52 protein-coding genes and 1 pseudogene (2 of these 53 only partly in view) are annotated in these 57671 nt (G+C 66.6%); 39 read left to right on the forward strand and 14 right to left on the reverse strand.

Going from position 1 to position 57671, the window contains the following annotated elements:
- From J7I85_RS20655 to nusB, 7 genes are all read left to right on the forward strand, one after another.
- Positions 1–408 carry the 3' end of a shikimate dehydrogenase gene (locus tag J7I85_RS20655; RefSeq protein ID WP_214856740.1) on the forward strand. Its footprint begins 453 nt before the window's first position, so 408 of the gene's 861 nt are visible here — the last part of the coding sequence; its start codon lies beyond the left edge, outside the window; the stop codon is at positions 406–408.
- 26 nt (positions 409–434) lie between these two features.
- Positions 435–1634, forward strand: coding sequence for a chorismate synthase (gene aroC, locus J7I85_RS20660; RefSeq protein WP_214856747.1), 1200 nt, complete (start codon positions 435–437; stop codon positions 1632–1634).
- Positions 1634–2275 carry a shikimate kinase gene (locus J7I85_RS20665; protein WP_374102508.1) on the forward strand — a complete coding sequence of 214 codons (642 nt, stop codon included), beginning with the start codon at positions 1634–1636 and terminating at the stop codon, positions 2273–2275. Before aroC ends, J7I85_RS20665 begins: the two co-directional genes overlap by 1 nt.
- Complete coding sequence (gene aroB, locus J7I85_RS20670; RefSeq protein WP_214856749.1) at positions 2272–3360, forward strand: 3-dehydroquinate synthase; 1089 nt, start codon at positions 2272–2274, stop codon at positions 3358–3360. Before J7I85_RS20665 ends, aroB begins: the two co-directional genes overlap by 4 nt.
- Positions 3360–3878, forward strand: coding sequence for a tetratricopeptide repeat protein (locus J7I85_RS20675; RefSeq protein ID WP_214856751.1), 519 nt, complete (start codon positions 3360–3362; stop codon positions 3876–3878). The genes aroB and J7I85_RS20675 overlap by 1 nt, the downstream gene beginning before the upstream one ends.
- Positions 3879–4056: 178 nt before the next feature.
- A complete protein-coding gene (gene efp, locus J7I85_RS20680; RefSeq protein ID WP_214856753.1) occupies positions 4057–4620 on the forward strand; it encodes an elongation factor P in 564 nt (187 codons plus the stop codon).
- Positions 4620–5030: a transcription antitermination factor NusB gene (gene nusB, locus J7I85_RS20685; protein WP_214856755.1), complete on the forward strand. Its 411-nt coding sequence runs from the start codon at positions 4620–4622 to the stop codon at positions 5028–5030. Before efp ends, nusB begins: the two co-directional genes overlap by 1 nt.
- 77 nt (positions 5031–5107) lie before the next feature.
- Here nusB and J7I85_RS20690 read toward each other — a convergent pair whose 3' ends face one another.
- Positions 5108–6394, reverse strand: coding sequence for a PrsW family intramembrane metalloprotease (locus J7I85_RS20690; RefSeq protein WP_214856757.1), 1287 nt, complete (start codon positions 6392–6394; stop codon positions 5108–5110).
- Positions 6395–6597: 203 nt separating this feature from the next.
- Here J7I85_RS20690 and pyrR point away from each other — a divergent pair, with 203 nt between their 5' ends.
- From pyrR to J7I85_RS20755, 13 genes are all read left to right on the forward strand, one after another.
- Positions 6598–7182 carry a bifunctional pyr operon transcriptional regulator/uracil phosphoribosyltransferase PyrR gene (pyrR, locus tag J7I85_RS20695; protein ID WP_190602716.1) on the forward strand — a complete coding sequence of 195 codons (585 nt, stop codon included), beginning with the start codon at positions 6598–6600 and terminating at the stop codon, positions 7180–7182.
- Entirely contained in the window at positions 7179–8174 is a 996-nt protein-coding gene (locus tag J7I85_RS20700) for an aspartate carbamoyltransferase catalytic subunit (RefSeq protein ID WP_214856759.1), read from the forward strand. Before pyrR ends, J7I85_RS20700 begins: the two co-directional genes overlap by 4 nt.
- Positions 8174–9547 (forward strand): dihydroorotase, encoded by a 1374-nt coding sequence (locus J7I85_RS20705; RefSeq protein WP_214856760.1) that lies wholly within the window; start codon positions 8174–8176, stop codon positions 9545–9547. Before J7I85_RS20700 ends, J7I85_RS20705 begins: the two co-directional genes overlap by 1 nt.
- Positions 9547–10065 carry a hypothetical protein gene (locus J7I85_RS20710; RefSeq protein WP_214856761.1) on the forward strand — a complete coding sequence of 173 codons (519 nt, stop codon included), beginning with the start codon at positions 9547–9549 and terminating at the stop codon, positions 10063–10065. The genes J7I85_RS20705 and J7I85_RS20710 overlap by 1 nt, the downstream gene beginning before the upstream one ends.
- A gap of 4 nt (positions 10066–10069) precedes the next feature.
- Positions 10070–11377, forward strand: coding sequence for a glutamine-hydrolyzing carbamoyl-phosphate synthase small subunit (gene carA / locus J7I85_RS20715; RefSeq protein WP_308159575.1), 1308 nt, complete (start codon positions 10070–10072; stop codon positions 11375–11377).
- On the forward strand, positions 11377–14718 hold the full coding sequence (gene carB, locus J7I85_RS20720; RefSeq protein ID WP_214856767.1) for a carbamoyl-phosphate synthase large subunit: 3342 nt from the start codon (positions 11377–11379) through the stop codon (positions 14716–14718). Before carA ends, carB begins: the two co-directional genes overlap by 1 nt.
- Positions 14711–15580 carry an orotidine-5'-phosphate decarboxylase gene (pyrF, locus tag J7I85_RS20725; protein WP_214856769.1) on the forward strand — a complete coding sequence of 290 codons (870 nt, stop codon included), beginning with the start codon at positions 14711–14713 and terminating at the stop codon, positions 15578–15580. Before carB ends, pyrF begins: the two co-directional genes overlap by 8 nt.
- Positions 15581–15678: 98 nt before the next feature.
- Positions 15679–16002, forward strand: coding sequence for an integration host factor, actinobacterial type (gene mihF, locus J7I85_RS20730; RefSeq protein ID WP_251024620.1), 324 nt, complete (start codon positions 15679–15681; stop codon positions 16000–16002).
- Between the two features lie 43 nt (positions 16003–16045).
- On the forward strand, positions 16046–16642 hold the full coding sequence (gmk, locus tag J7I85_RS20735) for a guanylate kinase (RefSeq protein ID WP_214856773.1): 597 nt from the start codon (positions 16046–16048) through the stop codon (positions 16640–16642).
- A gap of 15 nt (positions 16643–16657) precedes the next feature.
- The gene (gene rpoZ, locus J7I85_RS20740; protein ID WP_003800778.1) at positions 16658–16918 is read left to right on the forward strand and encodes a DNA-directed RNA polymerase subunit omega; all 261 of its coding nucleotides are present in this window, start codon (positions 16658–16660) and stop codon (positions 16916–16918) included.
- A 40-nt stretch (positions 16919–16958) separates the two neighbouring features.
- Entirely contained in the window at positions 16959–18245 is a 1287-nt protein-coding gene (locus tag J7I85_RS20745; protein ID WP_214856775.1) for a phosphopantothenate--cysteine ligase family flavoprotein, read from the forward strand.
- A 76-nt stretch (positions 18246–18321) separates the two neighbouring features.
- Positions 18322–19557, forward strand: a complete 1236-nt coding sequence (metK, locus tag J7I85_RS20750; protein WP_214856783.1) for a methionine adenosyltransferase — start codon at positions 18322–18324, stop codon at positions 19555–19557.
- A gap of 81 nt (positions 19558–19638) precedes the next feature.
- Positions 19639–21756: a primosomal protein N' gene (locus J7I85_RS20755; protein WP_251024621.1), complete on the forward strand. Its 2118-nt coding sequence runs from the start codon at positions 19639–19641 to the stop codon at positions 21754–21756.
- A 51-nt stretch (positions 21757–21807) separates the two neighbouring features.
- Here J7I85_RS20755 and J7I85_RS20760 read toward each other — a convergent pair whose 3' ends face one another.
- From J7I85_RS20760 to J7I85_RS20780, 5 genes and pseudogenes are all read right to left on the reverse strand, one after another.
- Positions 21808–22884, reverse strand: coding sequence for a glycosyltransferase family 1 protein (locus J7I85_RS20760; protein WP_214856785.1), 1077 nt, complete (start codon positions 22882–22884; stop codon positions 21808–21810).
- Positions 22881–23810: an alpha/beta fold hydrolase gene (locus J7I85_RS20765; protein ID WP_214856787.1), complete on the reverse strand. Its 930-nt coding sequence runs from the start codon at positions 23808–23810 to the stop codon at positions 22881–22883. Before J7I85_RS20765 ends, J7I85_RS20760 begins: the two co-directional genes overlap by 4 nt.
- A 14-nt stretch (positions 23811–23824) precedes the next feature.
- Entirely contained in the window at positions 23825–24694 is an 870-nt protein-coding gene (locus J7I85_RS20770; protein ID WP_214856792.1) for an aldo/keto reductase, read from the reverse strand.
- Positions 24695–24784: 90 nt separating this feature from the next.
- Positions 24785–25147: a VOC family protein gene (locus J7I85_RS20775; RefSeq protein WP_214856794.1), complete on the reverse strand. Its 363-nt coding sequence runs from the start codon at positions 25145–25147 to the stop codon at positions 24785–24787.
- A 134-nt stretch (positions 25148–25281) separates the two neighbouring features.
- A pseudogene (locus J7I85_RS20780) lies at positions 25282–25623 on the reverse strand (recombinase family protein); the annotation flags it as partial.
- Positions 25624–28135: 2512 nt separating this feature from the next.
- On the opposite strand from J7I85_RS20780, the gene J7I85_RS20785 reads away from it, so the two are divergent.
- Positions 28136–28312 (forward strand): CsbD family protein, encoded by a 177-nt coding sequence (locus J7I85_RS20785; RefSeq protein WP_214856796.1) that lies wholly within the window; start codon positions 28136–28138, stop codon positions 28310–28312.
- Positions 28313–28461: 149 nt separating this feature from the next.
- Here the strand turns inward: J7I85_RS20785 and J7I85_RS20790 are convergent, their stop codons facing one another.
- Positions 28462–28758, reverse strand: coding sequence for a hypothetical protein (locus tag J7I85_RS20790; protein WP_214856797.1), 297 nt, complete (start codon positions 28756–28758; stop codon positions 28462–28464).
- A gap of 231 nt (positions 28759–28989) precedes the next feature.
- Positions 28990–29952 (reverse strand): sugar-binding transcriptional regulator, encoded by a 963-nt coding sequence (locus J7I85_RS20795; RefSeq protein WP_214856799.1) that lies wholly within the window; start codon positions 29950–29952, stop codon positions 28990–28992.
- A 139-nt stretch (positions 29953–30091) separates the two neighbouring features.
- On the opposite strand from J7I85_RS20795, the gene J7I85_RS20800 reads away from it, so the two are divergent.
- The 3 genes from J7I85_RS20800 (at position 30092) to glpK (ending at position 34283) form a co-directional block, all read left to right on the forward strand.
- Complete coding sequence (locus J7I85_RS20800) at positions 30092–31864, forward strand: glycerol-3-phosphate dehydrogenase/oxidase (protein WP_214856801.1); 1773 nt, start codon at positions 30092–30094, stop codon at positions 31862–31864.
- 58 nt (positions 31865–31922) lie between these two features.
- Positions 31923–32669, forward strand: a complete 747-nt coding sequence (locus tag J7I85_RS20805; RefSeq protein WP_214856802.1) for an MIP/aquaporin family protein — start codon at positions 31923–31925, stop codon at positions 32667–32669.
- A gap of 99 nt (positions 32670–32768) precedes the next feature.
- Positions 32769–34283, forward strand: a complete 1515-nt coding sequence (glpK, locus tag J7I85_RS20810; protein ID WP_214856808.1) for a glycerol kinase GlpK — start codon at positions 32769–32771, stop codon at positions 34281–34283.
- Positions 34284–34424: 141 nt separating this feature from the next.
- Here the strand turns inward: glpK and J7I85_RS20815 are convergent, their stop codons facing one another.
- Positions 34425–35231, reverse strand: a complete 807-nt coding sequence (locus J7I85_RS20815; RefSeq protein WP_251024622.1) for a hypothetical protein — start codon at positions 35229–35231, stop codon at positions 34425–34427.
- A 667-nt stretch (positions 35232–35898) separates the two neighbouring features.
- Here J7I85_RS20815 and leuS point away from each other — a divergent pair.
- The 9 genes from leuS to J7I85_RS20855 all read left to right on the forward strand — a co-directional run bounded on the left by leuS (position 35899) and on the right by J7I85_RS20855 (position 46860).
- The gene (leuS, locus tag J7I85_RS20820; RefSeq protein ID WP_214856915.1) at positions 35899–38424 is read left to right on the forward strand and encodes a leucine--tRNA ligase; all 2526 of its coding nucleotides are present in this window, start codon (positions 35899–35901) and stop codon (positions 38422–38424) included.
- A gap of 91 nt (positions 38425–38515) precedes the next feature.
- Entirely contained in the window at positions 38516–39559 is a 1044-nt protein-coding gene (locus J7I85_RS20825; RefSeq protein ID WP_214856810.1) for a DegV family protein, read from the forward strand.
- Positions 39560–39653: 94 nt separating this feature from the next.
- Positions 39654–40214, forward strand: a complete 561-nt coding sequence (locus J7I85_RS25790) for a DUF222 domain-containing protein (RefSeq protein WP_308159582.1) — start codon at positions 39654–39656, stop codon at positions 40212–40214.
- Between the two features lie 199 nt (positions 40215–40413).
- Positions 40414–41280 carry a hypothetical protein gene (locus J7I85_RS25795; protein ID WP_308159584.1) on the forward strand — a complete coding sequence of 289 codons (867 nt, stop codon included), beginning with the start codon at positions 40414–40416 and terminating at the stop codon, positions 41278–41280.
- Positions 41281–41545: 265 nt separating this feature from the next.
- The gene (locus J7I85_RS20835) at positions 41546–41731 is read left to right on the forward strand and encodes a hypothetical protein (protein ID WP_214856812.1); all 186 of its coding nucleotides are present in this window, start codon (positions 41546–41548) and stop codon (positions 41729–41731) included.
- A 162-nt stretch (positions 41732–41893) separates the two neighbouring features.
- Positions 41894–42859 (forward strand): ComEA family DNA-binding protein, encoded by a 966-nt coding sequence (locus J7I85_RS20840; RefSeq protein ID WP_308159585.1) that lies wholly within the window; start codon positions 41894–41896, stop codon positions 42857–42859.
- Between the two features lie 226 nt (positions 42860–43085).
- Positions 43086–44804, forward strand: coding sequence for a ComEC/Rec2 family competence protein (locus tag J7I85_RS20845; RefSeq protein WP_251024624.1), 1719 nt, complete (start codon positions 43086–43088; stop codon positions 44802–44804).
- A complete protein-coding gene (gene holA, locus J7I85_RS20850) occupies positions 44741–45754 on the forward strand; it encodes a DNA polymerase III subunit delta (protein ID WP_214856824.1) in 1014 nt (337 codons plus the stop codon). The genes J7I85_RS20845 and holA overlap by 64 nt, the downstream gene beginning before the upstream one ends.
- Positions 45755–45813: 59 nt before the next feature.
- On the forward strand, positions 45814–46860 hold the full coding sequence (locus tag J7I85_RS20855) for a hypothetical protein (RefSeq protein WP_214856826.1): 1047 nt from the start codon (positions 45814–45816) through the stop codon (positions 46858–46860).
- 169 nt (positions 46861–47029) lie between these two features.
- On the opposite strand, the gene rpsT is transcribed toward J7I85_RS20855, so the two are convergent.
- Positions 47030–47290: a 30S ribosomal protein S20 gene (gene rpsT, locus J7I85_RS20860; protein WP_214856828.1), complete on the reverse strand. Its 261-nt coding sequence runs from the start codon at positions 47288–47290 to the stop codon at positions 47030–47032.
- Between the two features lie 185 nt (positions 47291–47475).
- Positions 47476–48021 (reverse strand): type II toxin-antitoxin system PemK/MazF family toxin, encoded by a 546-nt coding sequence (locus tag J7I85_RS20865; protein ID WP_214856829.1) that lies wholly within the window; start codon positions 48019–48021, stop codon positions 47476–47478.
- A gap of 181 nt (positions 48022–48202) precedes the next feature.
- Here J7I85_RS20865 and lepA point away from each other — a divergent pair, with 181 nt between their 5' ends.
- Both lepA and hemW read left to right on the forward strand, forming a co-directional pair.
- On the forward strand, positions 48203–50056 hold the full coding sequence (gene lepA, locus J7I85_RS20870) for a translation elongation factor 4 (protein WP_214856836.1): 1854 nt from the start codon (positions 48203–48205) through the stop codon (positions 50054–50056).
- 36 nt (positions 50057–50092) lie between these two features.
- Positions 50093–51322 carry a radical SAM family heme chaperone HemW gene (hemW, locus tag J7I85_RS20875; protein WP_214856843.1) on the forward strand — a complete coding sequence of 410 codons (1230 nt, stop codon included), beginning with the start codon at positions 50093–50095 and terminating at the stop codon, positions 51320–51322.
- Between the two features lie 38 nt (positions 51323–51360).
- On the opposite strand, the gene J7I85_RS20880 is transcribed toward hemW, so the two are convergent.
- Together J7I85_RS20880 and J7I85_RS20885 are read right to left on the reverse strand one after the other, a co-directional pair.
- Positions 51361–51780: a DUF4870 domain-containing protein gene (locus tag J7I85_RS20880; protein ID WP_214856845.1), complete on the reverse strand. Its 420-nt coding sequence runs from the start codon at positions 51778–51780 to the stop codon at positions 51361–51363.
- Between the two features lie 129 nt (positions 51781–51909).
- Entirely contained in the window at positions 51910–52764 is an 855-nt protein-coding gene (locus J7I85_RS20885) for a DUF3097 domain-containing protein (protein ID WP_214856847.1), read from the reverse strand.
- 212 nt (positions 52765–52976) lie between these two features.
- Between J7I85_RS20885 and hrcA the strand changes: the two genes are divergently transcribed.
- Genes hrcA through J7I85_RS20900 form a run of 3 tightly spaced genes read left to right on the forward strand, consistent with a single transcriptional unit; the run spans position 52977 to position 55949 of the window.
- Positions 52977–53990 (forward strand): heat-inducible transcriptional repressor HrcA, encoded by a 1014-nt coding sequence (gene hrcA / locus J7I85_RS20890; RefSeq protein ID WP_214856856.1) that lies wholly within the window; start codon positions 52977–52979, stop codon positions 53988–53990.
- Between the two features lie 58 nt (positions 53991–54048).
- Positions 54049–55176, forward strand: a complete 1128-nt coding sequence (dnaJ, locus tag J7I85_RS20895) for a molecular chaperone DnaJ (protein ID WP_214856858.1) — start codon at positions 54049–54051, stop codon at positions 55174–55176.
- 2 nt (positions 55177–55178) lie between these two features.
- Complete coding sequence (locus J7I85_RS20900; protein WP_214856860.1) at positions 55179–55949, forward strand: 16S rRNA (uracil(1498)-N(3))-methyltransferase; 771 nt, start codon at positions 55179–55181, stop codon at positions 55947–55949.
- Positions 55950–56033: 84 nt separating this feature from the next.
- On the opposite strand, the gene J7I85_RS20905 is transcribed toward J7I85_RS20900, so the two are convergent.
- Positions 56034–56951 carry a GerMN domain-containing protein gene (locus tag J7I85_RS20905; RefSeq protein WP_214856916.1) on the reverse strand — a complete coding sequence of 306 codons (918 nt, stop codon included), beginning with the start codon at positions 56949–56951 and terminating at the stop codon, positions 56034–56036.
- A gap of 343 nt (positions 56952–57294) precedes the next feature.
- Between J7I85_RS20905 and J7I85_RS20910 the strand changes: the two genes are divergently transcribed.
- On the forward strand, positions 57295–57671 hold the beginning of the coding sequence (locus J7I85_RS20910; RefSeq protein WP_214856862.1) for a PhoH family protein. 724 nt of this gene lie beyond the right edge of the window; 377 of the gene's 1101 nt are visible here — the first part of the coding sequence; it begins with the start codon at positions 57295–57297; its stop codon lies beyond the right edge, outside the window.

The following is a 57671-nucleotide window of genomic DNA, read 5'->3' on the forward strand; positions in this document are numbered from 1 at the left end:
CTGTACGTCCGGAACACCGCCCGGGCTGAAGAAGCCAAGGCCGCAGCCGCCGGGCTCGGCAAGGACATCACCGTCCATGCCCTCGAAGGTGCGGTCGAAGCGATGGCCGGTGCCGGCGTCGTAATCTCCACGCTGCCGCCGCGGGCGGCCGACGGGATGGCGGCAGAGCTCGAAGCGCTGGGACAGCGCACTGACGGCGTCCTGCTGGATGTCGCCTACGATCCCTGGCCCAGCCGGATTGCCGCCGCCTGGCACGCCGGCGGCGGAACAGTGGTTCCCGGCCTTGAGATGCTGCTCTACCAGGCGGTGGAGCAGGTCCGGCATTTCACCGGCCTGGCAGAGGCCGGCAGTGCCGACGTCATAGATGTGATGTGCGACGCAGTCGGGGCACCCCGGCGGGTGTCCTGACCGCCAGACATGGCAGGATGGTTTATATGTTGCGTTGGTTGACCGCCGGTGAATCCCATGGCCCGGCACTGGTCGGAATTATTGAAGGCGTCCCCGCAGGTGTTGAACTCACCAGCGGGCAGATCGCCGATGCCCTTGCCCGCCGGCGGCTCGGCTACGGCCGCGGGGCACGGATGAAGTTTGAGCAGGACGTCGTCACGATCCTCGGCGGTGTCCGCCACGGCATCACCCAAGGCGGCCCCGTCGCCATCCAGGTGGGCAACACCGAATGGCCCAAGTGGGAACAGATCATGTCAGCCGACCCCGTGGATCCTGAGGAACTCGCGGGACAGGCCCGCAACGCCCCGCTGACCCGGCCGCGCCCGGGACACGCCGACTTTACCGGCATGCAGAAGTACGGCTTCGACGAGGCCCGTCCCGTGCTTGAGCGCGCCAGCGCCCGGGAAACCGCTACGCGTGTTGCCATGGGCACCGTTGCCGCCCAGTTCCTGAAGCACCTGGGCATTGAGCTTGTCAGCCACACTGTCTCCATCGCCAGCGTGACCGTTCCCGAGGGCCGGCCGCTGCCGGTGCCGGACAACGTGATCGCGCTCGATGCCGATCCGCTGCGCTGCTTCGACCGGGAAACGTCCGACGCCATGGTTGCGGAGGTGGACGCCGCCCACAAGGAAGGCGAAACCCTCGGGGGCGTGGTGGAGGTTCTTGCCTACGGCCTGCCCCCGGGACTCGGCAGCTACGTCCACTGGGACCGCCGCCTCGATTCCCGCCTGGCCGCCGCCCTCATGGGCATTCAGGCCATCAAGGGCGTTGAGGTGGGCGACGGTTTCCTCACCGCCGCACGCCGCGGGTCCGCCGCCCACGACGAGATCGTCAAGGAAGCTGACGGCAGGATCATCCGCACCAGCAACCGCGCCGGCGGCATCGAAGGCGGCATGAGCATCGGCGACGTCCTGCGCGTCCGGGCCGCCATGAAGCCCATCGCCACCGTGCCGCGCGCCCTGAAGACCATCGACATCAGCACCGGTGAGGCGGCCAAGGCTCACCACCAGCGCTCGGACGTCTGTGCGGTTCCGGCGGCCGGTGTGGTGGCGGAGGCCATGGTTGCGCTGGTCCTGGCTGAGGCCGTGACCGAAAAGTTCGGCGGCGACTCCGTGGCCGAGACAGCCCGCAACATCAGGGGCTACCTCGAGAGCATTCCGGCGTCGCTGGATACGATCGGACTCTAGTGCCCCGGAGCAAGACACCCTGCGAGGCGGGGGACCGGCCTATTGTGCTCATCGGGCCCATGGCGGTGGGCAAATCGGCGATCGGGCAGCAGTTGGCGCAACAGCTGGACGCCCCGTTCGTGGACACCGACGCGGTCATTGTGGAGGGCCACGGTTCCATTGCGGATATCTTCGCCAGCCGCGGTGAGCGTGCCTTCCGGGAGATCGAGGCCCGGACGGTGGCACGCATCATCGAAGCCGCTGCAGGTACCGCCACGGTGGTTTCCCTGGGCGGCGGCTCGGTCCTGGACTCCGGCACGCAGCAGCTGCTGGATCGGTGCACGGTGGTCTACCTGGAGTGCGATGCCGATACCGTCGCCGCTCGGATCGCCAAGAATTCCGGGCGGCCGCTGCTGGCCGGTGACGGCATCCGGCGCTGGAAGGCGCTGTTCGCCACGCGAAAGCCGGTCTATGAACGCCTCGCGGACATCGTGCTGGATGTCCGGCAGGGAACCGTGCCTCAGCTGGGCCTGAAGCTGGAAGCTGCTTTGTGCGACTTCACAGCCGCCAAGTCAGCCGGGGCCACCACCCGCGGGATCAACCAGACCGCGACGACGGCAGCCAAGAAATGCGCTGCCGCGAAACAGGAAGTTGAAAAGTGAGCGAATCAACCGTCATCAAGGTCACCGGGCAGTCGGCCGGGGACAATTACGACGTCGTAATTGGCCGCGGCTTGCTCGGCACCCTCCCGGGGCTGCTGGGCGAGCGCGTACGGCGCGTCCTGGTCATCCATCCGCGGGCCCTCCGGCTCACCGGCGACACCGTCCGGGATGAGCTCGCAGCTGCCGGCTTCACCGCCGTCACCGCCGAAATCCCGGACGCCGAAGAGGGCAAGCACATCCAGGTGGCCGCGTTCTGCTGGCAGGTGCTGGGACAGAACGACTTCACCCGCTCCGATGCTGTGGTCTCCGTCGGCGGCGGCGCTGTCACCGACCTCGCCGGTTTCGTGGCCGCCACCTGGCTGCGCGGCGTCAAGGTCATCCACATGCCCACCAGCCTCCTCGGCATGGTCGATGCCGCCGTGGGCGGCAAGACCGGGATCAACACAGCCGAAGGCAAGAACCTCGTGGGTTCCTTCCACCCGCCCGCAGCCGTCCTCACGGACCTGGACACGCTAAAGACTCTGCCGCGGAACGAGATCATCTCCGGCATGGCCGAGGTCATCAAGTGCGGCTTCATTGCCGATCCCGCGATTCTGGACCTTGTGGAGAAGGATCCGGACGCCGTGACTGATCCCGGCTCCGACGCCCTGCGTGAACTCATTGAACGCGCCATCGCCGTCAAGGCCCGCGTCGTCTCGGAAGACCTCAAGGAGTCCGGACTCCGGGAAATCCTGAACTACGGCCACACCCTGGGCCACGCCATCGAACTCGTGGAACGCTACTCGTGGCGGCACGGCGCTGCCGTCTCGGTCGGCATGATGTTCGCGGCCGAGCTGTCCCGGAGCGTGGGCCGGCTGAGCGATGCTGACGCTGACCGGCACCGCAGCATCCTCGAATCCCTTGGGCTGCCCGTCACGTACCGGCGCGACCGCTGGCAGGGGCTTCTCGACGGCATGCGCCGCGACAAGAAGTCCCGCGGCGACCTGCTCCGCTTCGTGGTCCTGGACGGAATTGCCAAGCCGGGGATCCTGGACGTGCCCGATACGTCCCTGCTCTTCGCCGCGTACCAGGAGATTGCCTCCTGATGCGCGACGACCAGGCCGGAACGATCGAGTGGCCCGACGGCGGGTTCCCGGGGATCCGGGTCAATCCGGAATCGCTGCTTCCTGAAATCATCAGCGAAGAGGCGTGCGCCGCCGCGCTTGCGGCAACCACAGACCCCGCCGACCAGGTCCTGGTGCTGCTCGTGGAGGGGCACGCCGCGGACGCCGCCGAAGTGCTGGCAGAGGCCCGTTACAAGGACCCCGAGTCGTTCCGGCTCCGGGCCTACGAGGCGGATGTCCTGCGCGTGGCCCACCGCTACGACCGCGCCATTGAACTCTTCCGGCAGCTGCTCGGCGAGGCGCACGGAACGGCCAACGAGGCCCTGGCTCACCAGTGCCTTGGCCGGACCCACTTCGCCGCAGGGAACATCGGCGCCGCGGTGGAATCCTTCGCCCGGGCGCTGGACCTGCGCGTTGCCCAGTCCGCCGATGCGGCCCTCATCTATTCCTCAACGGTGGCGCTGCAGCGGGCGCGGGACGTCTTCGAACTGGCCTCCTGACCGCCGCCGGACCGGTCCTCCGGCCACGCCGTCAGGCGGCCCCGGAAACCGTGCCCGCCTTTTCCGCTAGAATAGTTTCTGGATTTTTGATAACTACACGCTGGCGCGCCGTTCGGCATGCCTGCTTGATATAAACAGCTGGCAGCCAGGACCAGTCAGACACAACCAGAGGAAACCAGTGGCAACCACAAACGACATCAAGAACGGAACCGTCCTGAAGCTTGAGGGCCAACTCTGGAACGTCATCGAGTTCCAGCACGTCAAGCCGGGCAAGGGCGGCGCGTTCGTGCGCACCAAGATGCGCAACGTCATGTCCGGCAAGGTCGTCGACAAGACCTTCAACGCCGGCCTCAAGATCGAGACCGCCACCGTGGACCGCCGCGACTACCAGTACCTGTACCAGGACGGCGCCGACTTCGTCTTCATGGACACGCAGGACTACGACCAGATCACCGTTTCCGGCGCCACGGTGGGTGATGCCACCAACTTCATGCTGGAAAACCAGATGGTCAACATCGCCATCCACGAAGGCAACCCGCTGTACATCGAGCTGCCGCCGAGCGTTGTCCTTGAAATCACCTACACCGAGCCGGGCCTGCAGGGCGACCGCTCCTCCGCCGGCACCAAGCCCGCAACCCTGGAGACGGGCTACGAGATCCAGGTGCCCCTGTTCGTCGAGAACAACACCAAGGTCAAGGTCGACACCCGCGACGGCAGCTACCTGGGCCGGGTTAACGACTAGTGAGCGCCCGCGGTAAAGCCCGCAACAGGGCTCTTGAGGTCCTCTTCGAAGCCGAGCAGCGCTCTGTCTCGGCCTTCGACGTGCTGCGTGCGCGCCGCGAGAGGACCGACCAGATCGTCAATCCGTACACCCTTGAGATCGTTGAAGGTGTGGTGTCGATGCAGGCCACCATCGACGAATTCCTGGAGACCTACTCGCAGGGCTGGACCCTTGAGCGGATGCCGTCCGTAGACCGCGCCATCCTGCGGATCGGCACCTGGGAGCTGCTCTACAACGACGACGTTCCCGACGGCGTCGCCGTCAGCGAAGCTGTCGCTCTGGCGAAGACGCTCTCCACCGACGAGTCGCCGTCGTTCATCAACGGCCTCCTGGGACGCCTTCAGCAGCTGAAGCCGTCCCTGCTCGCCTGAACTGAGTAATACGCAGGAAGCCCCTGCCGGGTACCCGGCAGGGGCTTCCTGCATCTCCGATGCTGTTGGACCGGACCTTACTGCTGGACGGCAGCCCTAAGTTCGGTCAGGTGGCGCAGCTGCTGCACCTCGTCCTGCTGGTGGGCCGGCACATCCCTGCCGCTGAGGATACGCTGCCGGGTGAATGCCAGGCGCGTCGCCGCCTTGACGAACTCCTTCATCTGATCGCCCCGGTTGTAGGAGCCCGCCCAGCGCACAGCCTGCCGGCGGCCTCCCGGAGTGGACAGCAGCTCCACCTCGGCCGGCGCGAACCACCCCGCGGCGGCGTACTCCTGGAGGCGCTGCCGGGTGAGGCGCGTCTCCGCGACCCGCAGCACCACGATGCAGGCCACGGCCAGCAGGAAGATGGGGACCTGCACCAGCACGTACTGGGCGAGGAAATCCTGTCCCATGCTGTTCCACCTGTTGTGCAGGATCATGGCGGGAACCAGGCCCGCGAAGAATGCGAGCACGGAGACGCCGGGATGCCAGCGTCGCGCGGCAAGGCCCATGATCAGGCCCGTGGTCCCGGTGAAGATGGCGTGCGCGAACGGCGACATCACCCCGCGCAGGAAGAAGATCTGGACAAGGTCGCTGCCGGGTGTGCTGGACTCGGCGATCGCCCGGCCGAAGTACAGGATGTTCTCGGTGAAGGCGAAGCCTCCCGCGATGGTGAAGGCAAACACCACACCGTCCACGGGGCCGTCAAAGTTGCGGCGGGCAAACAGGAGAAGCAGCAGCAGGCCCAGTGACTTCGCGAATTCCTCCACCACGGGCGCCTGCACGGTGGTCATGAAATCGCGGAAGGACGCCTCGTCGGTGGCCGGGGCCGCGAGGGCGAAGACCGGCTGGATGAGCAGCGTTACGGCAATGGAGACGGCCGCGCCCCAGGTGAAGGCAAACAGCAGCAGGCGCGTTGGCTCGGGTTCCCAGCGGTCAATGACGGCGACGGCGAACAGCACAGCCGCCAGCGGGATGAGGGACGCAACAAAACCGATGACGAAGCCGGTGACGCCGGTGCTGGACAGGAGGAACGGCACCACGAGGAAAAGGCTGACGAAGGCAAGGATCCCGCCGCCCACCACGAGTCCCAGCGTCCCTGCCCCCGGACGGGCGGCCACGGTGGACGCGGCCTCCGGGATGACCTGGTACACGGCGCCGCCGCTGTGCCCCGGCGCCGGCCTGTAGTTCTGCGGCTGGACGTGGCCCATCCAGCTGGGATTCGCGGGGTGTTCCTGGAACTGGTGCCCGGGGCCGCCGGGCCGGTTCCAGGCTGAGCGGTTCCGGCCAGGGCCGGAAGGCGGCTGCTGCGGGTTCATCGACATAGACACGAGCCTATGTGCCGCGCGGTAGGCAACAAAGCGCCGGGGTGGGCAATGCCGCGGTGGGCAACACAGCACAGCGCCCTGCGGTGTGACGGACGACGCCCTCTGCCGGGGCCGGGGCCAGACGCCCGTGTGGTAATTTTGGAAGGCAAATGTTCCTTTTTTAATTCCGTCCCGTGAGGCGGGGAAAGGGGAGACGAGCGATGACTTCTGTCACGCAGGCACCGGTTCCGGCCAGGGTTGTTCTCAACCAGGCGGACATTGACCGTGCCCTCACTCGTATCGCCCATGAAATCCTCGAGGCCAACAAGGGCTCCCAGGATCTGGTGCTGCTGGGCATTCCCCGCCGCGGCTACCCGCTCGCCGTCCGGCTCGCCCAGAAAATCGCCGCCGCCGATCCCGCCGTGGACGCCGCCGCCATCGTCGGCCAGCTGGACGTCACCATGTTCCGGGATGACCTTTCCCACCAGCCCACCAGGCCGCCGCACCGCACCCAGCTGCCGCTCACGGGCATCGACAACAAGGTTGTCGTGCTGATCGACGACGTCCTGTATTCCGGCCGGACCATCCGCGCCGCCCTGGACGCACTCGTGGACCTCGGCCGGCCGCGCATTGTCCGCCTGGCCGTCCTGATTGACCGGGGCCACCGCGAACTTCCCATCCGCGCCGACCACGTGGGCAAGAACCTGCCCACGTCTTCCGCCGAAAAGGTCCGGGTCCGGCTCGAGGAGACCGACGCCGTCGACGGCCAGACGGTCAACGAAGTGGTAATCGAGGGCGGCGCATGAAGCACCTGCTCTCCACCGAAGACCTCAGCCTGGCCAACGCCGTCCGCATCCTCGACACCGCCGAAGAAATGTCGAGCGTGGGGGAGCGCGAGGTCAAGAAGCTCCCCGCCCTGCGCGGACGGACCGTGGTGAACCTCTTCTTCGAGGATTCCACCAGGACCCGCATTTCCTTCGAAGCCGCAGCCAAGCGGCTCTCCGCGGACGTCATCAACTTCGCCGCCAAGGGATCGTCGGTCTCCAAGGGCGAGTCCCTCAAGGACACCGCCCAGACGCTGTCCGCCATGGGTGCTGACGCCGTCGTGATCCGTCACTGGGCCTCCGGTGCACCGCACCGGCTGGCAGCCACCGACTGGATCGACGCCGCAGTCATCAACGCCGGCGACGGCACCCACGAACACCCCACGCAGGCGCTGCTGGACGCGTTCACCATGCGGCGGCACTGGACCAAGCTCTCCGGCCTGCCGTCCACGGGGGCGGACCTGCGCGGCATGCGCGTCGCCATCGCCGGCGACGTCCTGCACTCCCGCGTGGCGCGGTCCAACGTCTGGCTCCTGCGCACGCTCGGCGCCGACGTGACCCTGGTGGCGCCGCCCACACTGCTGCCGATCGGCGTCGAACGCTGGCCCTGCACCATCAGCTATGACATGGACGAGACCCTGGAAAAGGGCGTCGACGCGGTCATGATGCTCCGCGTCCAGGGCGAGCGCATGAACGCCTCGTTCTTCCCGTCCACCCGGGAGTACTCACGCCGTTGGGGCTTTGACGACAACAGGCTCCGCGCGCTGGACCGCCTGGGCCTGAAGGACACCATCATCATGCACCCCGGTCCCATGAACCGGGGCCTGGAAATTTCCGCGGCCGCCGCCGATTCGCCCCGTTCCACCGTGCTCGCGCAGGTGAAGAATGGCGTGTCGATCCGCATGGCCGCCCTGTACCTGCTGCTCTCCGGGGATACCCGTGAACCAGCCGCCACCCTGAAGGAGAGCAACTGATGGCTGAAGAAACCACATACCTTATCCGCGGCGCCGCGATCCTTGGCGGCGACGCCGAGGACCTGCTCATCCGCGGCGGCGTGATCACCGCCCGCGGCACCAACCTGTCAGCGACAGACACAGCTGCAGACGCAGCCGACGGCGCCACCGTGATCGACGCCGACGGCCTCGTCGCCCTGCCGGGCATGGTGGACGTCCACACGCACCTCCGCGAACCGGGCCGCGAAGACGCCGAAACGGTGGAAACCGGCACCCGCGCCGCGGCCCTCGGCGGCTTCACCGCCGTACACGCCATGGCCAACAGCACCCCGGTGGCGGACACGGCCGGCGTCGTGGAGCAGGTCTACAGCCTGGGCCGGGCCGCCGGCTGGGTTGACGTGCGCCCGGTGGGCGCCGTCACTGTGGGGCTCGCCGGCGAGCAGCTCGCCGAACTCGGCGCGATGGCCGACTCCCGCGCCCAGGTCCGCATGTTCTCCGACGACGGCATCTGCGTCCACGATCCCGTCCTGATGCGCCGCGCGCTGGAGTACGTCAAGGCGTTCGACGGCGTCGTGGCCCAGCACGCGCAGGAACCCCGCCTCACCGCCGGTGCCCAGATGAATGAAGGCGAAGTGTCCGCGGTCCTCGGCCTGACCGGCTGGCCGGCAGTGGCTGAGGAAAGCATCATCGCCCGCGACGTCCTGCTGGCCCAGCACGTGGGCTCCCGGCTCCACGTCTGCCACGTGTCCACCGCAGGCTCGGTCGAGATCATCCGCTGGGCCAAGAGCCGCGGCATCAACGTCACTGCCGAAGTGACCCCGCACCACCTGCTGCTCACCGATGACCTGGTCCGCAGCTACGACCCCGTCTACAAGGTCAACCCGCCGCTGCGCACCAACGACGACGTCCAAGCCCTGCGTGCCGCCCTCGCTGACGGCACCATCGACGTCGTCGGCACCGACCACGCCCCGCACCCGAGCGAGCACAAGGAATGCGAGTGGGCGCAGGCGGCCATGGGCATGACCGGGCTGGAAACGGCCCTGTCCGTGGTCCAGCACGCCATGATCGAGACCGGCCTCATGACCTGGGCCGACTTCGCCAGGGTCACCTCCGCGGCGCCGGCCGGCATCGGGCGGCTCACGGACCAGGGCCGGCCGCTCGAAGAGGGCGAACCCGCCAACATCGTCCTCGTGGACCCGGCCGCGCGCTGGACCGTGGATCCTTCCGCCATGGCAACGATGGGACGCAACTCGCCGTTCCGCGGCATGGAACTCCCGGGCAAGGTGGTGGCCACGTTCTTCAAGGGCCACCCCACGGTCCTGGACGGCAGGCTCAACACGCCCTACCGCTATCCCTCCGAAGCGCCGGTTGCCGGCGCAGCAGGTGCCAACTGATGGAAAAAGTCCTTCCCGGACTTGCGATGCTGGCGGTGGTCGCCGTCGTCTTTGTCCTGATCTGGATAGGCTGGCGCAACCGGCTCCGGCGGCAGTCCGACATCGAACAGCTGCCGGCAGTTCCTGCCGGGCTGGGCGAGCCGCTGCTTTCGGCGGACGGACAGTACGTGGCCTCCACCACCGCGGGGGACTGGCTGGACAGGATTGCCGTGCACGGCCTCGGCATCCGCACCAACGCAGAGCTCTCCATCCATCCGGAAGGAGTGCTCCTGGACCGCTCCGGCGCGCGTCCGCTGTTCATCCCGGCGGCCTCGCTGGCCGGCGTCCGGCAGGACAGCGGCATGGCCGGTAAATTCGTGGAAAAGGACGGGCTGCTGATTCTCAGCTGGACGCTCGGAACCCACGCCCTGGACACCGGCTTCCGCACCCGCCGCGCCGCGGACAAGCCGGCCGTCCTCCAACAACTTCAGGAAATGATCTCCCCAGGCCCCCAGGCAGGTGCCCATAGTGGAAAGTAATAAAGTGACGGAAACCGAAGTGACAGTAAACGCAGGAACTGCGCCGCAGGCCGCAGCATCCGCCCCCGCCGTCCTGGTGCTCGAAGACGGCCGCATCTTCCGCGGCCGCAGCTACGGCGCACAGGGCACCGCGCTGGGGGAAGCGGTCTTCGCCACCGGCATGACCGGCTACCAGGAGACCATTACCGACCCGTCCTACGCACGCCAGCTGGTGGTGCAGACGGCCCCGCACATCGGCAACACCGGTGTAAACAGCGAGGACGCGGAATCCCGCCGCATCTGGGTGGCCGGCTACATCGTCCGTGACGCCGCCCGCCGCCCGTCCAACTGGCGCTCCGAGCGCAGCCTGGACGACGAGCTCGTCGAGCAGGGCATCGTCGGCATCCAGGGCGTGGACACCCGGGCCATCACCCGCCACCTGCGCGAGCACAAGACCATGCGCGCCGGCATCTTCTCCGGCGAGGCAGCCAACGCCACGGACAAGGAACTCGTCGACGCCGTGCTCGCCAGCGAGCCGATGGAAGGCGCCCGGCTTGCCGAGGAAGTCAGTATCGACGAAGCCTACGTGGTGGAGCCGAAGGACCACGGCTGGGACGGGGACGCGCGCCTCAGCATCGCGGCGATCGACCTCGGCATCAAGGCCATGACGCCGGTGCGCTTCGCCGAGCGCGGCGTCCGCGTGCACGTGCTGCCCGCCACGGCCACCATCGACGACGTCAAGGCCGTCAGCCCCGACGGTTTCTTCATGTCCAACGGCCCCGGCGACCCCGCCACCGCCGACAACCAGGTCAAACTGCTCCGCACCGTCCTGGACGAGAAGCTGCCGTACTTCGGCATCTGCTTCGGCAACCAGATCCTGGGCCGCGCCCTCGGCTTCGGCACCTACAAGCTGCGTTACGGCCACCGCGGCATCAACCAGCCCGTCATGGACCGCCGTACGGGCAAGGTGGAGATCACCTCGCAGAACCACGGCTTTGCCGTTGACGCCCCGCTGGACGGCCCCACCAATGCGCCGGAAGAGCGCTACGGACGGGTCGAGGTCAGCCACGTCAGCCTGAACGACGACGTCGTGGAAGGCCTGGCCTGCCTGGACATCCCGGCCTTCTCCGTCCAGTACCACCCCGAAGCCGCCGCCGGCCCGCACGACGCCGCCTACCTCTTCGACCGTTTTATCGAGCTGATGGAAGGCACCCGGGATGGCCGCACCGCGAACCTGTCCAAGGATCGCGTAGACGCCCAGCACCCCGCAGAGGCCCAGCAGAACCCGGCCGGGCCGAACACGACTGACAACAAGACTGAGGACAAGAAGTAATGCCCAAGAGAACTGACCTTAAGAGCGTCCTGGTCATCGGTTCCGGCCCGATCGTCATCGGCCAGGCCGCTGAATTCGACTACTCCGGCACGCAGGCCCTTCGCGTCCTCAAGGAGGAAGGCCTGCGGGTCATCCTCGTCAACTCCAACCCGGCCACCATCATGACCGACCCGGAGTTCGCCGACGCCACCTACATCGAGCCCATCACCCCCGAGGTGGTGGAGAAGATCATCGCCAAGGAGCGCCCGGACGCGGTGCTGCCCACCCTGGGCGGCCAGACGGCGCTGAACACCGCCATCGCGCTGGACAAGAACGGTGTGCTGGAGAAGTACAACGTGGAACTGATCGGCGCGAACATCGCCGCGATCGAGCTCGGCGAGGACCGCGAGAAGTTCAAGGGCGTCGTGGAGCGCTGTGGCGCGGAATCCGCCCGCAGCCACATCATCCACAGCATGGACGAGGCACTGAAGGCAGCCGACGACCTCGGCTACCCCATGGTGGTCCGTCCCTCCTTCACTATGGGCGGCCTCGGTTCCGGCCTGGCGTACAACGAGGATGACCTTCGCCGGATCGTCGGCCAGGGCCTGCAGTACAGCCCCACCAGCGAGGTGCTGCTCGAAGAGAGCATCCTGGGCTGGAAGGAATACGAGCTCGAAATGATGCGGGACAAGAACGACAACGTGGTTGTCGTCTGTTCCATCGAGAACTTCGATCCCGTGGGCGTGCACACCGGCGACTCCATCACCGTGGCCCCGGCACTCACCCTTACGGACCGCGAATACCAGCGGCTCCGCGACATCTCCATCGCTGTCATCCGTGAAGTCGGCGTGGACACCGGCGGCTGCAACATCCAGTTCGCCATCGACCCCGCGACCGGCCGCGTGGTGGTCATCGAAATGAACCCGCGCGTGTCCCGCTCCTCGGCGCTGGCGTCCAAGGCCACGGGCTTCGCCATCGCCAAGATCGCCACCAAGCTCTCGCTCGGCTACACCCTGGACGAGATCCCGAACGACATCACGCAGAAGACCCCCGCCTCCTTCGAGCCCACGCTCGACTACGTGGTGGTCAAGGTCCCGCGGTTTGCATTCGAGAAGTTCCCGGCTGCCGACAACACCCTCACCACCACCATGAAGTCGGTGGGCGAGGCCATGGCCATGGGCCGCAACTTCACCGAAGCCCTCCAGAAGGCCCTGCGCTCCCTCGAGCAGAAGGGCTCGCAGCTGGACTTCAGCTCCGTCCCCGAATGGGAGGTCCCGGAGCTCATCGAGAAGGCCAAGCGCCCCACGACGGAACGCCTGCACCAGGTGCAGCGCGCCCTACTCGGCGGCGCCAGCGTGGAGGAACTCTTCGAGGCCACCAAGATCGACCCCTGGTTCCTTGACCAGCTGCAGCTGCTCAACGAGACCTCCCAGGAGATCCGCCGCTCCGGTGCCCTCACGCAGGACATGCTCCGCAACGCCAAGCGCCACGGCTTCTCCGACGAGCAGATCGGTGCGCTCACGCACAACTCCGAGGCAGTGGTCCGCGGCGTCCGCCAGGCTCTCGGCATCCGCCCCGTTTACAAGACCGTGGACACCTGCGCCGCCGAGTTCGCCGCTTACACGCCGTACCACTACTCGGCCTACGACGAGGAGGACGAGGTTGCGCTGCACTCCAAACCGTCCATCCTCATCCTCGGCTCCGGGCCCAACCGCATCGGCCAGGGCATCGAGTTCGACTACTCCTGCGTCCACGCCTCCATGGCGCTGCGCAAGGCCGGCTACGAGACCGTCATGGTCAACTGCAACCCGGAAACCGTGTCCACCGACTACGACATCTCCACCCGGCTGTACTTCGAGCCGCTGACCCTCGAGGACGTCCTGGAGGTCATCGCAGCCGAGGAACGCACCGGCGGCGTGATGGGTGTCTTCGTGCAGCTCGGCGGGCAGACCCCGCTGAAGCTGGCCCAGCAGCTGGCCGACGCCGGTGTCCCGATCCTCGGGACGTCCCCGGAAGCCATCGACCTCGCCGAGCACCGCGGCGCTTTCTCCCGGGTCCTGGACAAGGCCGGACTGGTATCGCCGAAGAACGGCACCGCCGTCTCCTTCGAGGATGCCAAGAAGATCGCAGACGAGATCGGCTACCCGGTGCTGGTCCGCCCGTCCTACGTCCTGGGCGGCCGCGGCATGGAAATCGTCTACGACGAGCCCAACCTGTCCCGCTACATCGCCAACGCCACCGAAATCACCCCGGACCACCCGGTGCTGATCGACCGCTTCCTGGAGGACGCCGTCGAAATCGACGTCGACGCCCTCTTCGACGGCACCGACATGTACCTGGGCGGCATCATGGAGCACATCGAGGAGGCCGGCATCCACTCCGGCGACTCCGCCTGCGTCCTGCCTCCCATCACGCTGGGTAGCAACGTCCTGGACCGGGTGCGCACCGCCACCCGTGCCATTGCCGAAGGTGTGGGCGTCCGCGGCCTCATCAACATCCAGTTCGCGCTGGCGTCCGATGTCCTGTACGTCCTCGAAGCCAACCCCCGCGCTTCCCGGACCGTGCCGTTCGTGTCCAAGGCCACCGGCGTCCAGATGGCCAAGGCCGCAGCCCTGATCGGCACGGGCGTCACCATCAACCAGCTGCGCAGCGCCTACAAGATGCTGCCGGAAACCGGTGACGGATCCACGCTGCCGCTTGACGCTCCTGTCTCGGTCAAGGAAGCCGTCCTGCCGTTCAGCCGCTTCCGCACGCTCGAAGGCAAGGTAGTGGACTCCTTGCTCGGCCCGGAGATGCGTTCCACCGGCGAGGTCATGGGCATCGACAAGCACTTCGACACCGCCTTCGCCAAGAGCCAGGCAGCCGCCAACAACGCCCTGCCCACCGAAGGCAAGATCTTCGTCTCCGTGGCCAACCGCGACAAGCGTTCGGTGATCATGGGCGTCAAGCGCCTCTCCGACCTCGGCTTCGAAATCGTCTCCACTGGCGGCACCGCCGACGTCCTTCGCCGCAACGGCATCCAGGCCACCCCGGTGCGCAAGGTCGCCGAGGGCAGCAGCGCCGAGGGTGAAGGCACCATCGCCGACCTCGTGATCGCCGGCGAAATCGACATGGTGTTCAACACCCCGTCCGGCGGCGAGGCCCGCAGCGACGGGTACGAACTCCGTGCCGCCGCCACGTCCATCGGCATCCCCTGCATCACCACGGTGGCCGAGTTCAATGCCGCCGTCCAGGCCATCGAGGCACTGCGCACCTACGCCTGGTCCGTGACCAGCCTGCAGGAGCACGCCGCAGCCCTTATCGCCTCGCAGCAGGCCGCCCTGCAGAAGGCAGCGCAGAGTCCGGCAGCGCAGAATGCCTGAGGCAGGGAACACTGCCGCAGGCGCCGGCCGGGAGCCGTTCGGCTCCCGGCTGGGCCGGGCCATGGCGGACCGCGGTCCGCTGTGCGTCGGGATTGACCCCCACCCTGCGCTCCTGGCCAGCTGGGGCTTGAACGACGACGTCGCCGGCCTGAGGCGCTTTTCGCTCACCGCCCTGGAGTCCGTGGCTTCGCTCGCTGCCGCGGTCAAGCCGCAGGTGGCGCTGTACGAACGGCACGGTTCGGCCGGCATGGCAGTCCTCGAAGAGGTTCTCGCCACCGCCCGGGACGAGGGCGTGCTGACCATCGCCGACGCCAAGCGCGGCGATATCGGCTCCACCATGGCCGCGTACGCCGACGCCTGGCTCCGTGACGGCTCTGCCCTCGCCGCGGATTCCGTGACGCTGAGCCCGTACCTGGGTTTCGAGTCGCTCCGGCCGGCCCTGGACCTCGCCGCCGAACACGGCCGGGGCGTGTTTGTCCTGGCGCTGACCTCCAACCCGGAGGGAGCTTCGGTGCAGCACGTGGGCGGAAGCGATTCCGTGGCACGCCGGATTGTCCAGGCCGCCGCGGGGGAGAACGAACGGTACTCCGGAGCGCTCGGCTCGGTGGGCCTCGTGGTGGGAGCCACCGTGGGCACGGCACTGGCGGACCTGCAGCTTGACCTGGAGGCCGTCCGCGGGCCGATCCTCGCACCGGGTCTCGGCGCGCAGGGGGCGACGCCGGCAGACCTGCGGATGACCTTCGGCGCCGCCTACCCCCAGGTCCTGGGAACCTCCAGCCGCGACATCCTCAAGGCCGGCCCGGGCGTCCGGGAGCTGACCGAGGCGGCGGCGCGTACCCTCGCCGGACTCCGCTCCGAATAGAACATTGATTTCTCCGGCCGGCAGGGAGTAGGTTCAGGACAAATCCGTGGCTGCTCCAACGCCGCCGGCCGCGGATCCGTTGGCTGACCCCAGGGGAAATGACCGTGAGCTTGCGACCCTTGTCTCCGCAGGAACGTTCCGACGCACTCAGGAAGGCCGCGGCGGCAAGGGCTGCCAGGGCCTCGGCCAAGGAACGGCTCAAATCCGGACAGCTGACCGTGGCCCAGATCCTGGACTCCGGCGGCACCGAGGAGGCCATAGCGCGCATGCGCGTTTCGGAACTCCTCGAGGCCCTGCCGGGGATCGGAAAAGTCCGGGCCGCAGCCATCATGGACAGCCTCGGCATCGCCGCGTCCCGCAGGGTCCGGGGACTGGGCATCCACCAGCGCCGGGCGCTGGTAGATTTTATGAACGAGAAATAGCTTCATCCGAACAGAGACATCTGTAGACCGTCCAAAGGAATACGTGAGCAACAAACCCGGACTGACAGTCCTCGCTGGTCCTACGGCTGTTGGCAAAGGCACCGTGTCCACCTATATCCGCGACACTTACCCCGAGGTCTGGCTGTCCGTCTCGGCCACCACCCGGGCCCCGCGGCCCGGTGAGATCGACGGCGTGCACTACTACTTCAAGTCCAAGGAAGAGTTCGAGTCCCTCGTGGCCGCCGGCGAATTCCTTGAATGGGCAGTGGTGCACGGGCAGAACACCTACGGGACCCTGAAGAGCACCGTCAACCAGGCCATCGCCGAAGGCCGCTCCGTGCTGCTGGAGATCGACCTGCAGGGCGCACGCCAGGTCAAGCAGGCCGTTCCGGATGCCCAGTTCGTGTTCCTGGCACCGCCCAGCTGGGAAGAACTGGTGCGCCGGCTGGTGGGCCGGGGCACCGAATCGGCCGAGGAACAGCAGCGCCGGCTGGAAACCGGTAAAGTAGAACTTGCTGCTGAACCGGAGTTCGACCACACCGTCATCAATGACGACGTCCGCCGGGCAGCGGACGAGCTTGTTTCACTCATGGGGCTGACCCCGCACCCGCGCCAGACGCAGACGCCGTCAGCCCGTTAGAAATTTGGAGAATTCGTGTCCACGAACCTTGAAGGCATCATCAACCCGCCGATCGATTCGCTGCTCGAGGCGGCTGATTCCAAGTACGGCCTGGTGATCTTCGGTGCCAAGCGTGCACGCCAGATCAACGCGTACTACGCCCAGCTTCACGAGGGCCTGTTCGAATATGTCGGCCCGCTGGTCGACACCAAGCTGAACGAGAAGTCGCTGTCCATCGCCCTGCGCGAAATCAACGAGGGCAAGCTGGTTTCCACGCCGATCGAAGCTGCAGAGTAATTTCCGCAGAGTAAACAGACTGCCTGCTGACGGAGTTCACGTGCGCATAGTCCTCGGAGTCGGGGGAGGGATCGCCGCCTACAAGGTGGCATCGCTCCTCCGGCTTTTTACTGAAGCCGGCCATGACGTCACAGTCATCCCCACGGAAGCAGCCTCCCGGTTTGTCGGCGTGGCCACCTGGGAGGCGTTGTCCGGGAACCCGGTGACCAACAGCGTCTTCGACGACGTCGACCAGGTGAAGCACGTGCGGCTGGGCCACGAGGCAGACCTGATCGTGGTGGCCCCCGCCACGGCCGACCTCCTGGCCCGTGCCGCCACCGGTCAGGCCAACGACCTCCTCACCAACACCCTGCTGATGGCCAGCGGCCCCGTGCTGTTCGCCCCGGCCATGCACACCGAAATGTGGCAGCATGCAGCCACCCAGGCGAACGTCGAAACGCTGCGCAGCCGTGGCGTGACGGTCCTGGAACCCGCCAGCGGGCGGCTGACCGGCAGCGATTCCGGCCCCGGACGCCTGCCCGAGCCGGAGGCCATTTTCGAAGCGGCCATGGCATTGGCACACGGCCTCCAGGCTGTGGCCCCGCTGTCCCCGTCGGTGAATGTAACCGCAGGTGGAACCTCCACCGGGCCGCTCTTCCCGCTGGCTGGCCGCACTGTGACCATCAGCGCCGGCGGCACCCGGGAGCCCCTGGACCCCGTCCGGTTCCTGGGCAACCGCTCCTCCGGCAAGCAGGGCGTGGCGCTGGCCGCCGCCGCCCGCGACGCCGGAGCCACCGTGCGGCTCGTGGCCGCCCACATGGAGGTGCCCGCGCCCGCGGGCGTCGAACTCATCGCCGTCGAAACGGCCCTGCAGCTCCGCGAAGTCATGCTGGCAGCGGCAGCCGAGTCCGACGTCGTGATCATGGCGGCGGCCGTGGCCGACTTCCGGCCGGCGGAGGTGTCCGGAAGCAAGATCAAGAAGCGGGACGACACCGCCGACCCCGTGATCACGCTGATCCGCAACCCCGACATCCTGCACGAGCTTGTCGCAGTCCGCGACGCCGCAGGCAGCAGCCAGCTCGTAGTGGGCTTTGCCGCCGAGACAGGCGACGAGCAGGGTGATGTGCTGTCCTACGCAGAGGCGAAGCTGAAGCGCAAGGGCTGCGACCTTCTGGTGGTGAACCACGTGGGCGCTGACAAGGTCTTCGGCCAGGACAACAACTCCGTGGTCATCCTCTCGCGGGCAGGTTCCGAGCCCCAGTCGGCCGCCGGCTCCAAGCAGGACGTCGCCGCCATTGTCATTGACCGCATCGGCTCCGAACTAAGCCGGGTCTTTCCGCGAACCTGACGGGCGTAAGCAACGTCTCCTTAGCATGGGGACACACGCTGCCGCCCCTCCGTTTGCCAACCAGTAAGGTAGTTGAGTGACTTTACCGCTGCACATTCCAGAATCCCACGGGTCCGCACCCGCCGCACTTCGGCTCTTCACCTCGGAGTCGGTAACTGAAGGGCACCCGGACAAGATCTGTGACCAGATCAGTGATGCGATCCTGGACGCCCTGCTGGACAAGGACCCCGAGTCCCGCGTCGCGGTCGAGACGATGGCCACCACCGGCCTGGTCCACGTGGCCGGCGAAGTGACCACCGACGCGTATGTCGAAATCCCGCAGATTGTCCGCGAGACCATCCTGGGCATCGGCTATGACTCATCGGCCAACGGCTTCGACGGCGCACGCTGCGGAGTTTCCGTGTCCATCGGGCAGCAGTCCAACGACATCGCCGGCGGCGTCTTCAACTCCCTGGAGGCGCGCGAAGGCCGCCAGGAGGACGACTACGACCTGCAGGGCGCCGGCGACCAGGGCCTGATGTTCGGCTACGCCAGTGACGAGACCCCGTCCTACATGCCCACGCCGATCTGGATCGCGCACCGGCTCTCGGAGCGGCTCACCGAGGTCCGCAAGAACGGCGAACTCTCCTACCTCCGCCCGGACGGCAAGACCCAGGCCACCATCGGGTACGACGGCGACCGGCCGGTTTCCGTGGAAACTATCGTGATCTCGAGCCAGCACGCCGACGGCTTCAGCCTCGACCAGCTGCGTGCCGATCTCGCGACGCACGTCATCGACCCCGTGCTTGCCCTCGCGGACCTGGACATTTCGCGGACCAACAACATCCTGAACCCCGCCGGCGCGTTCGTAATCGGCGGCCCGGTGGGCGACGCCGGACTCACCGGCCGCAAGATCATCGTTGACACCTATGGAGGCATGGCCCGGCACGGCGGCGGCGCCTTCTCCGGCAAGGACCCGTCCAAGGTAGACCGCTCCGCGGCGTACGCCATGCGCTGGGTTGCCAAGAACGTGGTGGCCGCGGGACTCGCCAAGCGTGCCGAAATCCAGATCGCCTACGCGATCGGCCAGGCCCGTCCCGTCGGAACCTACGTCGAAACGTTCGGGACCGAGACCGTGGACCCGGCAAAGATCAGCGCCGCGATTGCGGAGATTTTCGATCTGCGACCCCGCGCCATCATCGACGCCCTGGACCTCAAGCGTCCCATCTACGCCAAGACGGCCGCCCACGGCCACTTCGGCCGCGATGATCCGGACTTCACCTGGGAGCGCCTGGACCGCGTCGACGACCTGAAGGCCTACTTCAACGCCTGACCCGTCCCCGCCGCGCCCGTGCGGGAGGAATGTCAGGCCCGTGTGGTTGGCTGATGTTTAACCCAGGACGGAGGTGAGGCCATGTCTTCGAACAGCATGTCTTCGAACGGCACGTCTTCGCACCCGACGCCAGAGCCGCTGCAGCTGTCACTGCTGCAGGGGTTCCCGGCCACGGCCAGGGCTGCCGGCGGTCCGCCACTGGCTTCCGTCCGTCCGGTGGCGCGCGTGCTCATCGAGTCCCCGCTGCCGCACCTGGACCGGCCGTTCGACTACAGCGTGCCCGCCGAACTGGATGGCGACGCCCAGCCCGGCGTCCGCGTCCGGGTGAAGTTCAGCGGCCAGGAACTCGGCGGCTACATCTTGGACCGGGTTGAGGAGTCCGACGCCGGCCAGCCCCTCGTCCCGCTGCACAAGGTCGTCTCGCCCGTCGCCGTCCTGACCCCCGCCATGCAGGAGCTCGCCGGGCGCGTGGCTGCACGCTATGCAGGCACCGTCAGCGACGTCCTCCGCGTGGCCATCCCGCCGCGGGTGGTCAAGGTGGAGAAGGAGCTTGCCGGCGCCGAACCGGCCGATCCTCCCGCGGCGGACCTTGACCTGTCAGGCTCCGCGTGGACCAGGTACCGAAACGGCGCCGCCTTCCTCCGCCATCTCGCATCGGGAGGCTCGCCCCGGGCTGCCCTCAGTGCGCTGCAGGGGTTCGGCCCGGACGGCTGGCCGCGGCTCATTGCGGACGCGGTGGCGGCGGTCCGGCAATCCGGCCGCGGCGCCGTCGTCGTGGTTCCCGATTACCGCGACCTGGACCGTGTACAGGCTGCGCTCGAGGACATCCTGCCCGCCGATGATGTTGCCCGGCTGACGGCCGACGACGGCCAGACACCCAGGTACCGCAACTACCTCAGAATTCTCAAGGGTTCCGCGGGCGTCGCCGTGGGCACCCGCTCGGCGGCCTACGCCCCCGTACAGAACCTGGGACTCGTGGTGTGCTGGGATGACGGCGACGACCTCCACGTGGAGCAGCGTTCCCCGTACGCCCACACCCGCGAGGTGCTGCTGCTCCGTGCAGAGCAGGAGGGGGCTGCCTGCCTGCTTGCCGGACACGCGCGCAGCACGGAGGTGCAGCGGCTGGTGGACGCCGGCTGGGCGATGCCCGTGGACGCCGAACGCACGGTGCTCCGCCGCACGGTTCCCCGGGTGCTGAACACGGCGGACAGCTTTGAGCAGGAGCGCGACCCGCTGGCCCGGCTGGCAAGGCTGCCGGGCGCGGCGTGGCGCACCGCCAAGGAAGCACTCGAACGCGGCCCGGTGCTGGTGCAGGTTGCCCGTGCGGGGTACGCGCCGTCGCTGGCGTGCGAAACCTGCCGGGAACCTGCGCGCTGCCCGTCCTGCCAGGGGCCGCTCGCCATCGCGGGCAGCGCTGCTGTACCGCAATGCCGCTGGTGTTCGACGCCGGCACCTACCTGGCGCTGCGCTCACTGCCAGGGCACCAGGCTGCGCCGCGGCGCAGCCGGCGTTCTCCGCACGGCAGAGGAACTCGGTAGGGCGTTTCCCGGCAAAGCCGTGGTCACCTCCTCCGGCCAGAACGTCAAGGCCACCGTGCCGGATGCCTGCGCGCTGGTGGTAGCCACGGTGGGTGCCGAGCCGGTGGCGCCGGGCGGGTACGCCGCGGCGCTGCTGCTCGACGGCGATTCACTGCTGCGCCGGGAGAACCTGCGCGCGGGCGAGGACGCGGTGCGGCGCTGGTTCAACGCTGCCGCCCTGGTCCGGCCGGCCACCGAGGGCGGGCTGGTCGTCATCACCGCAGACGACACTGCCGCTGTCGGAGCATTGCTGCGGTGGGACCCTGCCGGCTATGCCCAGCGGGAGCTGAGCCTGCGCGCCGAGCTGCAGCTGCCCCCGGCGGTGAGGGTCGCCGCCGTCACCGGCGGCAGCACCGCCGTCGGCCATTTCACGGCCTCAGCCACAAAACTTCTGGCCGCCGAGGGCGTGGAGCTGCGAGTCGCCGGCCCGGCGCCGCTGCTCCAATCCGCGGCCGTTACGTCAGCGGAGACGGAAAGTCAGGACGTGCGCACGCTGCTGTTCATCCCGTACACGCAGGCCGCCACGGTAACCAGGGTCCTGCGGGCGGCGAAGGCCGCAGGTGCGGCGAAGCGAACCGAGGACCCGGTGCAGCTGCGGCTGGACGGCGTTGACGTGCTCTAGGACCCTGACGTGCTCTGACGATTGGAGGTCGGCTGGTTCGGAGCGGACAAACTACCTGCGGCGGAGTGCCATTACCTCTGCCGCGACGTCCACTAGCTGGCGGGCGGATTCGTCCCAGCTGAACTGCTCTGCGCGCGCCACGGACCGCCGGGAGACGTCCTGCCAGTGCTGTCCGTCGCCGAGGTCCCGGACAGCGGCGGCGAACTCCGGCGCCGACTCCGGATCAACGTACGTGGCGGTGTCCGCCCCCACCTCGCGGAAGATCGGAATGTCGCTGGCGATCACCGGTGTGCCCAGCGCCATGGCCTCCACCAGGGGCAGGCCGTAGCCCTCGGCCTTGGACAGGGTGACCAGTGCGGTGGTGCGGTTCAGCAGTGCCGTGTATTCGTCGTCGGTGACGCCGTTGTGGAACACAACGTTCGCCCCTGAAGGGATCAGCGCTTCCAGTTCGGCGCGGCGGTGCGGGGTGACGCGGCTGAGCAGGTGCAGCGTGTAGTCAGGCAGTTCGGCCATCCCGGCGAGCATTGTTTCGACGTTCTTGTAGGGCATGAACGAGCCCATGTAGAGCAGTGTCTTCTCCGGCGCCGCCGCAGGGTCGCGGGGTTGCTGGGCTGGCTGCGGGGCGTTGCTGACGATCCGGACCGGACGGCTGGTCAGGCGGTACTTGGCCATTAGCGCTTCGGTGGTCCTGCTGATGGTCGCGACGACGTCGGCTCGGTTCAGCAGCAGGCGCTGGGGCCAGAACGCCTTGTGGTAGAGGCGCCACAGGATCCGGACCGGGGCCGGCAGGAAGCCCGGAGGTGCCGGGTGTTCGTAGTAGATGAGGTCGTGCAGGGTGAGCACCAGGCCGTACTTGCGTCCCCACGTGCCCATCGTCTGCATGGGGCAGACCACCACGTCCGCGCCGAGCTGATTGACCTGCCGGGCCACGAAAAGCTCGGCGGGGGAGAGCGGGCTGCTGATCAGCGTGTACGGAACGTCGGGAAGCAGGGCCAGTTGCCGGAGATCGCTGATGAGCATGGACACATCGGCGATTTTTGAGACGGCGGCAATGAGGCTGGAGCCGTAGCGGCTGATCCCGTCGTGGTGGTCCGTCCGGGTGAATCGGGCATCGATTACTATCTTCACGCAGGGTGGTCCTTAAGGAAGCGGCGGATGAATTCTGCGGCTGGTTCGGGCGTTTCGTAGTGGATCAGGTGGCCGACGCCGGGGATGACATCGAGCGTTACGTCCGGGAGGAGCCCGGCCAGGCTGTGCTGGTCCCGCAGCAGGGCGATCTCATCCTTTTCACCGGCGACGAGCAGCACGGGCATGGTGAGTCCGGGCGCGACTTCGGCCACGTTGCTGCTGACGGACGCGGTGAACGATTCCAGCAGGCTGTCCCGGTTGGCGAACGCACTGAAGTACGCGTGGTGCTGCCCGTGGATGAACCGCAGCAGGTCCTTGTCCTTCGTTTTCGCCATGGCCATGCTCATAACCCGCACGATGAGCGGGCTGCGCAGCAAGGCCAGGCCAAGAGGGCGGGGGAGGCGTGCGGAGAGGCGGTAGTACAGCACGGCCAGCCGGGTCATGAGGCCCTTGGGGCCTTCCAGCGCGGGCGCGGCGATGGGGTTGACCAGGATCAGCGGGCGGACCGCGTCGGGATGGGCCGCTACGAAATGGGCCGCCACGATGGAGCCGAACGAGTGCCCCAGCAGGACGGTGTCCGGCCCCAGTCCGAGGGCCGCCATGAAGTCGCTGATGAACCTGCCGTAGCGCTCCACGCTGTGGGCGGCGTCGGTGAATGCCCCGGAGCTGCCAAACCCGGGGAGGTCCGGCATGATCAGGCGCATGTCGGGCAGCTGGTCGGCCACCCGCAGCAGCCCGTGGTGGTCGCCGCGGAAGCCGTGGATGACCAGGATGGTCCGCGTTTCAGGCGTAGGTTTTTCCGGTTCGTAGACCCAGTAGGCAACGTTGCTGCCGTTCAGCTGCACGGTGGATGCATGGGTGCGGGCGGCGAGTCCGCTGCTGACGAAGGACGGTGCTGTAGCGGGCTCGGAGTCGGCTGTTCTCATGTGCTGGGGGAGTCCTAGTTGACGTTGTCGGGGTGGGAGCCTGTGCGGTGGCCGCGTTCCAGGGCGGCGATGTCCGCCATGTCCAGGGCCGAAAGTTCGAAGCCGAAGACGTTGAGGTTCTCCCGGATCCGGGCCGCGGAGCTTGCTTTGGGGATGGTGACGTTGCCCACCTGCAGCTGCCAGCGCAGGACCACCTGGGCGGCACTCACCTTGTGCTCGGCGGCGAGGGCCCCGATGACAGGGTCCTCCAGCACTTGCCCGCGGCCCAAAGGGCTCCACGCCTCGGTGAGGATGCCCAAGCCGCGGTGCTTCTCCCGGAGCTCAGCCTGCTGCAGCCACGGATGCAGTTCGATCTGGTTGACGGCAGGCACCACCTCGGCTGTTTCCAAAAGCTGGTCCAGGTGCTGCGGCTGGAAGTTGGACACGCCTATTGCCCGCACCTTGCCCTCGCGGTACAGCGTCTCCATGGCCCTGTACGTTTCCTGGAACAGTCCCCGCTGGGCGCACGGCCAGTGGATCAGGTACATGTCCACGTATTCCAGGCCGAGGTTGATCATGGACCTGTCGAAGGCCCGCAGCGTCGCGTCGTAGCCGTGGTCGTCGTTCCACACCTTGGTGGTGATGAAGAGGTCCTCGCGCGAGGTGCCGGGTGCGGCCTCGCCTGAGCCGCCGGTGGTGGCTTCCGCGCCGAACACCTCGACCAGGCCGCGCGCCACCCCGGATTCGTTCCCGTACATGGCCGCAGTATCGAAATGGCGGTACCCGGCTTCAAGGGCGGTGGCCACCAGGTTGGCGGTGTCTTTCGGCGGAACCTTGTACAGCCCGAAACCCAACTGGTCTATCAGCACGCCGTTGTTCAGGCTGAGCCGGGGTGAGGTAGTCATGGATACGACTCTACCGATACCGCGGCGCGCCGCGTGTGACCGGCAGGCGCAGGTTCAGTCCCGGCGCGGGCCCCGGGCCAAAGAGGACGGTCAGCCCCAGCAGAGGCAGAAGGGGTGGCCGGCAGGGTCCGCGTAGACCTGGAAGCCCTCGGCGGAGGTGATGTCCTCGGCGGGCTTCAGTAGGCGTGCACCGAGGGACAGGGCCTCCTCGTGGGCAGATGCGACGTTCTCAACATACAGGTCCAGATGGATCTGCTGTGGGTTCCCGTCCGGCCATTCCGGCGGCATGTGGTTGGGCGCGAGCTGAAAGCCCAGACGCGGTTTCCCGTCGACACTGACGGTGTGCCAGTCGTCCTCCGCGTCCACGGTGCCGCCCAGCAGGCCGGCCCAGAAGGCGCTCTCGGCAGGAAGGTCGGCGGCGTCGAACACAACGATCTCTCTGGTGATTTTCATGCGGTCATCCTTGCATGGCCGTAATGATTTGCCGAGAGCTTCACCGGCGCAAACTAAGGACCTCACGGCCGGGGGCCGTCGACACGCCATCTGGCAACGCATGGCCCGACGCCGAAGCGTTGGAGCGTAGATGCGTTGAAGAGCAGCCGACCGACCGGGTCGGTTGGGTCGTGGATGGATCCGCCGATACTGAGTTTCACTTCACGCCCGGGTGAGATCCTCGACGATGTCTCTTGCGTCGGGGAGCGATCTTGCCAGGCGGTCGAGCTTGGTGACGACGAAGGTGTCTCTGGCCCGGACCGCGGCCAGCGCTTCCCGAAGGCGGGGCCGGTCGCGGCTGGTGCCGGTCAGCCCATGGTCAACGGAGATCCGATCCGCAGACACCCGAGTGCCAGAAGACCGTTCCGGTGGACGGTGAGGTCCTGCTCATTCGTGGACACCCGGGCGTACCCAACGCGGTGCGCGTTCGTGCCCACCTGTGTAGTGCTTGAGGCACCACCAGCGGGCAGTTTCTCGGGCAGGGCGTACGCCCATCGAGAGGGCAGTAATCGCGCGAAAAGCATCGCTGGGGGGGTGGCACAACGTGTCGCGCCGGAGGACCGTTATATGCGTCGTTTCCAGCGGCCTCCCTTGAGAGTTTGGCTGGGATGCCGCTGCAGGGTGACTGACCAGATCTGCAACACATTTCGTCCGAGACGAGTTCCACGTTTAGTCAAGCGTTGAGTGTCAGGTTTGTGTGTAGCTCACTCGGACAGTGCTCCTTATACTCGCTGTCCTACTGCCGTGTCTTGAGCTGCAAGCACTAAGACTTCGTCGTGGGCGTTCTGGTCCCGTAGGGGCATTACGGAGCCCACCGCGTATCCCTCGCTTCGAGGTCGGGCATCATTCTGTCGCGGAATTCTGTTCTCGCTTCGCGGACGTTTAGGCGCGACATGTGTCCTAATGCCTTATGGGCCGTAAGGAGCTAAATGAGTGCCAGACGCATCGACGCCGTGTCCGAGTCAAGTGCTTCTCAAGAACTGCGGCATTCGGCAGCATGGGCCTTCGAACCGCACCAGCTATCCTTAGCCCCGAAAAGAGCTTGCGCTAAACACGGCAACTGTTGAGACTCGATACCAGGCAGCTTTGGGTGGGACGGACAATCTAAGTCGAGGTAACCATGGATATGAAACCGGAAGTCGGCGAACCCGATGCGGGATCCTGGCAAGTCGAGTCACTGGAACGCTTGCTGCGGCGGCTACTGCCGGCAGCAGGACAACGTCCGAACCGCCCCTGGATTGTAGCGGTAGATGGAAGGAGCGGGGCAGGCAAGACCACCCTGGTCGATCGTCTACTAGCTCGAGTGCCGGACTCAGATATTGTTCACACGGACGATGTAGCGTGGCATCTCTCGTTTTTCGACTGGGCCGATGAACTCCGTGGCGGTGTCCTCGAACCCCTGCTCCAAGGCGAGGCAGTCCATTACCGTCCGCCGGGTTGGGTGGCCCGAGAACGTCCAGGTGCCATAGCTCTACCCGCCGGGCGTTCCGTGGTGTGGGTGGAAGGGAGCGGATCATCACGCCAAGCGCTCTCCGACCTAGTCGACGTTTCGATCTGGGTGCAGTGCGACAACTTTGTAGCCCGACGTCGCCTCCGGGCACGAGATGGCCAGGAAGAAGAAGACCTGCACAGGGAGTGGGAAGAACAAGAAATTCCCTTCCTACTTGAAGACCGGCCATGGGAGCGCGCTACAGTGATCGTGGCGGGAACGCCGGCCCTAGAGTACGATCCGAATACCCAAGTAGTAACCGCTCAGCCGGCACTAGCCAGCGCGGAGATCAGCTAACTTTGTCATCTCCGCCCTCCATTGCCAATGCGACAAGATTGAGCGATTGACGCTGCTGCCGGGCCAGTAGTCCAAGTAGCTTCCCGCCTGCCGTCAAGCAGCCCCGCAGGGCACATCTAAACCGTGAGGGATAGGCTTCAAAGAAGAACGCCTCTGGCACGAGTCATTTGCGCGGCGTTCTTCTCGGTAGTTTGAACACTTTCGCGTGTCTAGGGGCAACACGAAAGTGGGAGCGCACACCTTAAGCGCCGATAATGGACCTTTCGTCAACCCGATGCGGGCAGTGGTGGAGTCCCCAAGGTAGGCCGCGCGCCCGATCTTTTGACGGAGGTTGCGTTCGTTTGCCGGGCTGCGGTGCGTGAGGCCTGAATGGCCGTGTCTCCAACACTGGAAGGCCCCGGCCCCGGCCCTCAATCATGCGGGCGACGCCGTTCCCGTCGTTCTGCCCTCTTCTGCTGGGTCAGATCAATCGAGAGCCGACTCAAGGCAGGGGCACCGCCACCGCAGTTTCCGGTCAAGAGCACGGTGTCCCTTTCGGCGGGAACCAACATGGGCGTCACCAGATCCTGGGAGTCGACGGCGGCTTGGGTAACCAATCCGATCCCGGAGGGTGGAATCAGGTCCACCGCCGCCGACCCGGCACCAGTATCCGCGTCATTCATTGGAAGAATGCTGTGCTTCCTTGCGAACGGCCCACATGGGGGAGTGCGACTGCCGAGCTCCGCCCCAAGGTTGCCCACCTTTTCCCGGGGTTGCCGGTAATTACTGACAGCGTCCTGAAGGAACCGGAAATAAGCGCCCCGGTCTCGTTCAGGACTGCCGGGTCCGGACGCGTTCCCCCTAGCCCACCGGACCCGGTCACAAGGCCTCACAGCTACACGCTGGATGCAGCTCACTCCTCCAAACCAGTGCGCGAAAGCCCGGATCCGAGGGTCACCAGGGTCTGGCGTCGCCCAATGCGTAGGCAAAGATCCCGCGTCAGGAAGGTCCGCGGCTGAAAGCACTTGGCGCCTATCGCTGGCCGATCCCTGCAGCGATTGTGCAGGCAACGGCTCCATCTTTCCTGCCACTGGAACGCCCCAAGGTTTGAAACGGAATGCTAAGCATGCTTATGTTGTTCGTAAGGTCGCATCGAACGGCCGCCAACCAAAGGAGGAAACACCATGGGACTAGGCGACAAGATCGAGAACGCCGCTGAGAAGGCCGGCGGCAAGGGCAAGGAAGCGGCAGGTGCCGCGTCCGGCGACGAAAGCCTGCGCACCGAAGGCCAGGCCGATCAGGCCAAGGGTGATTTGAAGCAGGCCGGCGAGAAGGCCAAGGACGCCTTCAAGAAAGACTGACCCGAATGCAAGCGAAAGGGTGCACCGCGTCGGTGCACCCTTTCGTGTGTCGGCAGGATATCGTGCACCATCTGCTGGCGGACTTTCACCGCCTCACAGCTTCCGTCCCAGGAGCCGCACACTCCCGATCCAACGGTCGGTGGTTGAGGTCACGAACGGGAGCGGGCGGATTCCGAAACCCGGGCGATCTTTACCTCGAAGTCCAAGCCTGTGTCGTCTCCTGCGAGCCGGCGGAGCAGGTAAGCCCGAAGTGCGGCGTTGCTGGTCGTGTGCGGGGCGGGGAGGGCTTCGCCGCTGAACAGGGCGTATGAGTCGCTGACATGAAACACGGACAGGATGCAGTCCTGGAGGTCACTTGTCCGCAGGCTCAACACGTTGTTGCGGAAGCTGCCCTGTGCACCGTTTTTGGGCATGGCCGTCACGGAAAATGTCACTGCCTTTGCCATAAATCCGGTCCTCCGCAAGCTTTTCGCCCGAGATCGTTGCCCCGGGCCACCGTCGCAAGGTTAGTCGCTGCATCCGGCGAACATAAGCCTTACCCGCCAGTAAGGTTGGGCGGGATGCCGACCGGCCCGACGCCATCTATGACAGATTCGCGCGCTGTGGCGGGGCTGGCACATGGGTTTGCTTGTGATCGCGCGGTCCGGGATCGGGAGGACCCCAGACGCTCCCGTCGCTCAGCCTGCGCCCTCGAAGCTGACCAGCCGCCGTGCCGAGGCCTCATCGAGGATCAGATCTGTGGCCAGCCCGGCCACCAGCGCCCCTCGGAGACCGTTGATCTTGGACGCACCGGACACCACGCAGATCCGCCGGCGCACCTGACGGAGCTGGTCCAGCGAAGGCCCGGTGGAGCGTTCATTCAGCGTGATGCCGTCAGAGGAGCCGTCGCCGCGGAAGAAAACCGTGGCCACGTCCCCGACGACGTCGGACTTCGCCAGTGTGACCAGATCATCCTCGTCGAGGTAGCCGCCGGCGTACACGTGGCTGGGGTAGTCGGCATCCACCGAACCCACGCCGAAGATCGCGATGCTCATTCGGGACTGCAGGTCGAGGATGCGCTGAACGCTCCGCTCATTCCACATCGCGGTCTTCGTGGCGGCATGGTCGAAGAAGGCCGGCACGGGAAACTGTTCAACCCGGGCCCCGTAGGCGCTGCCGAAGCGCCGCATGATGTCGCTGGCGTAGGTGATGCCGGTGGTCTGCATGTTGCCCGCGCCGTTCAGCTGCACCACCACGCTGTCGTGCGTAATCTTGCGCGTCAGATGCCGGCTCACTGCGCTGAGGGTCGAGCCCCAAGCCACGCCGATGATCGCGTTCGAGTCCACGAGCGGTCCGATGGTGCGCGCTGCCTGCATGGCCACGCGGTCCAGCGTCTCCGCCTCATTCAGGGTGTCCAGGACGGGCACCACGTGCACATCCACCCTGTACTGCGCCCGGATCAACCGCTCCAATTCCGGCCCTGTGTCCAGAGGGCTGCGGATTTGGATCTGCACCAGACCCGACTCCCGCGCCGTCGAAAGCAGCCGGGAAACCGTGGAGCGGGAGGTCCGCAATTCCCGGGCGATGGCGTCCATGGTGAGGTCCTGCATGTAGTACAGCTGTGCGGCGCGAAGCGCTTCGGAATGTCGGGGCCGGGGCATGCATCTGTCCGTTCTGCACGTTTGTGCATAGTGCTTGACGTTATTTTCCATTAGTCCAAACAATAGTGGTGAACGGCCCCGCACCTTTCGGTGCGCCGCCTGCAACAAACCCTTTTCGAACCAACCCAAAGGAGCAGATTTGGGACTCAAGGATTCATCCGGCCATACCAACAGCGCCACCGCCCGCGGCGGGGAGCGCGAGTCCGTCTTCCGGCTGCGCCGGCGGCCCAACGCCCGGGTCCTGATCATTGGTGGCGGCATCAACGGCGTCGGAACATTCCGCGACCTCGCCCTGCAGGGCGTCGACGTGGCACTCGTGGAGCGCGGCGATTACTGCCAGGGCGCCAGCGGCGCCTCGTCGCACATGATCCACGGCGGCATCCGTTATCTGGAAAACGGCGAATTCCGGCTGGTCCGGGAATCCGTGGTTGAGCGCAACCGGCTCCTGCGGATCGCGCCCCACTACGTCAAGCCGCTGCAGACCACCATTCCGATCTTCAGCACATTCTCCGGCGTCCTGGCCGCACCACTGCGGTTCCTGACCCATAAGCAACAGGGCAAGCCCAAGGAGCGCGGCGCGTTCCTGATCAAGCTGGGACTCAGCCTCTACGACTCCTTCTCCCGCGACGGCGGCAGCGTCCCGCGCCACCAGTTCCGCACCCGGCAGAAGGCGCTGGCCGAACTCCCGATGCTGCACCCTGGCGTCAAATACACGGCCACGTACTTCGACGCGTCCGTGCACAACCCGGAGCGGCTCACCCTGGACGTCCTGCAGGACGGCGAGAAGGCCGGCGGCCGGGCCAGCAACTACCTCTCCCTGATGTCCGTCAGCTCCAACGCAGATGGTTCCAGCACCGCGGTTCTCCGGGACCAACTGACCGGCGAGGAATTCGGCTTTACTGCGGACGTCATCGTTAACACCACCGGTGCGTGGGTGGACCTCACCAACCAGGCCATGGGCGCGCCCACCACCTTCATGGGCGGGACGAAGGGCTCACACATCGTCCTTGACCACCCTGGCCTGCTCGCTGCCTGCGACGGACGCGAGATCTTCTTCGAACACACAGACGGCCGGATAGTCCTGATCTATCCCATGGGTGACCGCGTGCTGGTGGGCACCACCGACGTCGACGCCGACATGTCGGAAGACGCCATCTGCACCGACGGCGAGATCGACTATTTCTTCGATCTCATTGGCCACGTCTTCCCGGACATCGCCGTGAACCGTGGACAGATCGTTTACACATTCTCGGGCGTGCGTCCGCTGCCGCGGCACGACGCCACCCAGCCGGGGTTCGTGTCCCGGGATTACCGCATCGAACGCCGCGGTCCGGAAGCAGGCCCCCAGGAGGGCGGCGCCGTCGTGCTCAGCCTGGTGGGCGGCAAGTGGACCACCTTCCGCGCTCTGGCCGAGCACCTGGCCGACGACGTCCTCGCCGAACTGGGAACGGAACGGAAGATTTCGACGGCGAAGCTCGCCATCGGCGGCGGCTCCGGGTTCCCGGACAGCGATGCAGGAATCCAGAAGTGGATCAAGGCGCACATGACCCCCACGCGCGACGCCGACCGGGCAGCCGGCCTGCTCACCAGGTACGGCACCCGCGCCGAGGAAGTCATCAGCTATCTCGACGCCGGCCACGACAGCCTGCTGCGCTCCACGCGGGAGTTGAGCGTCAGGGAACTGAAGTTCATGGCCGCGCACGAACAGATCGGGCACCTCGTGGACGTCCTGATCCGCCGCACCTCCCTCGCCTTCCGCGGCCTGGTTACCGGTGAGCTGCTGAACGAACTTGCCGAAGCCCTGGCCGAGCCGCTCGGCTGGGATGCGGCACGGGTTGCCGCGGAGATCAACCATGCGCAGGAGGTGCTGAAGCGATACCACGGCGTCGAGGTTCACAGCCTCGTCGCCTAGCGGGAAACCGTCCTTCATACACGCGAAGGACTGACAACAGAAAATAGAGGAGTCAAAGATGTCTCTTGGATTGGTTTTTCTTTCCGAAGTCTTCGGAACTGCCATGCTGACCCTGCTGGGTTGTGGCGTGGTGGCCAACGTTGCCCTCAAAGGCACGAAGGGCAACAACGGAGGGTTCCTGATGGTCACCTGGGGGTGGGGCATCGCCGTCTTCGCTGGCGTCTACGTCGCCGCCAGGTCGGGATCGCACTTGAACCCGGCCGTCACACTGGGCCTTCTTGTGAACGGCAAACCGGAGTATGCGACAGGCGTTCCAGTGGACTTTGCCTCCACGCTGACCTACTTCGGCGGTGAGCTTACCGGCGCCTTCCTTGGTGCCGTGGTCACCTGGCTCGCGCACAAGCAGCACTTCGACGCCGAACCCGAGCCTGCGAACAAACTTGGCGTCTTCTCCACCGGCCCGGCGATCCGATCCACGCCCTGGAACCTGATCACGGAAATCATCGGCACGTTTGTTCTCGTCTTCGTCATCCTCACCTTCGGCGGAACGCCGTCGGGGCTTGGCCCGCTGGCCGTGGCGCTTCTGGTCGTCGGCATCGGTGTCTCGCTGGGTGGACCCACCGGCTACGCCATCAACCCCGCGCGTGACCTCGGTCCCCGCATCGCGCACGCCGTCCTGCCCATCAAAGGCAAGGGATCGAGTGACTGGAGCTACTCCTGGATTCCGGTGGTGGGCCCGCTGGTCGGCGGCGCGCTGGCCGGCCTCGTGGGGCTGCTTCCCATCGTGTTCACAGCAGCCACCTAAACCGCTGACATCTGCACCCCTTTTCGAAGAGCACCCCTTTCAAAACCGAATCCATAACCACATCTGTTCAAACGCAAGCACAACGACAAGGACGTCATCATGAGCCAATACGTAATCGCCGTCGACCAGGGCACCACCAGCACCCGCGCCATCGTCTTCGACCACAGCGGCAACATCGTGTCCTCCGGCCAGATGGAACACGAGCAGATCTTCCCGCAGGCCGGCTGGGTGGAGCACGATCCCGCGGAGATCTGGGACAACACCCGGGAGGTCATCGGTTCCGCCCTGTCCAAGGCGAACCTGACCCGGCACGATATCGCCGCCGTCGGCATCACCAACCAGCGTGAAACCGCTGTGGTCTGGGACAAGACCACCGGCAAGCCGATCTACAACGCCATCGTTTGGCAGGACACCCGGACCCAGCCCATCGTCGACGAACTGGCGAAGGACGGGGGAGCGGACCGGTTCAAGCAGAAGGTGGGGCTGCCGCTGGCCACGTACTTCTCCGGGACCAAGATCAAGTGGATCCTCGACAACGTCGACGGCGCCCGGGAGAAGGCCGAGGCGGGGGACCTCGTGTTTGGCAACACGGACTGCTGGGTGCTGTGGAACCTCACCGGCGGCGTGGACGGCGGAGTGCACGTCACTGATGTCACCAACGCTTCCAGGACCATGTTCATGGACCTCGACACGCTGCAGTGGGACGAGGAGATCCTGGGCATCTTCGGTGTTCCGGCGTCCATGATGCCCGCCATCAAGTCCTCCTCCGAGGTCTACGGCACGGTCCACACCTCGCAGCTGCTGCGGGAGGTCCCGGTGGCCGGCATCCTCGGCGACCAGCAGGCGGCCACCTTCGGCCAGGCCGCGTTCGAGACAGGCGAGGCGAAGAACACCTACGGCACCGGCTGCTTCCTGATCTTCAACACCGGCGAAGAGATCGTGCACTCCAAGAACGGGCTGCTGACCACTGTCGGCTACAAGCTGGGCGACGCGGCCCCGCACTACGCACTGGAGGGGTCGATCGCCGTCACCGGTTCGCTTATCCAGTGGCTGCGCGACAACCTGAACATGATCAGCAGCGCCCCCGAGGTGGAGTCCCTCGCTGCTTCGGTGAAGGACAACGGCGGCGTGTACATCGTGCCCGCGTTCTCAGGACTCTTCGCGCCCTACTGGCGCTCGGATGCCCGCGGCGCCATCGTGGGCCTGACCCGGTTCGTCAACAAGAGCCACATCGCCAGGGCCGCCCTCGAGGCCACGGCCTTCCAGACCCGCGAGGTGCTGGATGCCGTCAACGCCGACTCGGGCGTCCCGCTCACCGAACTGAAGGTCGACGGCGGCATGGTCGCCAACGATGCCCTCATGCAGTTCCAGGCGGACATCCTTGGCGTCCCAGTCATCCGCCCGAAGGTGGTTGAAACCACGGCGCTGGGCGCCGCTTACGCGGCCGGCCTCGCCGTCGGTTTCTGGAAGGACCTTGGCGAGTTGTCCGCCAACTGGTCCGAGGACAAGCGCTGGGAGCCGAACCTGGATACCGAGGAGCGGGAAAGGCAGCTGCGGCTCTGGAAGAAGGCGGTCACCAAGTCCATGGACTGGGTCGACGGGGACGTGAGGTAGCGGCTGTGTCATGCGACCCGTGCTTGGAGTCCCAGGAACTCCCTGTCGGCACCTGAACTGAGTCCCGGACAGTTCGGGGAACAGGACGGCCCGGACGTCGTGAACGCCACGGTTTCCGGGCCGTTGCCTGCTCAGGCGACCTTAGTCGTCGTCGTCAGCGTCACCCGGCGCGGCAACTTCGGCGCGCGGAGTCTTGGCATAGACGGACTTGCTGACCGAGTACGCATGTTTGTCGATCATAAGGGCCTGCCGGTTGATCTGCCTCAGCTGGTCTGTGCTGAGTTTCCTGATCTTGACGAGGTCCATGGTTTCCTGTTCAGCCCCGGCCACGGCCGTCACTTTCACCAGGCCCGTGCCCGGTGAATAGAACTTCCGCTGATGGCCCGCGCTGGCCGGTTCCAGTGGATTGTATTCGTCGACAACCAGCACGTTCTTGTAATGGCCGGTGGCCACCCGCACCTGCTGGTCCTTTTTGATGACATCTCCGCAGTCCAGGAAATCGACTTTCGGGGCGTACGCCTGGATGTAGTGAGGGCCGCTGATCCGGGGCTTGGCCTTCATGGCTATGCCCGCCTTCGCCTTGTCCAGCCCGCTGATGAAAGTGCTGGGGGCGCCCGCGAACTTGCCGTTCTCAAACTCTTCCGGGTACTCCCCAAACAGCCACACGTCGCCCTGTCTAGTCTGGGCGAAGAAAGCAAGCTCGGACTCGGCCAGCTCCCCGTCGCTGTAGTCCCTGTCCCACATCACCAGGGTTTTCACACCGTCCACTACCTTAGTCAGTCCCGTTACGGTGTGAACCACGGTCCTCTTGGTGGTTTCCGTGGCTGTCTTGACAGTGCCGGTGGTCGTATATTGCATGCCCGGCTTCAGCGGGAACCACATGTTGGTGACTTCGGCTTCTTTGGGAAGTCCGCCCTGTGGAACGTCATGGCCGAGCCGGGCCCGCACAGTTCCTGGGGCGTCCGGGATGCCGCAGCCGCCCCGGAGGTCGACGTGAACGTAGCCAGAAACAGCATGAGCACAGAACCTAGCGCCGTCAGGTGTTTCTTGTGTATGAGCATATCTGTTGCCTTTCTCTGACGTGTTTTCGGCTGATACCGCACTCAGAGCAGCTCGCGGCCAGGCGAGGCAGGCTGGATGCGCTGCACACGCTGTTGATGCGGGACCTGGCGTTGGGCATGACATGCCGGGGACATTCTGTCCTGGGCAGGCAACCGGTCCACTGCAGGCTCCTCAAGCCGAGACCGTCGCCCTGCCCCCAAGCGCCTGGGGCCGACCCCATGCGCTTGGTGTAAATGCTGTACCTGCTTCTACGGTTTGGCAATGGTGATTTCTTGCAAAGCCGCCGCGCCTTTTACATCCGTTCTGCGCCCTTCTCGGTGGGCCGGGGCGGTGCCTGTTTCAGCATGGACCCGCAGAGACGCTAAAGTAGTTTTATGCGTGCGATCCTTCTGCTTAGCTAGCCGCTTGGTATCCCGAACAAATACGGATAATCGAGCGGCCGCCCCTCCATGTCGAGGGGCTTTTGTGTGTCCGGGGAGACCTTCCCGGCCAGCGGCGGGGATCAGACCGTTGTGACAGGACAGAGGTCATGACAGAACAGAAGAGGGCAGCAGTGAGCGTTCAGCCGGAGACCGAAACCGGAACAGCAGCAGGTGGAGCCGAGACGCCCGAAGAGGGCGCGTACAGCTTCGCGGCGATGGAGGCCCGGTGGCCGCAGGTGTGGGAAGAACTGAAGGTTTTCACCCCCGCCGACGACGGTTCGCGGGAACGCCGCTACGTCCTGGACATGTTCCCCTACCCGTCCGGCGACCTTCACATGGGCCACGCCGAAGCCTTTGCCATGGGCGACGTGGTGGCGCGGTACCTGCGCCAGCAGGGATACGACGTGCTGCACCCGATCGGCTGGGACTCGTTCGGGCTGCCCGCGGAAAACGCGGCGATCAAGCGCAACGCCCACCCGAGCGAGTGGACCTACGCCAACATCGATACCCAGGCTGCTTCCTTCAAGCGTTACGCCATTTCCGCTGACTGGTCCCGCCGGCTGCACACCTCCGATCCGGAGTACTACCGCTGGACCCAGTGGCTGTTCAAGCGCTTCTATGAGCGAGGCCTCGCTTACCGCAAGGACTCACCGGTCAACTGGTGTCCGAAGGACCTGACCGTGCTGGCCAACGAGCAGGTGGTCAACGGAGCCTGCGAACGCTGCGGCACGGCCGTGACCAAGAAATCGCTGAACCAGTGGTACTTCAAGATCACCGACTACGCCGACCGGCTGCTGGACGACATGACCGAGCTGCAGGGGCATTGGCCCGAGCGGGTACTGGCGATGCAGAAAAACTGGATCGGCCGCTCGGAAGGCGCGCATGTTCGGTTCGTGATCGAGGCCTCTGACGGACGTGCCGAACGCGAAGTCACCGTCTTCACCACCCGTCCGGACACCCTGCACGGGGCTACGTTCTTCGTCGTGGCCGCGGACGCGCACCTGGCCCTGGACTTGGTCACCCCTGAACACCACGACGCACTCATGGCCTACCGTGAAAAGGTCAAGGCCCTTTCGGACATCGAACGCCAGTCCACCGAGCGGGAAAAGACCGGTGTGTTCACCGGCCGTTACGCCATCAATCCTCTTAACGGTGAAAAGCTACCCGTCTGGGCAGCGGACTACGTGCTGGCCGACTACGGTACGGGCGCCATCATGGCTGTCCCCGCGCACGACCAGCGCGACCTCGACTTCGCCAAGGAGTTCGGCCTGCCTGTGCGCGCGGTGCTGGACACCGGCGAGGAGGATCCCGCCGTCTCGGGTAAGGCAACAGCGGGCGAGGGCACCCTGATCAATTCCGGTCAGCTCGACGGCCTTCCCAAAGCAGAGGCCATTCCGGCCGCGATCGAAATCCTCGGCAAGCAGGGCACCGGGGAGAAGTTCGTGAACTTCCGGCTGCGTGACTGGCTCCTGAGCCGCCAGCGCTTCTGGGGCACCCCAATCCCCATCATCCACTGTGCCGAGTGCGGCGAAGTGCCGGTCCCCGACGAGCAACTGCCGGTTACGCTTCCGGAGGACCTGCGTGGCGAGGCGCTGTCCCCGAGGGGCACTTCCCCCCTGGCCGCGGCCGCCGAATGGGTCAATGTCGAGTGCCCGAACTGCGGACGTGCAGCCCAGCGGGACACGGACACCATGGACACCTTCGTGGACTCGTCCTGGTACTTCCTGCGTTTCATCTCCCCTGATTACACCGAGGGTCCGTTCGATCCCGCGAAGATCAACGACTGGATGCCGGTGGGACAGTATGTCGGCGGTGTCGAGCACGCGATCCTGCACCTGCTCTACGCCCGCTTCTTTACCAAGGTCATCCACGACATGGGCCTGCTGGCGGCGGACGAGCCCTTCAGCGCGCTGCTGAACCAGGGCCAGGTGCTCAACGGCGGCAAGGCCATGAGCAAGTCGCTGGGCAACGGTGTGGATCTGGGGGAGCAGCTGGACAAGTACGGCGTCGACGCCGTCCGGCTCACCATGATCTTCGCCTCGCCGCCCGAGGACGACGTCGACTGGGCGGACGTTTCGCCGTCGGGTTCCGCGAAGTTCCTGGCACGCGCCTGGCGCCTTGGCCAGGACGTGTCCAGCGCACCCGGTGTTGATTTCAGCACCGGTGACCGTGGGCTGCGCACCGTCACGCATAAGACCATCGCCGATGCCGCTGAACTGCTGGACAACAACAAGTTCAACGTCGTGGTGGCCAAGCTGATGGAGCTGGTCAACGCCACCCGCAAGTCCATCGACTCGGGTGCCGGCGGCGCCGACCCTGCCGTCCGCGAAGCTGTCGAGGCAGTGGCCGTCATTCTGAGCCTCTTCGCGCCCTACACGGCCGAAGACCTGTGGAACGTCCTGGGGCATCCCGCCTCCGTGGCAAATGCGGGGTGGCCTGCGCACGACGACGCGCTGCTGGTGCAGGAAACCGTCACCGCTGTGGTCCAGGTCCAGGGCAAGGTCAGGGACCGGCTTGAGGTATCACCGGCCATCTCCGAGGACGAACTGCGTGAGCTAGCGCTGGCCTCCGAGAATGTCCAGCGCGCCCTCGACGGCCGGGACATCCGGACCGTGATCGTGCGGGCACCTAAACTGGTGAACATCGTCCCGGCCTAGCAGCGTTATTTGAGTAGCCGGCGGTGACTGGCCGGCCGGGCTCCGGCCGCCGGCACCGCCGGCGGCCGGAAACAACTGCAGGAGGTGTGCCGTGATAGACCGCGAACCGGCAGCCTGGCTGTGGTTAAAGGAGCATCTGGTCCGTCTCCGTCAGGCCACCAGGCCGGGCCAGGTCCCGCCCACGGGCGAGCCCGCCGTCGTCGTCCGTACCGCAGTGGTGACGGATTCCGCTGCCGCGCTGCCAGCCGACTGGGTGCGGGCCTTCTCCATCAACGGCCAGTTGGCCGTCATTCCGATGCCCGTCATGGTGGGCGAGGAGATTTACGGCGAGGGCGAGGACGACATCACCGGGACCATCGCCGTGGCTCTGGCCGCCGCGAAGCCGGTTAAGACCTCCCGCCCGTCGCCGGGACAGTTTGAGCAGGCTTATCTGGCCGCCGAACGGCAGGGCTTCGAGTCCGTCGTGTCCATCCACATCTCCGGTGGCCTTTCCGGCACCGCTGATGCCGCCCGCCTCGCGGCCGGCCGGGTCAAGATCCCTGTCGAGGTGCTGGACACCCGCACCGTGGGAATGGCGCAGGGACTCGCCGTCCAGAGTGCCGTGGTGGCAGCGGCGGACGGCCGCGGAGCCGACGAGGTGCGCCGGCTCGCCGAGGAACGCGCGGCAAGGTCCAAGGTGTATTTCTATGTGCCCAGCCTGGAGCAGTTGCGGCGCGGCGGACGCATCGGCACTGCAGCCTCGCTGGTCGGAGCCATGCTGGCCATCAAGCCGATTCTCGCGGTCGACGACGGCAAGATCGTTCCGCTGGAAAAAGTCCGCTCTGCGGCCAGAGCCATTGCCCGGCTTGAGGAGATCGTGGTGGCGGAGGCTGCGGGCCGGCCACGGGGGGAGGCCCGGCTTGCCATCCACCATTTCGGCAACCGGCCCGAGGCAGAGATGCTCGCAGCCCGGCTGGCGGCGAAGCTCCCAGCCTGCCCGCCGGCCCAGATCAGCTCGCTGCCTGCCGTACTGGCGGCCCACGCCGGGCTCGGCGTCCTCGCGGTGATCGTGGGGGAGAGCAGCTCGTCCGTTGCCGGTTGCCTCGCCGCCCCATCCAAGGCAGCCGGCCCCAGCGGTACTGAGGCCGCCACCTAAGGTTTCGCAGGCAGCGCTCTCTTCGCCTGACCCCGTTTCCGGTTCAATCCGACCCAGCGGCATTATTGTCAGTACCTCCTGGGACGCTTTCCCTATGACAGGCGGTGCAGTTGCGGAGGCGGTGGAGGCCATCGGCGCTTCCGCCTCCGCGCTTGCTGTTTTGGCTCGCAGGGGGACCGCCGGCCCAGCCCTGTCCGGCGCTGAATCTGGTGGGGATCAGACGGATCCTCTGCAGGAACGGACGGATGCCTGGCTTGACGCACTGGCCGAGGTGGCCACGTTAGAGGCCCGTGTGGCCGCCCTGAAAGTCCAACTTGCGGCCGAACTCGCCGCTACGGACACGGCGATGGCGCCACCGGCTGAGAGCCCGCCGGATCGTGTTGTCCGGCAGATGTCCCTGACCGCGGAGGTGGCTGGCGCGCTGACCGTGAGTGAAGGGTCGGCGGCACGTTTTCTGGAGGAATCCGCCAGGCTGAGCACGGATTTGCCGTTGACGCTGGCCGCGCTCGGGTCAGGAACAATCTCCTGGCAGCACGGGCGCATCATGTGCGACGAAACGGATGGACTGGAACCGGAGCGGCCGCGGCTTTTGAGGTGCATTTCCTGGACCCGGACGCGCCAGGGGCTGCCCGGGGTTGCGCGGCCGGGGAGCTGACGCCGGCGAGGTTCCGGGCCAAGGCCCGCTATTGGCGGGAACGGCACCACCCGGTCAGCATCGAAACCCGGCATCGTAACAGTGCGAAGGACCGGCGGCTGGAATACGTCCCGGACCGGGACGGCATGGCTGGCTCTCCGCCTACCTGCCGGCGGATCAGGCTGCCGGGATCTGGGACCGCACCACCGCCGCCCGCGCCATGCAGGGCCCGACAGAATCGCGGAACCTGACCCAGCTGCGGGTCGATGCCGCCGCCACATGGCTGCTCACAGCGGGCTCCGGGGTCGACAGCGCGGCTGAGGGCCCAGCCGTAGGGTCCCTGCCCGCAGCCGCGGTCCCCGCAGGCTCCGTCCCGGCCGGTGGCGTGCCGTCCCCGGCGGCGCAGGTCCTGGTCACGGTTCCGGTGTTGTCTCTGCTCGGCCTGACGGAGGAACCGGCGACGCTGGATGGTTATGGGCCGATTCCGCCGTCCATGGCCCGCCGGGTCGTTGCCGACGGCGGAGGGTCGTTCCTGCGGGTGTTGACCGACCCGCGGGACGGGGCGCCGTTGGAGATCGGACGGACCAGCTACCGGCTGACGAAGCCGATGCGCCAGTGGCTGCGGCTCCGTGACGCGCGGTGCACGTTCCCGAGCTGCAACAACCACTCCCTGGACAACGACGCCGATCACATCCTTGCCTGGTCCGACGGCGGCGGGACCGGCGTCGCCAATCTTGGCCAGCCCTGCCCGAAACACCACCGCCTGAAACACGCCACGGCATGGAGACCGGTCGGTGCCACCCGGGACAGGCCGCCTGGTTGGGGCTCACCTTCGGGAAGGTCCTACCCGGCCGAGTATCAGGACTGGGAACCACGCAGCTGGCCGGAACCACCACACGTCGCGGACTGGCCGGAACCACCACACGTCGCGGACTGGCCGGAACCGCCGGACTGGCAAGAACGGCCACCTGTCCGGGACTGGCCCGATCCACAGTCTGGCGAGGACTGGCCCGACCCATCACGCGGACAAGACTGGCCGGAGCCGCCCGACCGGCCGGATCCCGAACTGGCCAGACGGACCCGATAGCTACGACGGGTTCGACGACTTTCCGGGCCTCGAATCTTCGGAAGCACCCGACGACCTTGACGGTGTCGGAGGCCCGGAAGCTCCCGACGGCTCTGGACCCCCACTGCCGGTGGATCCATGGCCCGAGTGGGCATCGTCCGCGGCTGCGTAGGAGGAAGGCCGGGCCCGGGCGCCCGTCACGACAGCGTCTCGTCATCAAGTTATCGCGGCCTAGCAGTGCCTGGCCGCTGGTAGTACAGTCTCCCCACCGAGCAAGGAGGCTCCCATGTCCATGCAAGTCCACCACGTCGCCCAGTTGGACCGGGATGTGGCCGACGAAGTCACGAACTGGATGAAGTACCTGAAGGGCCAGGTGACCAGCGTCCAGTTCCTCACCACCACAATCCCTGATCCCAAGGAACCGGAGAAATGGCGCGTCCAATACGAGGCCTACATCACCTACCAGCGGTAGTGGCGCTATCCACATAGCGCAGCCCGGGGCTGTCGGGCGGACTGTCGGCTTCCTAGCGTGGTGGATATGTCACGTCGGACCGCTGGAGCCGCAATCAGCGCTCAACCGCGCGCTGGCGAGGGGCGCGCCGGCGGTGGACGTGGCAACGTTGAGGGTCGCCCCGTGCAGAGTCGGGCGTCGGATGGGCGGGCGGCCAGAAGGCTGGCCGCCACGCTCGGACCGCATGCCTCGCCCGGCCTTCCCTGCGATGAAGAGAAGGACCCGTCGCCGGGCAATGACCGTTCGGGGCTGCTGGGGGTGGGAACGGGAGGCGGCTTTGCCTACGGCCGGCAGGCCGGTTCCGCCGGGTCTGTGGTGTCCGGCGAAGTGGCCGAACCGCGGATCCGTTGGCGCCTGGGCATTCGTGCCGCGGCATTGGTGGGCGTGCTGTCGCTGATTGCCGGAGCCTTGCTCTGGTGGCAGGTGGCTGCCAACGGGCCTGTTGTCCTTCCGCTCAGCTCAGTCACCCCCGACGCGGCGGGAAAATCGGCCGCCAGCACTCATGACCAGGAAAGCAGTAACCCGCACAGCGGCGGTACGGAAAGCAGTGGGCCGGGCGGTGACGGCAAAGACAGTGAGGGGACAGCGGCCGGGAATGTCGTGGTGCACGTCGCCGGAGCGGTGAAGAAGGCCGGAGTGGTCCGGCTCGCGCGGGGAAGCAGGGTACATGAGGCCATCGCCGCCGCCGGGGGCGCCAGGCCGGAGGCCGACCTCGACCGCCTCAATCTCGCCTCCCCGCTGGAAGACGGCCAGAAAATCCACGTACCGCGCCGCGGCGCGGCACCGGCTGACACGTCCGGTGCCGCGCAAGCGGATAAATCCGCCCCGGCCGGGACATCAGGAGCAGGCGCCGCCGAAGCCGACGGAACCGGCGGGCCTGCAGGCGACGGGGCAGGCGGCAAGATCAACCTCAACACCGCCACCGTGGAAGAACTCGGCGAGCTGCCGAGGGTTGGCCCGGTGTTGGCCCAGCGCATCGTCGACTGGCGCACACAGCAGGGCCCCTTCAAGTCGCCCGAGGAACTGGACGCCGTCGACGGAGTCGGCCCCAAAATGCTGGAAACGTTGCTTCCATTGGTGACCGTCTGACATGGATAGCAGGAACGAACGCGCGCCTAGCCGATGGCACCGCTATGTCCAGGCGGCCGTGGACTTCCCAAGGGTCGGCTCCAGGCCGGGCGAACGCCTATCTGGTGATTTCGCCCCTCTTGATTCCTTGCCGTCACAGCCTCCGGCCCGGCCCGGTCCCGCGAGCGCCCTCAACCAGAAGATCCGCGCTGACATCCGCCGTCGTCTGCTGCCGGACGGACAGGACATGGCCGCAACCGAACCGAACCGGCGACGGACCGACCTCCGCCTTGCCCCGGCCGCACTGCTGGTGTGGGCAGCCACCGTCGCCGGGCCGTGGCTAACACCAGGCATTCTTCTGCTTGTGTGGGGCAGTCTCGCCGCGTGCGCCGGAGTGCTGCTCGCCAGGCTTCTGCGGAGGAAGAAAGCCGAAGGACGCTGGCGGCGCAGTTTCCTGACCACCCTGACGGCAGCACTCATGCTTGCCGCGGCATCGACAGCCCATTCGGCAGTGTCGTCGGCCCAGCGCCACGACGAGCAGGTGGCAGGACTCATCGCGGCGCGTGCATCAGTCGTGGCGGAAGCCGAGATCACCGGGGCGCCCCGTGCCCTCAAGATGCCCGGCCCCTCCGGGCGTGCCGAACGCTGGGCAGTGGCTGCGGTGGTCCGGTCCTTCACGTCGGGCGGCCAGGTAATGCATGCGCATTTGCCGGTGGTCATCATCGGCGGGCAGGAGTGGCAGCACGCCGGCCCGGGCCAGTTGCTTCGGGTCACCGGAAAGCTCCGGCCTCCAGACCCGGGCCGGGTGGAGGCGGCGATCCTGACTGCGTCATCACCGCCCGTCCGGCTCGCATCGCAGGATTGGCAGCAGGGGCCGGCCGCTCTGGGCAAGCGCTTCGCCTCGGCCGCCGCCTGGCTGGCCCCCGACGCGAGTGGCCTCCTCCCGGGCATGGTCACGGGCGATACCGGCGGTCTCAGCGAGGAGCTCGAGACAGCCATGAAAACTGTGGGCCTGACTCACCTGACGGCGGTGTCCGGCGCCAACTGCAGTCTGATACTCGGCACCCTGCTGTTGGCGGCACGCTCGCTGCGACTGGCCAGGATTCCGGCCGCAGCCGTCGCCCTCGCGGGCCTCGGCTTGTTCGTCCTCATGGTTGGTCCCGATGCGAGCGTGCTCAGGGCATCGCTCATGGGTGCGATTGCTTTGGCATCCCTGGCAGGAGGCCGGGCCGGCCGCGGACTGAGTTTCCTTTGCCTGGCCGTGATTGCCCTGTTGCTCGTGGAGCCGGACCTGGGCGTCAGCTTTGGGTTCCTGCTCTCGGTCCTGGCCACGCTGGGGATCATTGTGCTGGGACGCTGCATCCTGGGCTGGTTTCCGCCGAGCGTGCCACGCTGGGTGGCGGCTGCTGTTGCCGTTCCCCTGTCAGCCCAGGTGCTGTGCGGGCCGGTCATTGTGGTGCTGCAACCACAGTTTTCCACCTACTCGCTGTTGGCCAACGTGCTTGTTGCCCCTCTCGTGGCGCCGGTCACCATCCTGGGCACGGCCGCCGTGGCGCTTCTGCCCCTCGTGCCTTGGCTGTCGGCGGTGCTGATCGGCCTGGCGGGCTTCTTTGCCGGCGCGGTGGCGGCCATCGCCAGGTTCACTGCCGGTCTGCCCGGTGCCGCGCCGCCCTGGCCGGAGGGCGTGTTTGGGTTGCTGACCATGCTGCTGTTCTCCGTTGTGACTTTGCTTGCCGTGTGGATGGCCGCCCATCCCGCCGGCACCATCAAACTCGTCCTGGCGACGCACGCCGGCACCGCCCGCCTCCTTGACCGGCTGCCGGAGGCCACGTTCTGCCGCGGCGGCCCGAGCGTCCGTGGCAGACTTAGAGTCTGCAATCCGAACCCCGGGAGGAACCACCAGTGGCCGCTGCCCAGCAACGACCGAAGACGTCCGCCGCCAATTCGGCGACATGGCGGGACGTAACCCCTGCAGCGGTCGTCCTGATTACGGGTCCCGAGGAGTACCTCGGCATCCGGGCGATGGACCGTGTCCGGTCGCAGGTACGAGCGGCTGCGCCGGACGTGGAGGTCAGCAGGCTCACTGCCGGGGCATACGAGGCGGGGGCGCTTGCCATGAATGTCAGTCCGTCACTGTTCGGCGAGAACAAGCTGATAGAGGTGGACGGCCTCGAATCGATGAACGATGCCTTCCTGACGGACGCACTGACGTATCTCAAGCACGTGGAACAGGACGCTGTCCTCGTGCTCCGGCACGGCGGCGGAACCCGCGGCAAGAAGCTCCTCGATGCTGTTAAGGCCGGGGGATGGCCGACCGTCGACTGCCAGCCGCTGAAGAAGGATGCGGAAAAGACCGCCTTTGTCACGGCGGAGTTCAAGGCCGCCGGCAGGCGGATCACCCCGGAGGCAGTCCAGTCGCTGGTCAACGCGGTCGGCGCCAACCTGTCAGAACTGGCGGCGGCATGCAGCCAGCTCATTGCCGACGCCTCCACTGCCGTTGATGCTGACATGGTCGACCGCTACTACGGCGGAAGAGTGGAGGCCACGGCGTTCAAGGTGGCCGACGCCGCCATGGCCGGCAACGGTCCTGTGGCCCTGTCCACACTTCGGCACGCGCTGGCAACGGGCGCCGATCCGGTGCCGCTGGTGGCGGCATTGGCAGCCAAGCTGCGTACTGTTGCCAAGGTGGCGGGCGCCAAGGGATCATCGGCACAGATCGCCAAGCAGCTGGGCATGCAGCCCTGGCTGGTGGAGCAGGCGCAGCGGGACGTCCGGAGGTGGACGCCGGAGGGCCTGGCCCGGTCCATCCAAGTCACGGCCGAAGCCGACGCGCAGGTCAAGGGGCTCTCGCGTGATCCGGTCTACGCCGTGGAGCGCGCGGTCACGGTCATTGCTGCCGCCGCCCGCGGCCGTTAGCGCTTCCCTGGTTTGTAGGCCGGGCTGAGCTTGTAGGCTCGGTGTCAGGGGGTTCGGTTGTGACTGATGATCTGTTGAGCGGTCCGCGCGGGCGCCAGTTCTGCATGGGGGTTCTCACGGCAGCGCGACCGGAAATCTGGACCCTGGCTGCCAGAGCCGCGGAATACCCCCAGGATCCGGGACTTGCCAGTGAATTGGCCGAGGCGCTCCGCAGCCCGGCATCCGTAACGGCTGCTGAATCAGCCAGTGGCGGGGCGCTGCTGGCTGGCCTCGCCCAGGCGGTGCACGCCGCGCGTTACTGGCAGCAGCCGGACGAAACTGACGCCCTTCTCGCACAGCCCGCCATCCGGTTGTCTCTGGAGCCGGTTGCCCACGCCTTGGCTGATGCCCTTGCTGCATGGTGGGGTCCCGGGCTCCTGGACAGGGACCAACAGTGCTTCGTGCAGTGGACAGACGAACGAAAAGGGCAGCCGCCGGTTCCGGGCGGGGCAGCCAGAAAGCTGGCCGATTGGAAGGCTGCCGCCCTCGCCGACGAACGCCAGGCGGCCAAACGGCCGGAGAACCCGGAGGCGAACTGGGGCGGCTGGTGGTGGTCCACGCCCAGACCATCCGAGCTGCTCACCACCACCAGAGGCCTGCCGGAACTCGGCGCCATCGGTCTCCTGCTGGTCGAGGACAGCCTCGGGTGGAAGCAGGCAACCGTTTGGCCACTCGTACCACGGCCGGACTCCCACGTGTACGAGATCGATGGCCCAGCGGCGTGGACCGAGCTGGCTGCGCGGTATCCAATGGACGTCAGCCTGGCCAAACGCCACGACTGGTGGCGGACCACAGGGATCGCCGGCCGTTGGCTGGTTCCCGACTGGTCCGCCGTTGCTGCTGATTACGACGGCGTTCATCTCACCCTTTGGGGATACCTCACGACCGCCGGACTCGCCCTTGCCGCAAAGCCGTCCGCCGGACCGTCATCTGCAGTGCTTGAGCGGACAGTACTGGCGGGCTGGAATCCCGATGAGACCTACTGGCTCAACGACGTCCTCACGCCGGGCGCCGCCCCCTCCGACTGGCGCAGTCAAGGGTCCGGCCGTTGGCTCAGGCAGAGGTAGTCCAGCCAGGGGTTGCCAAGGAGAGCAGTCAGCCCCAGCGGCCCTGGTAGCCGGGCAGAGGGGCCGGGTCCGGGACGCCGTCGGGAGTCCCGCCGTCGGAAGTTAAAAGAGAAGTGGCCGGCACCAATGGTGCCGGCCACAAGCATCAGTTCAGTTGAACTGGAAAACCTTAAAGTGCGTTGACCTTCTTGGAGATCGCCGACTTGCGGTTTGCAGCGTTGTTCTTGTGCAGAACACCCTTGCTGACAGCCTTGTCCAGCTTACGGCTGGCAGAAACGAGCGCAGTAGAAGCGGCGTCCTTGTCGGAGGACTCAACAGCGGTGTTGACGGCGCGGATGGCCGTCTTCAGCTCGGACTTGACTGCGTTGTTGCGCAGGCGGGCCTTCTCGTTGGTCAGGATGCGCTTCTTCTGGGACTTGATATTTGCCACGTGTGAACTCTCTTTGTAATGCGGAAATGGTCTAGAGGGCTTTCAAGCTGGCCTTGACTGAGCGGCGTGGGGATACCTATGGCGGCCAGCCATCAGTGACCGTCGACCTGCACGGACACACAGCTATAAATGTTAGCAGGCCGGGGCCATGTGTGGCCATTCAGGGCGCGGACGGCGCGCCGCGGTCATTTCCAGCCGTGCAGCCGACGCAACTCGTCCGCCACCAGCCTAAACTTCCTCCGGTCCAGTGCCGACCCCTCGCGCCGGATGTCGGCCGGATGGATCTGCAGGACGCGGTCCAGTTTGGCCTCGCTGGGGCGGCCCTGCCTGTCCCAGGTCCCTGTGCCGATATCCACGTAGTCGCGGCGGCCGCGGGGGTGGCCGTCATGGTCCTTGCTGGTCAGCATCAGACCCAGCAGATACCTCCCGTGGCTGCCGACCAGGAGGACCGGCCGGTCCTTGCCGCGGGAATGGTCCTCTTCGAAGGGAACCCAGGTCCATACGATCTCACCGGGGTCCGGGCGCCCGTCCGGGGAAGGGGAGTACTGCAGCGCCGCCGTACCGGTGAAGTCGCCCGGGTAAGTACCTGTGACGCCGGCCGGGAGCCGGGGTGTGTTTCCGGCCCTGCCCGGGGCGGGCGCCGGTTTACTGGCCGCCGGTTGCCTCAGCACACCGAGGAAGCGGAGCGATGCGCGGAAGGCGCCGCCGATGGAGGAGAAGTTCAAAGCCATGCGGGCCACCCTACCCGTGCGGCCTTCGGAGCTGCCGGAGCTCCGGGCGTGCGGGCCTCTCAAAATGTACTGCCAGCGCCCGGGACGTGGGAGACTAGAGGTTCAGATATGCGGCAGGCAGCAGGATGGCCAGAGTCCAGCCTGAACAACGCCGCTGAAATGCCAACAGTAAGGACCCTGCGTGTCTCCCATGGCCCGCACCGCCCCGGTGCCCGCCGCGACAGATCCGGCCATCATTCGGAATTTCTGCATCATCGCGCACATTGACCACGGTAAGTCCACCCTGGCCGACCGCATGCTGCAGTTCACCGGCGTCGTGCAGTCCCGCGACATGAAGGCCCAGTATCTGGACCGCATGGATATCGAGCGAGAGCGCGGCATCACCATCAAGTCCCAGGCTGTCCGCATGCCCTGGGAACTGGGCGGTGTGAACTACGCGCTGAACATGATCGACACGCCGGGCCACGTGGACTTCACCTACGAGGTGTCACGATCCCTCGCCGCCTGCGAGGGCGCCGTTCTGCTGGTGGATGCCGCGCAGGGCATCGAGGCCCAGACGCTGGCCAACCTGTATCTGGCCATGGAAAACGATCTCACCATCATCCCGGTCCTGAACAAGATCGACCTGCCGGCCGCCCAGCCGGAGAAGTACGCCGCCGAACTGGCCAGCCTGATCGGCGGCGATCCCGAAGACGTGCTGCTGGTCTCCGGCAAGACCGGCGTGGGTGTCGAGGCGCTGCTGGACAAGATCGTGCGCGACCTGCCCGCACCTGTCGGCGACCCGGACGCACCTGCCCGGGCCATGATCTTCGACTCTGTCTACGACACCTACCGCGGCGTGGTCACCTACGTCCGCGTGGTGGACGGCATGCTCCACCCGCGTGAGCGCATCCAGATGATGTCCACCAAGGCCAGCCACGAGCTCCTGGAAATCGGCGTCAGCTCCCCGGAACCGACGCCCTCCAAGGGCCTCGGTGTCGGCGAGGTGGGCTACCTCATCACCGGCGTGAAGGACGTCCGCCAGTCAAAGGTGGGCGACACCGTCACCAATCTCGCCAAGCCCGCGGCGGAATCGCTGAGCGGCTATGCGGACCCCAAGCCGATGGTGTTCTCGGGCCTCTACCCCCTCGACGGCACCGACTACCCGGTGCTCCGCGACGCCCTGGACAAGCTCAAGCTCAACGACGCAGCCCTGATCTACGAACCGGAAACTTCCGCAGCACTCGGCTTCGGCTTCCGCGTGGGCTTCCTCGGCCTCCTGCACCTGGAGATCGTCCGTGAGCGCCTCGAACGCGAATTCAACCTGGACCTGATCTCCACGGCGCCGAACGTGGTCTACGAGGTCACGCTCGAGGACAAGAACGTGATCACTGTGACGAACCCCAGCGAGTTCCCCTCCGGGAAGATCAACGAGGTCCGCGAACCCATGGTGGCCGCCACCATCCTGGCCCCCAACGAGTTCGTCGGCGCCATCATGGAACTTTGCCAGGGCCGCCGCGGCGTCATGCGCGGCATGGACTACCTGTCCGAGGACCGGGTGGAGCTGCGGTACTGGATGCCGCTGGCCGAGATCGTCTTCGACTTCTTCGACCTGCTCAAGTCCAAGACGCGCGGCTACGCCTCGCTGGACTGGAAGGCCGACGGCGAACAGGTCGCCGACCTGGTCAAGGTGGACATCCTCCTCCAGGGCGAACAGGTGGACGCCTTCAGCGCCATCACCCACAAGGACAAGGCCTACGCCTACGGTGTGATGATGACCGGCAAGCTGCGCGAACTCATTCCGCGCCAGCAGTTCGAAGTGCCGATCCAGGCAGCCATCGGGTCCCGGATCATCGCCCGTGAGTCCATCCGCGCCATCCGCAAGGACGTTCTCGCCAAGTGCTACGGCGGCGACATCTCCCGTAAGCGCAAACTGCTGGAAAAGCAGAAGGAAGGCAAGAAGCGGATGAAAATGGTGGGGCGCGTGGAAGTGCCGCAGGAAGCCTTCATCGCAGCCCTGACCACCGACGAATCCAAGGACAAGGCCAAGAAGTAGTGATGACCGTGGCCGGAACCTCCGGAGGCCGCACCCGTGCCTAGCGTTCTTCCCCCGGGCGACCCCGCGCCGTCGGACGGACTGCTGCCGCAACAGGCGGCAGACGGTGCGGCCGCCCGGGCCTTCGGGCTCTACGTGCACATCCCGTTCTGCGCGGTGCGATGCGGTTACTGCGACTTCAACACGTACACCGCAACTGAGCTCGGCGGCGGCGCGTCCCAGGACGCGTACGCTTCCACCGCCATCTCGGAAGTGGACTTTGCCGCGCGGGTCCTTGAGCAGTCGGGCCTGCCCGCCCGCAAGCTGAGTACAGTGTTTTTCGGCGGCGGCACGCCGACGCTCCTGCCCGCCGAGGACCTGGCCAGAATCCTCCGTGCCGCCATCGACACATGGGGGATCGAACCGGGAGCCGAAGTGACCACGGAGGCCAACCCGGACTCCGTCACGCCGGAATCCCTGCAACTGCTTGCCGATGCGGGCTTCACACGGGTCTCCTTCGGCATGCAGTCCGCCGTGCCCCACGTGCTGAAGGTGCTCGACCGCACGCACACTCCGAGCCGTGTTCCGCTCGTGGTGCAGTGGGCGCGCGACGCCGGTCTGGCCGTCAGCCTCGACCTGATCTACGGAACACCGGGGGAGTCCCTCGAGGACTGGCGCTTTTCGCTCGAGACCGCGCTGTCGTACCAGCCGGACCACATCAGCGCCTACGCGCTGATCGTTGAGGACGGCACCAAGCTCGCCGCCCAGATCCGCCGCGGCGAAGTTCCCGGAATTGACGACGACGACCATGCCGACAAATACGAACTCGCCGACCGGATGATCACCGACGCCGGTCTGCACTGGTACGAGGTCAGCAACTGGTCCGCGACGCCGGAGCAGGCGTGCCGCCACAACCTCGCCTACTGGCGCGGGGATGACTGGTGGGGCATCGGCCCGGGCGCGCACTCCCATGTGGGCGGGGTGCGCTGGTGGAACGTCAAGCACCCCACCGCCTATGCCGGACGGCTCGGCTCAGGCGTCTCGCCGGCGGCAGGACGCGAAACTCTCGACACCGAAACCCGGGGCGTCGAAAAGGTCATGCTGGAAGCCCGGCTTTTCTCGGGGCTCGAGACCGCTGCCCTGTCGGCATCCGGCAGGAAAGCCGTGGCCGGACTGATCGCCGACGGGCTCGTGGCGCCCGAGGAAGCCTTCAGGGGCCGCCTGGTTCTCACGCTGAAGGGCCGCCTGCTGGCCGATGCCGTGGTCCGCAGGATCCTGCCGGACTAGTTCTTAGACCACAAACGTGAACCCACGTTGCTTTGCGGTTACTTGATCCAGCGGAGGTTGTACTGATACCGGTGCGGCTGGCCCTTGTTGACGTGGACACCGGCGGACACTGCGAAGCAGGTCAGCGCAATCCAGATGAGCGTGGCCAGGACGGCGAACAGATTGCCGACCACGGGAAGCAGCACCAGCAGATTGGCCACGAAGGCCGCAATCGTCGGCGGCAGTGTGAAGTTGAGGGCTTCCTTGGACTCCTGCGCGGTGAACGGGCCGCGGTCGCGGAAGATGAGGTAAATCAGCAGCGCCGGAACACAGCCGAGGATGCCGCCAAAGTGCGCCAGGGTGGCCCACTGCCGGTCCTCGCTGGCGGTCAGCGGAAGCGCATTGGCCGGAACGCCATGGTACTGGGGCAGGTCCTGGCCGGACTTTGTGTCCCTGCGGTCGCGAGCGTCTTCTGCCACGGTGTCTTCCTTAAGCTTGCGTTGGTGCGATAGTGCCTTGGCGCCGGGGCCGCGGTGCGGTGGCGCCGTACCAAGGATACCGGGCCGTAGGGGCATTAGCGGGCGGAACGCCGAATAGCGGGGCTGTGGCTACGGAACTGTGAGGAAATCGATGACCTCTTCTACCCGGCCCAGGAGGGCGGGCTCAAGGTCGGCGTAGGTGCGCACGGCGCCGAGAAGTTTTTGCCAGCCGAGGCCGATGTCTTCCTTGGTCTCGTGCGGCCAGCCGAAGGCGGTGAGGATGCCGGTTTTCCAGTCCGTGCCGCGCGGCACTACAGGCCACTGCGGAATGCCCAGCACCGACGGCCGGATCGCCTGCCAGACGTCGACGTACGGGTGGCCTACTATCAGCACGTTTCCGGCGGCGCCGGGGGACGCCATCACGGCGTCGGCGATCCTGGACTCCTTGGAATCTGGGACCAGGTGGTCCACCAGAACGCCCAGCCTGCGGCCGGGGCCGGGACGGAAGGAGGCAACGGCCGCCGCCAGGTCGTCGATGCCGTGCAGGGGCTCGACGACGATGCCCTCCACCCGGAGGTCGTCGCCCCAGACTTTTTCCACTAGTTCGGCATCATGCTTGCCTTCAACCCAGATCCGGCTGGCCTTGGCCACCTGGGCGCGCTGCCCTTCCACCCGTACCGAGCCCGACGCCGTCCGTCCGGCCGTGCCCGATCCCGCGGGCTTCGCCTTGGGGGCCGGAGGCATCAGGCGGATCGGCTGGCCGTCCAGGAGAAATCCGAAACCAAGCTTGAAGGACCGGGACTTTCCCCGACGGTCTTCGAGCGCCACCACGTGCATGCCGCCGGACTTCTCGACCCGGGTCACGGCGCCGACCCAGCCGGACTGGACGTCCTCGAGAACCATGCCGCGCTCCACCGGCACCTCGGGCAGGCTGTTCTTGGCAGGCGCTGCGATCTCCTGCGGGCCCCAGGTCTGGTACTGCATTCGTTCACCGCTTTGCACTAGGAAGGAGCCGCTCCGGCCGCGGGCATGCCGCCGGGGGACAGGCGCCCGGAATTTCGCCCGGAGCGGTACCAATGCTAACAACGCGGCGACTCATATTAGACTTGTTAGCACTTAGGCATGTCGAGTGCTAACCACAGCGTTTACGGGCGGGACTAACGCCCGGCGCGGGTACGGCCAAAAGGAGGTGGACTGTGAGCGAACCACGGAAGCTTGAGGTGCTGCGCGCCATCGTGGAGGACTATGTCCATTCCCGCGAACCCGTCGGCTCCAAGGCCCTGGTGGAACGGCACCATCTGGGCGTATCCAGCGCCACCATCCGCAACGACATGGCGGCACTGGAGGATGAGGGCCTCATCACGGCCCCGCACACCAGTGCAGGCAGGATTCCCACGGACAAGGGTTACCGCCTGTTCGTCGACCAGATCTCGGCGGTCAAGCCGCTCTCCCCGGCGGAGAAGCGTGCCATCCAGACCCTGCTTGAGGGGTCCGAGGACCTCGACGACGTCCTGGACCGGACGGCCCGTCTCCTGTCCCAGCTGACCAACCAGGTCGCCGTCGTGCAGTACCCGCACCTGAGCCGGGCCGTGGTCCGGCACATCGAATTTGTGCTGCTGGCACCGCGGAAGGTGCTGATCGTGCTGATCGCAGACTCCGGCAAGGTCGACCAGCGCGTCGTCGACGCCGGACAGGACCTGTCAGACGACACGCTCGCCACCCTGCGCACCCGGTTCATGAGCGGTGTGGCCGGAACGCCGGTGGCCATCCTGCCCCAGCACCTGGCCGCCGTCGTGGCCGGCTGCACGCCAGCCGAGCGCCCCGTTGCCTTGGCCCTCGGCAAGGGGCTGGAGGGCCTGGCGCACAACAGCCGGGAGGACCGGATGGTCCTGGCCGGAACGGCCAACCTGGCGCGGTCCAACGTTGACTTCCCGCTCAGCATCGGACCCGTGCTGGAGGCCCTCGAGGAGCAGGTGGTCATGTTGCGGCTCCTGAGCGACATGGCACAGGACCCCCGGGGCGTGGCCGTCAGCATCGGCCGCGAAAACCCCTACGACGGGCTGGCCGAAGCGTCGGTGGTGGCCACCGGCTACGGCCCCGACGCCACGGCCAAGGTGGGCATCCTTGGCCCCACCCGGATGGACTATCCCACCACCATGGCCGCCGTGCGCGCGGTGGCCCGCTACCTTTCGAGGATTCTGGGCCCGTGACCGCACGCCCCGGACATCCTTTGACCACAGCCAGTACAACCAGGAAGAGATACGAACTTTGAGCAGCCACTACGACGTTCTTGGAGTCTCCGCGGAAGCCACCGGCGAGGAGATCAAAAAGGCCTACCGCAAGCTGGCCCGCTCGCTTCACCCGGACGTAAACTCCGGGGAGGACGCCGCCGAACGGTTCAAGGCCGTCACCCACGCCTACGAGGTGCTGTCCGATCCGCAGAAGCGCAGGGTTTACGACACCACCGGCAACGAGAACGGCACGGACAACGGCTTTGGCGGCGGCGGCTATGCCGGCCAGGGCTTCGCGTTCCAGGACATCTTCGACACCTTCTTCGGCGCCGGCGGCACCTCCGGTCCCGCGTCCCGCGTCCGCCGCGGCCAGGACGCGCTCATCAGCGTGCGGATCGACCTGCGCGATGCCGTATTCGGCGTCAACAAGAAGCTGGAAGTGGACACGGCCGTCACCTGCCCCACCTGCGAAGGGTCCTGCTGCCGCGAGGGCAGCCACCCGGAACGCTGCGACATTTGCGGCGGCAGCGGCCAGGTGCAGCGGGCGGTCCGTTCCATCCTCGGCCAGGTCATGACCGCGGCCCCCTGCGGCTCGTGCGAGGGCTTCGGCACCGTCATCAAGGACCCCTGCAACGAGTGCAGCGGCCAGGGCCGCATCCGCAGCCGCCGCTCTCTGACCATCAAGGTCCCGGCCGGTGTGGCCACGGGAACGCGGATCCAGCTCTCCGGCCAGGGCGAGGCCGGCCCAGCGGGCGGGCCGTCCGGCGACCTCTACGTGGAAATCCGCGTCAACAACGACCCCACGTATGTCCGCGAGGGCGACGATCTCCACGCGACCCTGAACATTCCCATGACCGCCGCTGCCCTTGGCACGGAACTGAGCCTGGAAACCTTCGACGGCAAGCAGGAGATCGACGTCAAGGCGGGCACGCAGTCCGGCGAGATCATCACCCTCCGCGGCCTCGGCGTCACCCACCTGCGCGGCTACGGCCGCGGCGACCTCAAGGTCCATCTGCAGGTGGAAACGCCGTCCAGGCTCGACCCCGCCCAGGAGGACCTGCTCCGGCAGCTGGCCAAGCTCCGCGGTGAGCAGTTCTCCGAGGGAAAGCTCGCGGCCGGCGGCGGCGTCTTCGCCAAGCTGCGGGACCGCCTCGGTAACCTGTAGCGGTGAGCAACCCCGTATTCTTCACCCCGGCCGGCGCGCTGGACGGCACTGTTCCCGGTTCGCTGTTCGTCCTGGCCGGTGCCGAGGCCCGGCACGCGGTCACCGTGAAGCGCCTGGCAGTGGGGGAGCAGGTTGACATAGCCGACGGCGCCGGCAAACGCATCACCGGAACCGTGACGGAGGCTGCCCCCGCCGAGCTGACGGTCGAATGCGCCACCGTCAGTGTGGAACCGCGGCCGGACACCCGCCTCGTTCTCGTGCAGGCCCTCGCCAAGGGTGACCGGGACGAGTTGGCGATCGAAACCGCCACCGAGCTGGGCATCGACGCGGTAATTCCGTGGCAGTCGGAACGCTCCATCGTCCGCTGGAAGGGTGACCGCGCGGCCAAGGCGCACGGCAAGTGGCAGTCTGCCGTCACGGCCGCCGCCAAGCAGGCACGCCGAGCCTGGATCCCCGAGGTGAGGCCCGCCGTCGACACTCAGGCGCTGGCCAAGGAAGTGGCGGACGCCGGCCTTGCCGTGATCCTGCACGAAGACGCGGTGACGCCGCTGCGGCGGGTCCTGGGCAAGTGGTCGGAGGAGCGCCAGGTGGCGTCGGACCCCAGCGAGGTCCTCCTCATCGTTGGTCCCGAAGGAGGCATCAGCCCCCGCGAGGTCACCCGGCTGTGCAGCGCCGGGGCGGTCACGGCACTGCTGGGACCGCACGTCCTGCGGTCATCCACGGCGGGACCAGCCGGCGTCGTGGTTGCCAGCGACGTCCTGGGCCGCTGGTAGATCCAGGCCGCCGGTAAGTCCAGGCCGCCGGTAACTTCAGGCCGCCGGTAACTTCAGCCAGCCAACGCGTCGCTTACGGGACCGCTAGCGAACCGTGAACCCCCGTGAGTCCACGTTGAGTTCGTCCTCGGGCTTACCCGGGCCGATCTGGGAGACGCGCACCTCGTAGTTGCCGGGCCCGAGGTTGACCGTGATGCCGAAGATCCCGGAGGCGGCGGGATCCGCTGCGGCCATGACTTCCCCGGTCAGATAGCTTTCCTTGTCGCCGTTGTCCTGGACCTTGAGGATGCGCCAGTGGAGTTTGCCGTTGGGGACGGTGCTTCGTCCGGCGATCTTGACCCGTCCGTCGCCGACTTCGGTGCCTTGTTGCGGATCGATGATCCACACCGGTGCAACCATTCCGGCGCTGCGTGACGTGGGGGCACCGAGCTTCACGTGCTTGAACGCCAGGTAATCGGTGTGCCCGTCCACCAGGATCACCACCTCGATTTGCTGGCCGGAGTCGATCAGGCCCGAGCTGGCCCCGGCGGCTGTCGCAGTGTAGACCAGCTGCTGGATGGCCCGCTGGGCCATGTCTGCGTCGAGGTTGCTGTTGAAGGCATCCGCGGAAACGTCCACGGTAATGACATTGGTGCCCGAGATCGACGTCGCCAGGTTCTTGGGATTCTGCCACGGCGTGAAGAAGTCCGGATCCAGCGGCGTCTCCGACATCATGGCCCGCAGGGCCCGTGTGATCGGGTTCTCGTCGTCCGGCACGTCGCGGAACTCGCGGTAGAGGAAGACGTTGCTGTTGCTTCGCCCGATCCAGTAAACGGGCGCCTTGTTCGAGGACTGCGTCGTTTCCAGCGGCGCGCTGGTAGTGGGAACGCCGTCCGTGCCGGCGGCCCGGCGCGACGAGGAGGTCGGAGAGTTGGCGGATGTCACCGCAGGATCGGGATCGGCAATGCATCCGGAGAGCAGCAGGGCAGCCGGAAGCAGCGCGGACAGCAGTGCGGAGCGAATCCGCGGTGCTTTCCGGCCCGGAGTTCCTGGCTGACTGATGCTGGCGATCCCTTCGAATGAGCAGTTGCTTGCGGGCACGCCCGACCGTTGCCGGCGGGCTCCTTTTCCAGCATTACACGAGACTTTGGGGCACATCGTGCCTTTCGGGGCAGGCGGCCGAACTGCAACGGGAACGATATGAGGCCGATACAAAGTTGAGATCTAATTGCGGGAACGCGTTACAGAATTGCGGTCGCCGTGACCTTCCCGGACGGCAGGCAGGGGCGAGCGCTGGCGTAAGATGTAAAGACACAAACGAGTTATTTTCCGAACTGGAGGGAACTTAAGGCCCCAGGCCGTCACCATGACTGAATCAGCAAACGGAAAGCGCCGCCTCAATACGGGGGACCGCACCACGGGCGAATTCCCCCATAGTCTCCCCGGTGTCCGGACGGAGGTGGTCATCTTCGATAACTCTGATCAGATGGTGCAGTCGCTGGGCAGCCACGACGAGGCCCTCCGCTTCATCGAGGACCAGTTCCCGGCCGTCAGTTTCCACGTCCGCGGCAACGAACTCTCCATCAACGGACCCGCGGCCGATGTTCCGCGGATCATGCGCCTGCTCCACGAGGTCCGGGGGCTCGTGGCCCGCGGCACCGTGATTACGCCCGCAGTCCTCCAGCAACTGGTTTCGCTGCTCCGCAGCCAGTCCCTGCAGAACCCGGTCGAGGTGCTGACCCA

The sequence above is a fragment of the Arthrobacter sp. ISL-65 genome (genome assembly GCF_018613795.1).
Taxonomy (GTDB): domain Bacteria; phylum Actinomycetota; class Actinomycetes; order Actinomycetales; family Micrococcaceae; genus Arthrobacter.

Excerpts from the sequence above, each read along its gene's own strand:
- aroC (WP_214856747.1), top strand. The coding sequence starts at position 435 with ATGTTGCGTTGGTTGACCGCCGGTGAATCCCATGGCCCGGCACTGGTC.
- J7I85_RS20675 (WP_214856751.1), top strand. The coding sequence starts at position 3,360 with ATGCGCGACGACCAGGCCGGAACGATCGAGTGGCCCGACGGCGGGTTC.
- J7I85_RS20690 (WP_214856757.1), bottom strand. The coding sequence starts at position 6,394 with ATGTCGATGAACCCGCAGCAGCCGCCTTCCGGCCCTGGCCGGAACCGC.
- pyrR (WP_190602716.1), top strand. The coding sequence starts at position 6,598 with ATGACTTCTGTCACGCAGGCACCGGTTCCGGCCAGGGTTGTTCTCAAC.
- J7I85_RS20700 (WP_214856759.1), top strand. The coding sequence starts at position 7,179 with ATGAAGCACCTGCTCTCCACCGAAGACCTCAGCCTGGCCAACGCCGTC.
- J7I85_RS20705 (WP_214856760.1), top strand. The coding sequence starts at position 8,174 with ATGGCTGAAGAAACCACATACCTTATCCGCGGCGCCGCGATCCTTGGC.
- J7I85_RS20710 (WP_214856761.1), top strand. The coding sequence starts at position 9,547 with ATGGAAAAAGTCCTTCCCGGACTTGCGATGCTGGCGGTGGTCGCCGTC.
- carB (WP_214856767.1), top strand. The coding sequence starts at position 11,377 with ATGCCCAAGAGAACTGACCTTAAGAGCGTCCTGGTCATCGGTTCCGGC.
- pyrF (WP_214856769.1), top strand. The coding sequence starts at position 14,711 with ATGCCTGAGGCAGGGAACACTGCCGCAGGCGCCGGCCGGGAGCCGTTC.
- mihF (WP_251024620.1), top strand. The coding sequence starts at position 15,679 with ATGACCGTGAGCTTGCGACCCTTGTCTCCGCAGGAACGTTCCGACGCA.
- J7I85_RS20755 (WP_251024621.1), top strand. The coding sequence starts at position 19,639 with ATGTCTTCGAACAGCATGTCTTCGAACGGCACGTCTTCGCACCCGACG.
- J7I85_RS20765 (WP_214856787.1), bottom strand. The coding sequence starts at position 23,810 with ATGAGAACAGCCGACTCCGAGCCCGCTACAGCACCGTCCTTCGTCAGC.
- J7I85_RS20770 (WP_214856792.1), bottom strand. The coding sequence starts at position 24,694 with ATGACTACCTCACCCCGGCTCAGCCTGAACAACGGCGTGCTGATAGAC.
- J7I85_RS20775 (WP_214856794.1), bottom strand. The coding sequence starts at position 25,147 with ATGAAAATCACCAGAGAGATCGTTGTGTTCGACGCCGCCGACCTTCCT.
- J7I85_RS20785 (WP_214856796.1), top strand. The coding sequence starts at position 28,136 with ATGGGACTAGGCGACAAGATCGAGAACGCCGCTGAGAAGGCCGGCGGC.
- J7I85_RS20790 (WP_214856797.1), bottom strand. The coding sequence starts at position 28,758 with ATGGCAAAGGCAGTGACATTTTCCGTGACGGCCATGCCCAAAAACGGT.
- J7I85_RS20795 (WP_214856799.1), bottom strand. The coding sequence starts at position 29,952 with ATGCCCCGGCCCCGACATTCCGAAGCGCTTCGCGCCGCACAGCTGTAC.
- J7I85_RS20805 (WP_214856802.1), top strand. The coding sequence starts at position 31,923 with ATGTCTCTTGGATTGGTTTTTCTTTCCGAAGTCTTCGGAACTGCCATG.
- glpK (WP_214856808.1), top strand. The coding sequence starts at position 32,769 with ATGAGCCAATACGTAATCGCCGTCGACCAGGGCACCACCAGCACCCGC.
- J7I85_RS25790 (WP_308159582.1), top strand. The coding sequence starts at position 39,654 with ATGACAGGCGGTGCAGTTGCGGAGGCGGTGGAGGCCATCGGCGCTTCC.
- J7I85_RS25795 (WP_308159584.1), top strand. The coding sequence starts at position 40,414 with ATGCAGGGCCCGACAGAATCGCGGAACCTGACCCAGCTGCGGGTCGAT.
- J7I85_RS20835 (WP_214856812.1), top strand. The coding sequence starts at position 41,546 with ATGTCCATGCAAGTCCACCACGTCGCCCAGTTGGACCGGGATGTGGCC.
- J7I85_RS20845 (WP_251024624.1), top strand. The coding sequence starts at position 43,086 with ATGGCCGCAACCGAACCGAACCGGCGACGGACCGACCTCCGCCTTGCC.
- J7I85_RS20865 (WP_214856829.1), bottom strand. The coding sequence starts at position 48,021 with ATGGCTTTGAACTTCTCCTCCATCGGCGGCGCCTTCCGCGCATCGCTC.
- J7I85_RS20885 (WP_214856847.1), bottom strand. The coding sequence starts at position 52,764 with ATGCAGTACCAGACCTGGGGCCCGCAGGAGATCGCAGCGCCTGCCAAG.